This window comes from Actinoallomurus sp. CA-142502 (genome assembly GCF_050936355.1).
In the GTDB taxonomy this organism is placed as follows: Bacteria; Actinomycetota; Actinomycetes; order Streptosporangiales; family Streptosporangiaceae; genus Actinoallomurus; species Actinoallomurus iriomotensis.
In genome coordinates this window covers 10,050,515-10,105,209 of record NZ_JBNJMY010000001.1, presented here as the reverse complement: position 1 = coordinate 10,105,209, position 54,695 = coordinate 10,050,515, and the positions used below count along the sequence as shown (strand labels likewise).

Genomic DNA, 54,695 nt, shown 5'->3' with positions numbered 1-54,695 from the left:
CCAGGCGATGGTTGTCCTGGGGTAAGCATGTAGCCCGCACCATAGGTAAATCCGTGGTGCATGAGGGTGAGATGTGATGCCGAGCCGATTTAGGTGAAGTGAGTGATCCCATGCTGTCGAGAAAAGCCTCTAGCGATGTGTGTCGGCGGCCCGTACCCTAAACCGACTCAGGTGGTCAGGTAGAGAATACCAAGGCGATCGGGTGAACTGTGGTTAAGGAACTCGGCAAATTGCCCCCGTAACTTTGGGAGAAGGGGGGCCCCTGCTGGTGACCGACCTAGCGTTGTGAGCTGGTGGGGGTCGCAGATACCAGGGGGAAGCGACTGTTTACTAAAAACACAGGTCCGTGCGAAGTCGTAAGACGCTGTATACGGACTGACGCCTGCCCGGTGCCGGAACGTTAAGAGGACTGGTCAGCCCTTCGGGGTGAAGCTGAGAATCTAAGCGCCGGTAAACGGCGGTGGTAACTATAACCATCCTAAGGTAGCGAAATTCCTTGTCGGGTAAGTTCCGACCTGCACGAATGGCGTAACGACTTCCCCACTGTCTCAACCACAGGCCCGGTGAAATTGCACTACGAGTAAAGATGCTCGTTACGCGCAGCAGGACGGAAAGACCCCGGGACCTTCACTATAGCTTGGCATTGGCGTTTGGAGCGTCTTGTGTAGGATAGGTGGGAGACTGTGAAGCGGTGACGCCAGTTACCGTGGAGTCGTTGGTGAAATACCACTCTGGTCGTTTTGAGCGTCTAACCCGCACCCGTGGATCCGGGTGGGGGACAGTGCCTGGTGGGTAGTTTAACTGGGGCGGTTGCCTCCCAAAGAGTAACGGAGGCGCCCAAAGGTTCCCTCAGCCTGGTTGGCAATCAGGTGTTGAGTGCAAGGGCACAAGGGAGCTTGACTGTGAGACAGACATGTCGAGCAGGTGCGAAAGCAGGGCCTAGTGATCCGGCACCACCGTGTGGATGGGGTGTCGCTCAACGGCTAAAAGGTACCCCGGGGATAACAGGCTGATCTTGCCCAAGAGTCCATATCGACGGCAAGGTTTGGCACCTCGATGTCGGCTCGTCGCATCCTGGGGCTGGAGTAGGTCCCAAGGGTTGGGCTGTTCGCCCATTAAAGCGGCACGCGAGCTGGGTTTAGAACGTCGCGAGACAGTTCGGTCCCTATCCGCTGTGCGCGTAGGAGACTTGTGAGGGTCTGTCCCTAGTACGAGAGGACCGGGACGGACGAACCTCTGGTGTGCCAGTTGTACCGCCAGGTGCATGGCTGGTTGGCTACGTTCGGTCGGGATAACCGCTGAAAGCATCTAAGCGGGAAGCCTTCCTCGAGATGAGGTCTCCCAACCTTCATGGTTGTAAGGCCCCCAGCTAGACGACTGGGTTGATAGGCCGGAGATGGAAGCACCGCAAGGTGTGGAGTCGACCGGTACTAATAGGCCGAGTGACTTGAACACACTCACGTTTTGTTGCTCGCGTTCACTGTGCGGTTCCCGGAACACGACCGGGAACCATTGTTCCACTGGTTATGTTCTGTTAAGCGTTTCGGTGGTCATAGCGGTGGGGAAACACCCGGTCCCATTCCGAACCCGGAAGTTAAGCCCTCCAGCGCCGATGGTACTGCACCGGGGACGGTGTGGGAGAGTAGGACACCGCCGGACATCAACATATAGTCGGGAAGAGGAGAGAACCCCGCGAAACATTCGCGGAGTGTTCTCTCCTCTTCTCGCATTTCAGGTAGGGGCCGCAAACAACGGCCCCTTTTTTATTTTCCGGGAATGCCCTTTAAAGCGTGACAAATCGCTAATGGGGTCGATGGAGCGGCCGGCGGACGACCCGGAAGAACAGGGCGACCGCCCGTACGGTGGACATGGGGCCATTGTGACCTCAGATGTGAGCAGGAAACCCCAAGACACCGCCGTGACCGGCACGCCCTGCTACCGTTTACCACGTTGACTCTGAGGGGCGGCAAGAGCCGCCCCATCAGCGATTCCTCATGAGAACAGAGGTGCGCGGTGTCCGACGCGTCCGAAGAGGGCCGGGGCGAGCGTCTCATCGCGGTTCGTGACAGCAAGGACCCCGACGGTCCCAAGCTGTTCTTCAGCGTGAGCGCCTGGAAAGACTTCCTCGACCGCATCAAAGCCGGCAAGCACGAGCTCCCCGAGGACATGCGCGCGCTACTCGACGAGCGCTTCGTCGTCTGACCGTCCCCGCACGGCTCGTAGCACCCCTCCGACGACGCGGCCGGTAGAGAACGACGGATGAGCTGCACCAGGCCGGGCCAGCGGGCGAAGCCATCAGTCCTTGCGCCGGTCCAGGATCCACCGGGTCAAGGTGTCGAGGTAGCGGGACGCCAGGCGGGTTCCACCGTTCGTCCGCACGCGATGGTCGGCGCCGGGGAACACCTGCACGGTCAGCGTCGCACGGGCATGGCGATCCGGGTGGCAGGCGGTGGCGCTGAACAGGCGGGCGCTGTCGGCGACCGGTACCAGCTCGTCCGCTCCGCCGAAGATCGCCAGGTGCGGGCAGCGTAGACGCAGCGCGTCCGGGACCGGGTCGTGGTCCTGCTTGCCCTTGAGGAACGCCCAGAGGCGCTCGTCGATCCCGGTCCAGTAGTCACACGACACTGCCGGCCTCCCCGCGGAGTCGATCAGCCGTGCGGCCTCGGCGAAGCCGGCGTCGCGACGGCCGGCCGCGACCAGGCGGTCGTACAGGGCCAGGGCGTCGTCGACGTCCGCGCCGGCTCGCCGCAGGGTGTTGGCCAGCGCGTGACGCTCCTGGACCGCCGGAGTCGTCCCCGGGCAGCTGTTGGTGACGACCCACGGGAGATCGTCTCGGGCGGTGGCCGCGCGCAGGGCGACCCAGCCGCCCTCGCTGTGACCGAACAGCCCCACCGCCTCCGCCGGAACTCCGGGTCGCGTACGGAGAAAGTCCAGTGCGGCGGCGGCGTCGGCCGCCAGATCGTCCATGGTCGCGTCGCGCCAGTCGCCGGACGATCCGCCGACGCCGCGCTTGTCGTAGGACAGCACGGCGATCCCGGCGGCCGCGAGGTGCCGGCGGATCGGCGGGAAGTACGTACCGTTGTCGCGGTCCGTAGGCCCGGACCCACCGACCAGCACCACGCCCGCGGACGCGCGATCAGGGACCTCCAGAAGACCGGCCAGAGTCACGTCTCCGTTGACGAAGCCGACCTCACACGGCATCGGATCGGTGGACACCCGGGCAAGTATCCTCTCCGGCACGAGGCGGATGGCCGGGAGTCAGCCGGTCCTGCGCGCGAGCACGAGCCGGCAGAGCGGGGTGCCGTCCGCGCGTCGGCCGAGAGCCGTCAGGGGGACCGTCGTCACGGTGAATCCCGCCGCCGTCAGGTCGTCGCGGATCTCCGGCAGCCCGCAGGTGCGGTAGTACATGACGAACGGGGGACGCCACAGGGCGTTGCGCACCCGCATACTCAGGTCGAACCCGAGCAGCGCCCAGTACAAGGGCGAGGTGATGGGCTGCGGCGCCGCGATCGGGAAGGCGAAGAGCCCGCCGGGCCGCAGGGCGTCGTGCACGCCGGCGAACAGCGCCGGGCGTTCGTCGGGCAGGAAGTGCCCGAGGGCTCCGAAGCTGACCGCCAGGTCGAAGGCCTCCGCGAAGGGCATGGCCCGGACGTCGGCCCGGACCCACTCGCCGTCCGGGTGCGCGTCACGCGCCTGCGCGAGCATGCCGGCGCTGAAGTCGACGCCCGTGATCCGTTCTCGGCACAGGGGCTGGAGGACCCGTACGCCCGCGCCGGTGCCGCAGCACACGTCCAGCCCCCGGTCGAACGGCCCGAGCGGACGCAGCGCGTCGGCGGTCGCGTCCAGGAGGCCATCGGGGGTGCGAAATGGCGTGTGGTCGAACTTCGGGGCGAGCAGGTCATAGCCGCGCTCGACGGAGGACAGCGCCTGCACCGCCAGCTCGCGCAGCGACGGGCCTTGGGGCGAGAACACAGGCTCAAGGGTACTTCCCGGCGCCGGACCGGTTCCGGGGTCACCTCGCGGTCAGGAGTTGAGGATGACCTTGCCGGTGACGGTGCCGGACTCGGCCAGCCGCAGGGCGTCGGCGGCGCGGGCGAGGGGGAACCGGGCCGCGATCTGTGCGGTGATGTGCCCGTCCGCCATCGCCTGCAGGACCTGGGTGAGGTCGTCCCGCAGCCGCGTACGGAACCGCTGCCTGGCCAGGCCGCGGCCGGCCCAGATGTTGTAGAAGTAGGCGCGCCGTCGGTTGGGCAGCGCGTTCCAGACCCAGACCCGGGCCAGGATCTTGAGGACCGGTAGCTGCTTGGAGCCGGTGTCGTCGAGGGTGGCGGCGCTTCCGTACGCGACGAGGGTGCCGCCGGGGGCGAGCAGCCGCCATGAGTCGGGCACGCTGCGCACGCCGAGGTGGTCGAAGACCGCGTCGACGCCGTCGGGGGCGATCTCGCGTACGGCGGCGGGCACGTCGGTGCGGTAGTCGATCGGGATGACGCCGAGGTCGCGCAGCCGGTCGTGGTTGCGCGCGGAGGCGGTGCCGATCACGCGGATCCCGGCCAGGCGGGCCAGCTGCGCCAGCGTGGAGCCCACGCCGCCGTTGGCGCCGTGGACCAGGATCGTCTGGCCGGCCTTGACGCGGGCCCTGCGGTGCAGCATCTGCCAGGCGGTGATGCCGTTGACCACGACGGTCTCCGCCTCGGCCGGGTCCAGGCCGGCGGGCACCGGCACCACGTCGGCGGCGTCGACGACCACGTGGCTGGCCCAGCCGCCCACCTTGGTCAGCGCCGCGACGCGCCGCCCGGTGAGGGCGGGGTCCACGTCGGCGCCGACCGCGTCCACGATCCCGACCAGGTCGTAGCCGGGCACGAACGGAAACGGCGGCTGGTCGTAGTACCGGCCCCGGCGCATCTGCTGCTCGGCGAAGGACACGCCGGTCGCCTCCATGCGGATCACCACTTGCCCGGCGCCGGGTGCCGGGACCGGTGACGTACGCAACCGCAGCCCGTCCGGGTCCACCACGCCGGGGAGCACGATCTCGGTGCGCTGGTCCGTACTCATGCCGACCACTCCTTGGTTATTGCCTGTTGTGTTAGTTAGAAGCTGTAACTGAAGTATTATGGGCTCACTGAAGTGATGTCAAGCGAGGGGTACGGACATGGGCGACGCCGTCAAGAGCCCGCGGGCGCGTTACCGCGAGCAGGTGCGCGACGAGATCAAGGCGCACGCCTGGACGCAGGTCGCCACCACTGGCGCGTCGGCGTTGTCCCTCAACGCCATCGCCAAGCAGATGGGCATCAGCGGTCCCGCTCTCTATCGCTACTTCCGCAACCGCGACGAGCTGATCACCGAGCTCGTGCTGGACGCCTACCGCGACCTGTACGACACATGGCGGGCCGCGGTAACGCCCGGCGACGCGCCCGAGGCGAGGCTGGCCGCGATGGCGTCCGCCCTGCGCCGGTGGGCGCTGGCCACCCCGCATCGCTACCTGCTCATCTACGGCACGCCGGTGCCCGGCTACGCCGCCCCGCCCGAGGCGACCGAGCTCGCCGCCGGCCTCATGGCGCTCCTGCTCGACGCCTTCGCCGAAACCGAGGGCAAAGCCGAGAACGAAGCCGCCACAGCCCTCGAACACCACCTGGCCATCCACCGGCAGTGGGCGGCGGACCACCCCGCCCCGCCGTCCGCCCTACGCCGCGCGCTCACCTTCTGGACGCGGCTGCACGGCGTCGTCAGTCTCGAGGTCGCCGGGCACTTCACCGGCATGAACTTCGACCCCGGCCTGCTCTACGCCGCGGAGGGCGACTCCGTCGTCAACGCGCCCTGACCGGCGTTCAGCTCAGCCGGACAACGCGGTGCTGAACGCACTCTCCGACGCGTACGTCGCGGTCGCGAAGAGCGCGCCGCGCCAGGAGCATCCGCCGGCGCTGAGGTAGGTCGGCGGCGGCATGCCCGCCACGGTACGGAAGCGTTCAGCGAACGAGGTCCGACCGGCTACGACGGGATGCTCGCGTACGGCCGGTCGAAGACCGCCAACGTGCTGTTCGCCGTCGACCCGGAGTCGGCGCGGCGCCTCTGGGAGCTGAGCGAACGGCTGCTCAAGGCCTGAGCCCCGCCGCGATCCCGACGAAGGATCGGATGAGCGGGTCGGTCCGGTCCCGGCGCCAGGCCACGACGAGTTCGCTCGGCGCTCGGTCGGCGATCGGGACGACGACGAGGCTCGCGGGCACCGGTTGGCCGAGCGGGGCGAGGGCGACCGCGCCGTTCCAGAGCACCGCCTGGAGGCACTCCTGGATGGTCCGCATCGGCGGGGTGCCCGGATCGGGACGGGAGCCGGGCAGGGTCCAGTGGTCGCGCCACCGTTCGTCGGTGTCGTCCGGTAGCCGCACCGCGTGCCGTCCGGCGAGTTCCGCCGTGGTCACCGAGTCGCGTACGGCCAGGGGGTCGTCGGCGGGCAGGACGGCGCCGATGGGTTCGGTCCGCAGAGCGCGGAGTGCCAGGCCGGACGTTTCGAACGGCGTCCGGGTGAGGGCGACGTCGACGAGATCGGCGCGCAGCCCCGCGCTCGGGTCGCCGAGGTCGGCCTCGTGGATCGCGATGGTGACGTTCGGGTGCGTCTCGCGGAAGGCTCTCACCAGGGGTGCGCCGAGGTGCTCGACGGCGTCGGCGAGGGTGCCGACGACGAGGGTCGCGGGGCCCGTCGCGACGGCGACACGCCTGCGCAGCCGCTCGGCCTGGTCGAGGACGGCTCGGGCCTCCCGCAGCATCACCGTGCCGGCGGGGGTGAGGTCGACCCCGCGCGGCGTGCGCTCGAACAGCACGCACCCGAGTTCGTTCTCGAGCTGCCGGATGGCCCTGCTCAGCGGAGGCTGGGTCATGTGCAGGCGCTGGGCGGCGCGGCCCACATGGCGTTCCTCGGCGACGGCGAGGAAGTACCGCAGCGAGCGGAGTTCCACGGGGCGACTCTACCCGTCGATACCGGCAGGGTATCGGGCCGAGAGAACCGGACTTGGACGCCGCGCCCGGCGCCGGTCGACGATCGAGGCCGGGACGGTCCGCCACTCCCGGCAGGCCGCGTGGCGAGAGAGGCGGCAATGGGCGACCTGAGGATCGGCGTGTACCGGTACGACACCACCCACGCGCTGTTCGACGGCGACGTGACCGTCGACGGCGTCGACGCGACGTTCGACGCGGCGGGCACGCTGCCGGAGATCTTCAAGGGGCTGGCGCGGGAGCGTCGCTACGACGTGGCCGAGTTCGGCCTGACCTTCTATCTGCGATCCCTCGAAGAGGGCGCGCCGTTCGTGGCGATCCCGGCCTTTCCGAACCGGGTCTTCCGCCACTCGTGCGTCTTCGTCAACCGCGACAGCGGCATCACCGGACCGCGGAACCTGGCCGGCCGGACCATCGGCGAGTTCGGGGTGTACGGCCAGGACTCCGGCGTGTGGGCCAAGGGCATCCTCATGGACGAGTACGGCTTCCGCCCCGAGGCGAACCGGTGGCTGATCGGCGGCCTGGACGAGCCGAGCGCGCCGTTCGACTTCGTGTCGCAGCTGCGCCCGGCCGGCGTCGACATCAGGGACGCGCCGGCCGGCAGGTCGCTGGGCGAGCTGCTGCGGACCGGGGAGATCGACGCCCTGTTCACCGCGAACGTGCCGCAGGCCGTGCTCGACGGTGCGCCGGAGATCGTGCGCCTGTTCCCGGACTACGAGCGGCGCGAGCGCGACTACCACCGTCGCACCGGCATCTTCCCGATGATGCACACCGTCGTCGCGCCACGGGAGCTGTTCGACGCGCGCCCGGGCCTCGCGACCCGCGTCTACGAGGCCTTCCTGCGGTCCAAGGACATCGCCGCCGACCGCTACCGCCAGGGTCGCCGACTCTATGAGGTGCACAGCATGGTGCCCTGGACCAACGCCCTCGTCGAGGAGAACCGCGCGCAGTTCCCCGAGGACTGGTTCGCGTACGGGGTGTCGGCCAACCGCGCCGACCTCGACGCCTACCTGCGTTACCACCATGAGCAGGGCCTTTCGGCGCGGCGCTGGACGGTCGAGGAGATCTTCCACCCCGAACTGCTCGACACGTGAACCTCGCCAGGCGAGCGGCTTGGGCTCTGCTTACCTTGAGCGTGACGTTCCCATTACCTTCCGTGCAGTTTTCTGTGCGAGCTCGTCCACTTTCGGCTTCGTCGACTCACCCATAGTGTTCGGCGGGTGACGCAAAGTGCTGGAGCCCCTGATCGCCGCCTCCCGCGACTGAGCGTCCATCCCCCCACCGAAAGGAACAGGTCATGACCATCGCCAGCGTGTACCAGAAGGACGTCGCCGACTACTGGAACGCCGAGCGAAACCCCGTCAATCTGCGACTGGGCGATGTGTCAGGGATCTACCACCACCATTACGGCGTCGGCGACGTCGACTGGTCCGTCCTCGACGTCGCCGACGGCGACGCCCGGGACGAGGCGGTCATCACCGAGTTGCACCGGCTGGAGAACGCCCAGGCCCGGCTCCTGCTCCGCAATCTGGGCGAGATCCGGCCCGAGCACCGCCTGCTCGACGCCGGCTCGGGCCGGGGCGGCTCCAGCATCATGGCGAACGCCGCCTTCGGCTGTCGCGTCGACGGCGTCTCCATCTCCCAGACCCAGGTGGACTTCGCCAACGACCAGGCGGCCAAGCACGGCGTCGCCGACAAGGTGCGGTTCCATCTCAGGAACATGCTCGACACCGGCTTCGAGTCCGGTGCCTTCCAGGCGATCTGGAACAACGAGTCGACGATGTACGTGGTCCTGGACGACCTGTTCGCGGAGCACTCCCGGTTGCTGGCGCGCGGCGGCCGCTACGTCACCATCACCGGCTGCTACAACGACGTGTACGGGCTGCCCTGCAAGGCGGTGTCCACGATCAACGCCCACTACGTCTGCGACATCCATCCCCGCCGCGACTACTTCCGGGCGATGGCGGCCAACCGGCTCGTGCCCGTCACCGTCGTCGACCTGACCCCGGACACGATCCCGTACTGGGAGCTCCGCCAGAAGTCCTCGGTCGCCACCGGCATCGAGGACGCGTTCCTGGAGGCCTACCGCTCGGGCGGCTTCCAGTACCTGCTGATCGTCGCTGACCGCATCTGAGCTCTTCCCGACCGTGTTCCAACGAAGGCAGGTGAGCAGGCATGAACCCCATCCACGGGCCGTGCGACACCGGTGGTCGGCCCACCCCGCCGGCCGGTGACGCGCGGCTGGGCAGACCGACCGGCCTGGGGACCGCCGCGGCTCTCCTGCCCTCGCTGCTCGCCGCCGCGGGCCCCAGCCGCCAGGCGCCGTACGGCACCGTCTCCGAGGCGCTCCCCGGCCCGGCCCGCGGTGGTCCGGCCTACGCCGAACGACCATGGGGCGACGGCACGCACTCACCGCTCTACTGTCCGCTTCCCGAACGCGCCGACCAGCGACTGGCCGACGAGGTCGACGCCCGGCTCAGAGCCTGGGCGCGCGACCGCGGCTGCGACGACGACGAACTCGACGCGCTGGGCAAGGCCGCGTTCGGGAGGCTGGTCACCCTCGCCCACCCCGACACCGACGATCCCGACGCCCTCCTCGTCGCCGCCCAGCTGAACGCGGCCTGGTGGGCGGCCGACGACTACTACGCCGACGACACCGCGCTGGGCGCCGTCCCCGCACGGCTTCCGCAACGCCTCACCCTGGCGATGTCGGCCATGGACCCGGTCCCGCCCGTGGGAGAGCTCACCCCTCCGCTGCGCGAGGCCCACGGAGACGACCTGGTCCTCCGGCTGCTCCAGTCGGCGGTCGCCCACCTGGGCCGGCACGCGACCTCCGCCCAGGTCCAGCGGATCTGCTACTCGACCTTCGCCATGTTCGTCAGCTGGACCGCGTACGCGGCCTGGCGCGAGACCGGCGAGGACCCGCCCGCCTGGGAGTACCTCGCGGCGCGCCAGCACGACAGCTTCTACACCTCGATGACGCTCGTCGACGTCGTCGGCGGCTACGAGGTGCCGGCCGAGCTCTTCTACGAGCCGCGCGTCCGCCGCGCCTCCATGCAGGCCGGCACCGCGAGCGTGGTGGTCAACGACCTGCACTCGGTGGCCAAGGACGCCGCCGACGAGAACCCCGTCTGCAACCTCGTGCTTCTGATCGCCGCCGACCGCGACTGCTCCGTGGACGAGGCGACCGAGATCACCGTGGCTCTCCACAACGACCTCGTACGCGACTTCGAGAGCAGCCACCGGGAGCTCGCGGCCGTCCCGTCTCCCGAACTCCAGCGTTATCTGCGCGGGCTGCGCGCCTGGATGGGCGGCGGCTTCGAATGGCACGCGACCAACCCCCGGTACGCCCAGCAGTCCTGATCTGCTCCACTGCGGCTACCGCCGGTGGGGATCGTCTTCGGGCAGCCAGGCGTCCGGGTCGTGTATTCCCAGGTCGCCGACGCCGTCGGTGAGCGCGTCGACGGTGGCCAGCACGGCCGACCGGGTCTCGTCGCGGCGCCAGACGAGGGACCACGTCCAGTAGACCCGCGGTTCGACCAGCGGACGTTTGACCAGGTCGGACGGCACTGAGGAGGTCTGGCTCTTCGGGCAGTTGACGATCGGGCGCGGGCTGCGGCGCACGTGGTCGAAGAAGCCGGATCCGGTGATGCCGGAGTCGGAGATGCGCACCGCGTGGGCGCCGGTGTCGCGGGCGAGCCGTTCGGCGTAGACGTTCCACTGCAGCCAGGACGCGGTGTCGTCGGAGCACAGAACGGCCGTGTCCCGGACGCGTACGGCGTCGGGGTCGGTGCCGGCCGCGACCGCGTAGAGCCGGTCGGCGCCGATGAGCCGGGCGTTCAGCCCGTGCCGTTCGAGGTCGTCCGTGCACACCCAGCAGATCGCGAGGTCCAGGCCGCCCGAGGAGACCCGGGCCGCCTGCGTGTGCGACGGTGCGACCCAGGCGTCCACGTGCAACTGGGCCACCGCGGAGACGCGGGCGACCGGGTCCGCGGGAAGCCAGCTGACGTACCCGAGCCGTACCGGCTCCGAACCGGACATCCGGGCCGCGCGGCTGCGGACGTCGTCGGCCCGTTCCAGTACGGCGCGGATGTGCGGAAGCAGCGCCGTCCCGGCCGGAGTGAGGCTGACCGAGCGGCGGTCGCGGTCGAACAGGCGTACGCCGAGGTCGCGTTCGAGCGCCTTGATCTGCTGGGACAGCGACGGCCCGGCGATCAGTAGTCGCTCCGCGGCGCGGCCGAAGTTGAGCTCCTCGGCGACCGCGACGAAGTATCGCAGCTGACGAAGCTCCATCACCGTCATCGTACGTCTCTGGGAGGCTGCGCCTACCAGCAGGGAGGAATCCCGTCCTGGCGCCATCCCCGGTGAGCCCTGCATCGTGGGACGTGGGAGACACGACCGCACACGCCCCCCAACGGCTTCCCGTCGCCGCCCCCTGGCCGGGCGGGCAGCCGGCCCCCGGATGGCTTTCGCCGCGGCGCCTCCCGGCCGCGGCGGGAGCCACCCCCGCCACACCTGTCCGCATCGCATCGCCGAGGAACTCCCATGCGCTCCGCACCGCCGCAAGCGCGCGGCGTCACCCACGCCGGCGCGGCCCACTCGCCCCGGGCCCACATCGTCCACAGCGCCGCCGCGCTCGCGGCGGGCATGGGCGTCGGCCGGTTCGTCTACACGCCGATCCTTCCCCTGATGAACGCCCAGGCCGGCTTGTCGGCCGGGACCGGCGCGAGCCTGGCGACCGCCAATTACGCCGGTTACCTGGCCGGCGCCCTCGGCGGCATCCTGCTGCCGCGGCTGGTGCGCTCCTCGACCGTCCTGCGCTGCTCCCTGCTGGTCCTCGGCGCGTCCCTCGCCGCGATGCCGCTGACGCACGCGACCGCGCTGTGGCTGGCGCTCCGGTCGTGCGCGGGCGTGGCCAGCGCGTTGATCTTCGTCATCGCCGTGAGCTCGGCCCTCGACCACCTGCGCGACCACCCGGTACACCTGCCGGGCTGGGCGTTCGGCGGGATCGGCGCCGGCATCGTACTGTCCGGGCTGCTGGTGCTGACGCTGCGTTCGGTCGCGGACTGGCGCGTCGCGTGGTGGGCCGCCGCCGGGCTGGTCGTCCTGCTCACCGTCCCGTCGTGGAACCTGAGGACGGCACCCCATGCGGTGACTCCGGTACCCAGCGGGCGGGAGCGAGCGAAAGGCCGGCGCGCCTGGTTCAACGCCCTGTTCGCCTCGTACACGCTGGAGGGCGTCGGCTACATCATCGCGGGCACCTTCCTGGTCGCCGCGATCGAGCAGGAAGCCCCCGCCTGGATCGGGAGCGCGGCCTGGGCCCTGGTCGGGCTGGCGGCCGTACCCTCCTCCGCGCTGTGGGCGTGGCTGCATCGGCGCTGGTCACGCCCTGGTCTGCTGGTCGCCGCGCTCGCCGTGCAGGCGGCCGGTGTCGCCCTGCCCGCGCTGCTCGGCGGCGCGGCGGCGGCGTTGCTCTCGGCGATCCTGTTCGGCGGCACATTCGTCGGGGTCAGCACCCTCGCGCTCGCGGCAGGCGCCGACCTGCGGTTCCCGCGCTCTGTCGCGCTGCTGACCGCCGGTTACTCCGCCGGCCAGATCGCCGGGCCGCTGATCGTGACTCCTCTGCTTCACCACGGATACCGGGGCGCCCTCCTCGTGGCGGCCGCCGTGGTGTCGGCGGCCGCCGTCGCGGCCGGGTTCCTCCGGATCAGCGTTCGGTCAGGCGGCGGTCGGCTTGACGTAGGTGACCCTGACGTTCAGGTACGTTGATCGGCCGTAGTCGTGGCCGCGGATGGCGAGCACGTTGCAGCAGTCCAGGACGTTCGCCGGGACGACGACGTTGATCGCGCCGGCCGCGCAGTTACCGCTCTTGGCCGTCTGCACGAGCTCGCCGTTGAAGAAGACCTGCGCGTCGTTGTCGACCGTCCCCTCGATACGCACCTGCTGCGCGTCCCGCGGGATGTGGACCCAGTGGCGCACCAGGATGTCGGTGTTCACCGCCCACGGCGTCTTGACGTGGGCCGGGTTGTTCCAGGCGCAGCCGGCGGTGACGGTGCCGAAGCCCTCCTGCCCGGTCGGCCAGCCGCTGTCGTCGAAGTGCCGGCGGTAGAACAGGGGCTGGTCGGCCGCGGGCGGCACCTGGAGGTACCTCCAGTCGGTGCTGTTGAAGCCGAGTGCCGTGACGACGGTCTGCCGCGCTCTGGCCGGAGAGGCGGACGCCGGCGCGGACATCCCCGCCGCGGCCAGCAGCGAGCTCGCCGCCAGCACGGTGGGCAGGAGACGCGATGAATTCGTGAGCATGACAATTCCCCCGGTAATCACTATTAGCCTGATTTCTCGGCCAGTGGCGCCCTCTTGACGCGGTCACTGCACGCCACGGCGGTGAAAGCAAACCATGCCCCCAATGCCCGTGAACAGATCTCCTATTGCAAAGATCGACATGGCTTTGGGGAATGAATTCCATGTCGCGTTCGGAGCCGAATTTGAGGAAATACTGGAGATTACCGGTCGGCCCGCCGTCGCTGGTGCGCGGCCAGGAGCGAAGTCCAGGCCAGGATGAGCCCCATCGCGATGGCGAAGGCGACGTTGGCCGCGCGGGCGGCCTGGAGCGCGAAGACCGACATCCAGGCCGCCAGGAAGATCGCGCCGGTCACTGTGCTGAGAGCCGCCCAGCCGCGGCGGCCGGCCGCGGCGAACCGCCGGGCGAACACGAAGCACGCGCAGATCAGGGCGAGAAAGGCGATCCCGGCGACGAGGAGGTGCAGCGTGCCGTGCCAGCTCATGGTCGTGGGCGGGCCGGTCGGCGTCCCTGGTGGAAAGCCGTCGGCGGGGTCGGCCGAGAAGACCGCCGCGGCGACCATGCCGGAGCCGAAGACGCCGACCAGCGGCGGTCCCCAGCGGCCCGGACCCGGCACCCGGTAGAGCCCGATCGCGTATGCCACGAACAGCAGCCCGCTGACCGCGAACGTGGCGATCTGGATCCATCCCCGGTCACCGTTGCTGAGCATGCTCGCCGAATGCCGGCTGATGTCGAATCCGGCCCTGGTCGCCATCTGCAGCACCACCATGACGATGTAGAGCGGGCCGGCGACGATGCCACAGGTCAGCAACGCTCTCGTCGATCCGGCGACCGCGCCGGGCGCCCTGCCGGTCGCCTCAGCCATTGTCGCCCTCGCTGGGCGCGTAGTGGTGCACTCCGAACGCGACGGCCACGGCGAGGTCCTCGTCACTGGTTCCCCAGGCGGCCTGGATCGCGGCCCCCCAGGCATGGCAGCTGCGGGTGGCGAATTCCCTCGCCTCGGACCTGGTGCCCCAGGTGGCGGGGTCGAACTCCACGTCGTGCAGGAAGAGGTCGAGGCCGAGCAGTGCGAGGTCCCAGCCACAGCCGATCCCGACTGTGCCCCCGGGGCCGTAGGTGCGTACCAACTCGTCGACGATCTCGGCGGGCGACGCGTGCTCCAGCTCCAGAATCGCGCCTCCCTCGCCATCGGGCGCGAGGCGGACCTCGACCTCGGTTTCCATGCCCTCCCCGAGACACCAGGTCACCTTGAGCAGGCGAGGCTCCTCACAGTGCAGGATCTCTCCGCCGGCGTTGTTCCTGAGCCGGTAGGTGCCGCCGAGCCGCAGGTCGCCCTCGATCGGGGCCAGCCATCGGCCGATTCGGCCGGGGTCGGTGCAGGCGTTCCACACGTCCTCGACCGGGGCGTCGTAGCCGCGGCGCAGCAGCAGTGACCGCCCTTCGCCGGTGGCGACCGGCAGGTCGCCGATCTCCCGGTGGGTGGCATTGACCTGGCTGACGATGTCGATCACGTATCTACCTCGCTCTTCGTCGAAGGTGGTCCGCCGGCCGGTGCGGGCACCAGACAATGCCAGGCTGTGCTTATATAAGTCAACCTTGAATATACGAGATCAGTCCGAGTAGGGACCGGTGGAAACGGCGGTGACCGGGGTCGTGCCCGCCCGGGCCTGGGAGCTCAGCTCCCGCGCGGTGAGCGCGAAACTGCCCTGCGCGCTCCCGAGATCGGTCGCGAACACCATGGCGGACACGTTGCCGTCCGTGGTGACGAGCGGTCCGCCGCTCATTCCCCGGGTGATTCCGGCGGACTCCGACATCGCCCACGCGAGCGTTCTCCTGAAGGCGCAGGGCCGGTGCCGTCAAACCGGGCACCCGGAGAACGGCCAGGTCCCGTTCCGGGTCGAATATCACCACGGTCGCCGCGAAGGACCGGCCCGGGCCGTCGTTGACGGTCGGGGCGCCTTTCATGCCCGCCAGGACATGCGCGGGCGTCAGGACGTGTTCCGTGGCGTACACGAACCCGCTCCCGGCGAGGCGCCGGCCGCACGAAGGCGCGGTCCCCATCACCTGCACGACGCGCGCGCGGGCGGCGCTGACCGCCGGTGAGGCGGTGACGGCGCTGTCCGGCGGCCCGGTCACCGGCGCCGAGCGTACGGCCGTCGCCCCCGACGGGTGGCACCGCTCGCCGCCCGGCAGCCACACGACCGCCGCGACCGCGAGTGCCGCGAGCAACACCGTGCCAAGGGCGAGGGCGAGCAAGAGGAAGCGGGACCGGACCCGGTGGCCCGCGGGCGGCTCGGGCCGCCACGACACCTCGTCGATCACGCGTTGACCCGAGGGCTCCGAGGTGTCGGGGCGGTGTCCGAAAGATCACGGTGTTCGCCGCCGCTTGTCGCGTCGGTCCGCCGGTGCCACCGTGGACGACATGGCAGGCGAGCGCACGGGCTGTCGGGTTCGGATGTCGAGCGAGGTCCGCGACTGGCTGGCGACTCTGCTGGCCGAGGACCGCCAGGTGGGTCGGACGGTCGGCGAGGCCGTGACGGTCCTGTTGGAGAGTGGTTTCGGGGCACCGTTCGTCCTTCCGCTGGAATCCGCGCTGCGCGGGCAACATCCCGGGATCGCGCTGGATCACTGCTACCAGCGTCAGCTTCGGCTTCTGCGGGGGGTGCGCCGGAGCCTGGCCGACCTGGCCACCGCGCGTAAGCGACTGGAGCTGCGGATCGGTCAGGAGGTTACGGCCGACGCGCGTCGACGGTACGAGGACCTGGTGGCGGAAGAAGTCCGGGCGACCCTGTTCTCGCAGCGGGTACAGGCGAGAGTGGATGCGTTCCGTGCTCGCAAGGAGGTCGTGAAGGCGGGGTACACCGCGGCGCTGGCCAACCGGACCCTCGACGAGGCGTTCGCGGCCTTCGACGAGTCGTACGTGTCCGGCCGGGCGGCCGATGAGGTGGCGCCGGCCCATGCCGCCGCCGACGAGATGCTGCGCGCCGCCGCCGAACTGGAGCGGCAACTCGGTGCGGACACCCAGCCTGAGATCAGTGAGCTGCGGCTTGAGGCATCCGACCTGCGCCTGCTGTTCGCGGTCACGCCATCGGACACGGCGGTGCTGCTGGTCGTGGGAATCGGTCACGACGATTGGGGCCAGTGGTACGCGGAGGCGCTACAGCTGGCCCAAGCCGAACTCGAACTCCAGGACGACGACTTCACCGGCTACGACCTGGCGGCCTTCCTCTCCGAGTACTTCCCCGGCGAGGAGGCGGCGGTCCGGGCCGGCGCCGCCCGGCTGATCGAGCCGAACCGGGCGGGGTAGTTCGTGTGGAGAATCGGCATTGCCTCGGCGGTCGGCGTCCTTGTGCGGGCGCGCGAACATTCGGAGAAAAACGACTTTTCGCGTTGATCGTATTGCGCGAAATCACCGTGAACTCTCTCCGGCATCGCCTGTGGAAAACTTATGCACCCTCGGTTATGCCGCGTTACGATATGTAGAGAGCGACCGCCCCCCGGCTGACAATTTGGAGATTCCTTATGCCAGCACAGACTGAAGCCTACGAAGCTCCGGCGATCCGTGCCTACGGCATTATTCTGAGATCGTGGCGGGAGCGCGCCAATCTCACCAAGCTCGAACTCGCGGAGACCCTCGGCTACACGCCGCAGCTCATTGGCCAGCTCGAGGCCGCGAAGAACATTCCCTCCGAGAAGTTCAGCGAGGACCTCGACACCTTCTTCAAGACCGGCGGCCTCTTCGTCGAGCTCTGGAAGCTGATCAAGGACACGCGCCATCTCATCGCCCTGCCCCCGGGCTTCTCCAAGTACCTGGAGCTGGAGGCCGCAGCCGCCAGGACCTATACCTTCGAAGCGCTACTGATCACGGGACTCTTCCAGACCGAGGCCTACGCACGCGCGATCATGAGCTCGTTCATGGCTCCCGACGTCATCGACGAGGCATTGCAGGCGCGGATGGACCGAAAGCGCATTCTCGACCGCCCGAACGCACCTCGGATCTTCTTTATCGTCGATGAGCAGGTGCTCCGTCGCATCATCGGTTCACCCGAGATCGTGAGAGAGCAGCTTGCCTACTTACTCGAGCTCAGCGAACGACCTAACATAAACATTCAGGTGCTGCCCGAGGACACCGAGCACTATGTGGCGTACTCCGGTAGCTTCACGATCCTCGGCTTCGGTGACGAGCCCGACATCGCCTACATCGAAGCAGCAGGTCAGGGCAATCTAATCGCGAGCCCGGCGTCTGTCGCGAACTGCGCCATGAGGTATGACTTGCTCCGAATCCATGCGTACTCTGTAGCTGAGACACGGCGTGTCATCCGGAAGGCTATGGAGAGCATATGAAGACTCCGGACCTGTCCACCGTCCAGTGGCGTACGAGCGAATACAGCGGCGCTGAGGGAGGGCAGTGCGTCCAAGTGGCCATTCTGCCTGCATGTGATTCGTCAGATGCGGAGGCGGTTCGTCCGGCCTAGGTCCGGGGCTGCGCGTGGTCAGGGGGTGTGGCTTGGGGTGGGCTGCCCGGCCGGCGGGTTGTTCGCTCGGGTGGTCAGTTCGGTGAGCAGGGGTGTGGGATCGAACGCCTCCTGTGCGCTGATGCTGCTGATCACGTGGTGCTCGTCCCAGTAGGCGATCTTGATGAACGACCCGGGGACCGAGTTCCAGAAGCGGTCCACCCGCGGATCGGTCACGTTGCAGGAGCCGTGGACGGTCTTGCCGGGCGCGGCGAGGGGCAGCTTCGCGACGCAGTCGCCGACGGCCCTCTCGCTGCCGCCGGACATCGACCTGCTGCCGTAGACCGTGACGTCGACACTGGCCTGTACGGACCGGTGCTCGTCCGACTGGTTGTGGCCGGTCACCTTGATGTGGCAGTTCCCGCTCCGGCAGTGTGACGGCAGGTCCACGTTGTCCACGTTGAAGTCCGTGGAGAAGCCGCTCTCGATGACCATCGTCTTCGGCAGCGTGCGGGCCTGGGCGGCGAGTTCCGTGTACGCCGCTCGGGCGTCCTGGACGCTGCCGGCCCGTACCGACAGAGTGGACTGTTTCACCGGGGGGTCGTAGTCCTCCTTCTCGCCGGGCAGGCCGACACCGGTGTAGGCGACGAGGGTGTGCGGGGAGGACGCGGACGCCCAGAACGTTCCCGCGGGGAGGGACTGCGAGTCGTCGGGGATGAAGCGCGCCGCTCCGGACGGTACGTCCGACGGGGTGGGCAGCGGCGTCGTGGTCTGCGTCGGCGGCGCGGGGGTCCACGGGTCGCTCACGGGCGAGACCTTGAGCGCGCTGCCCAGTTTGCGCGGGGACAGGTCGCCGAGCGCGGCGCCCCAGACACCGCTGCCCTCGTCCACCCATCGGCCGGCGTAACGCGCGACGTCGGCGGCCTTGGTGTCGCCGTGCCGCCAGTACGCCTTGCCGGCCTTGAGGAACACCCGCGACCCGTCGACGACGATGACCTGCGCCGAGTCGCCCTTGTCGGTCACGGTGCCGATGGCGTCACCGTCGCCCATGGCGCGCAGGTCGAGCGTCAGCGACTGGCCGTACGCCTTCCAGGAGCCCGTCCAGTGCAGCAGCGGCACCGCGGTGACCGCCGTGCCGACGTCCACCATCGTCAGCGGTCGCGGCGGTGCCTTCTTCCTGCCGCCCGAACAACCGGTGATCCCCACCACGCCCGCAGTCGCCAGTGCCACCGCGGCCCGCACGCGCTTCCCGTGGCGGACCTGGCCACCTGTATTCATTTCGCCCCAGCCTTCCCGAAGACCCGACCAGGGTCGTCGCGGCCGGAAGCCTAATGTCCTGGGCTCGGAATTCGTCGGCGAGACGAACGCCGCGCGCTGGTTGGTGAGAATCCGTGCACGGAATGGCGAGAACGCCGCCGCGACGTGGATCAGGGCACACTGGCCGCGTGCGGATCGTGGTCGGTGGCGACAATCTCCCTCTCGCCGAACGCATGGCCAGGTTGAGCCGGGCGTACGGCGCGGAGGTGATCAAGGCGGGCGACGGGTTCCCCGCGCTGATCGAGACGGCCGAGCGGGAGCGGCCCGACGTGGCCGTGACGACGGTGCGCCGGGCGTACGCGGATCTCGACAAGGTACTCACGGTGCTGGACCTGCGGCGCCGGAACCCGGGGACCGGGTTCGTGCTCCTCTCACCGATCGCGGACGTGGCGTACACGAGGGAGCTCCTCACCGCCGACGGCGGCGTCGGATACCTGCCGGAGAGAAGTCTCGGTCGGCCCGCCGACGTCGTCCTCGCGCTCCTGCGCGTCGTTTCGGGCGAGTTCGGCCTGGACCAGGCGGTGATCGGGAATCTCATCAGTTCCACCTGGGGGACGGAACTGCGAAGGCTGGGCAGGGTGGAGCGTGAGGTCGTGGATCTGCTCGCCGCGGGCTGGCCCGATGACGTGATCGCCGCGCGGCTGTGGTTCGAGGAGGCGACGGTGGTCAGGCTCGTCGGTGAGATCTTCGAGAAGCTCGGCCTGGAGCCGGCGGCCGATCCGGCGCGCCGGGCCAGGGCCGTGCTGGCGCTCGCCGCCGGTCGCCCGCGTCCGCCGTCCTGACCTCGGTCGGCGTACGGCCCGCGCCCGCCGTTCCGACCTCAGTCGCGGAGCGCGTCGGCGAGCAGGATCGCGTGGATGTCGTGGGCCAGGTCGGTGAATCCGATCCGACCGTACGCGTGGCGGTGGGCGGTCTCGTCGAGCCTTCGGAGGAGCCGGCTCTCGGCGCCCGGGACGTCGGGGGTCGCGAACCAGCCCTCGTCGGCCACGCTGATCCGCAGAGCAGGAGCCGCGGCGCCCGTGCTCACCACCAGCCGGCCGTACGGGTCGTCACGGTCGACGTCCTTGCGTTCGAGCACCCGCAACCCCCGGCCGCGTAGCGCCCGGTCGAGTCTCCGGACGGCGTTCGCGAGCCAGTCGATCAGCTCGTCCCGGAGGTAGGTGTTCCGGTCGGCGACGAGGTAGCCGCGCCGTCCGTCGCCGAACGCCGCCGTCCGGGTCCACCGAAGGTCGAACGGCGCGTCGCCGTTCAGGGAGAACCACGTGCGGATGTCGTCGGGGCTCGGCGGGCCGAGTTCGCGGCCGAGCGGGCTGAGCCGCCGGAACGCTTCGGGACGTACGCCGGCGATCTCGACCGCCCGCTCGGCGAGCCACGGGGAGACGTCGGTGCCGCGGACCGCGGCCCGGCGCCAGCCCAGTTCGCGTGCCAGTGAGCCGTCGGCCTCCGCGATCGCGGCTTCGATCCGCGGGAATCCGGTTTCCAGCGTCCATTCGGGATCGCCGGCGTCCAGGCGGAAAGAATCGCCGGTGAGCCTGAAGGCGGTGTCACTGTTGAAGGGATACCACCGAGGGTTGAGGCGGGTCCATTCCCAGGTGCGAGCGCCGGCCTGTGGGCGGCCGTCTCCGCGGGCGATCTCCGGAGCCGGCTCTTCGCTCAGGACGCGTTCGAGTGCCGAGCCGAGATCCCGGCCGAGGAGGTACCAGGCGTTGTCGTACCGGGCGAGGATCCGTCCGGTCTCGTCGGTGAAGAGCCGGCCGACGCCGTAGTCGTACCGCCGGCCGAGGACGCCGCCGTCGACCTCGATCAGGCCGATCGGGAAGAGCCGCGTCCCGAGGTCGTCGGCGAACCTCGTGTACTCCACCGGATCGATCCATGGCTCCAGTGGGAGGAAGTGGATGTGGCATCCAGGCTCGGCCACGTCGAGCAGGCCGAACTCGGTCAGGAGCTCGACGGCGGCGGGGAAGACCTCATGACGGCGGCCCTGGATCCCGTCCCTGGCACAGAACTCGGTGAGCCAGCGCGTCACGTGCGCGCCCGCGTCGCGTCCCGGCCGCCAACCCGCGTTCGTCAGGAGGAGCCCGACGTCGAAACCGAAGGGGGAGTCGTCGCTCACCAGCTCGTCCATCCGATCCGGGTCGTACGGAACGGTGGGCGGGTCGTTCGCCCAGCCCGACCGGTCGATCGGGCACTGGTCGAGGGACCGGAGGTAGAACTCATCCGCGATGTCCCGATGGGCGCGAAGGGCGGATCGCGCCTTAGCGACCACGGCCGGTGAGACGGGGGCGCACCGGTGTCCGGCGGCGGCGATGTGGTCGAGGAACTCGGGCTGCGGCGCGTGGTGGTGGGCGATCAGGTGGTACGCGCAGCCGTCCGACCAGATCCAGGTGCCGTCGGTGTAGTAGGACAGCGGAACGCCTTCGGCCGAGGCGGCCGGATCCTCGTCGTCGAACAGGGTGAACAGCCACGCCTGGTCTCGTTCGAGCACCTCCGCCCCCCGCAGGTAGCGGACGATCCGGGCGCGTTCGGCGGCGTCGTCGATGACGGCGCGGGAACGCCCGTGACGCGCCGCGTCGCCGTCGAACCGATGAACCTCCTCGGCGAAACAGAATTCTCCGAACGCGGAGGACAGGACGGATATCGCGTCACCGTCGGCCATGCCGCAATGGTAGGGAACGGCGCATCACGCGCTCTACGTAATTGGTGTGTCATCGGGATTTCAACGGGCCTGACTAACTTCGCAGCGAAAAGACGGTGCCCGCGTTCTCCACCCCGGTTCACCGCGAACCGTCATGTCGTCGACCGCGGTCGACGTCCCCTCCTTTGCCACCCTCCGGCGCGCCCGGCCGACCCCTCCCGTGGCGCGCCAAAGTCCCCCGACAGCAAGGAAGGAAGCAGTGCACTTCATGTCGAACGCGAGAAGAGTGAGAAGGTGGCGCGCCCGACGGCTGGGTCTGGCGGCGCTGGCCGTCACTGCGGCCGGCGCGACCGTGGCGGCCACCACCCTCACCCCGCAGGGAACGGCCCACGCCGATGCCGAGGTCACCTGCAGCCCGGTGAAGCTGGTCTCGGTACCCGGAACCTGGGAGATAACCCCCTCCGCGGATCCGAACGCCGCGACGGGCATGCTGAAGGGCGTCACGGACCGCCTCGAGCAGCGGTTCGGCTCGCGGGTCTCCACGTACACCGTGCCGTACGACGCCCAGGCCTTCACCCAGAACGAGACCTACGCCGACTCGGAGCAGGCGGGCCTCAAGGCCGCCAAGGCCGCGGTCACCAAGATCTCTCAATCCTGCCCGGGCACCAGGTTCGTCGGCGTCGGTTACAGCCAGGGCGCGGACATCGTCGGCGATCTCCTCGCCCAGATCGGGAACGGAAACGGCCCGGTCCCGGCGTCCGACCTCATCGCCGGCGGCAACCTGGCCGACCCGCAGAAGGGCACGGACGGCGAAGTCGTCCTCGGCAACGACCTGCCCGGCACGCAGGGCCTCCTCGGTCCGCGCAAGGGCGGGTACGGCGCCCTGAACGGAAAGGTGGCCGAGGTCTGCCTCAAGGGCGACCTGTACTGCGCCTCGCCGAAGAACAACCACCTGACGCTGGCGCTCGGCGCCGTGCTGGGCAATGTGGGCCTCACCAACCTGCTGGCCGGCGCCAACGACGATCTCAGCCAGTCGCCCGACCCCAGCAAGACCGACGACCCGGACAAGAAGGAAGACGGGCCGAACCCCGACCTCAGCCTGCTGCCCGCCGGCATCAAGAAGCTCGCGGGTCAGGCGAAGCACAAGAACGCCAAGGGCGCCGAGAAGACCGCGACCGACCTCACCGCTCTCGTCCAGCCCGTGCAGGCGCTGGCCAAGCTCGCCTCCAACCCCTTGCTGGTGAACGCGCTGCTGGCCAACCCGCAGACGCATGACGCCGGCCAGGTGCTGCAGACCCTCGGGCAGATCGACATGGTCGGGCTCGCCGGCGACCTCGACAAGGCGACCACCGCCGCGTCCAACAACGACCTGGACTCCCTGGCCTCGGTCGCGGCCGACGCCACCAGCAAGATCGCGCCGCTGGCGGGTGTGCCGACGGGCCAGGTGGCGCAGGTCACGGCGGTCCTCCTGGCGCTCCAGCCCACCCACCTGCTGGGGCAGGCCAACAACATCCTCAAGCTCACGAAGATCGACTTCGCCGGCATCACCAAGGCCGCCGAGGCGCTCCCCGAGCAGATGAAGAAGGGCGACGTCAAGGGCACCTTCCGCTCGGTGAACGCGATCGAGGACCGGCTCATGCCGCTGGCCCAGATCGCCAACGACATCGACTTCAAGGCGCTCGGCGCGGCGCTGGAGCTGATTCCCGACCAGAACGCCCAGCTGGTCGGTCAGGCGCTCATCGTCCTCGACCGGGTCAACTGGACGCGCATCGTCCGTGACCTGCGCAAGATGCAGACCGCTGTGGAGAAGTTCGACCCCCGGCACCCGCCGGTCATCGACCAGAAGCACCCGGTGAAGTCGCTGAACAACGTGTTCGGCGTCAACGTGCTCGGAATGCTGCCGCAGGTCCTCGACCTGGGGGAGCACGGCCTGCAGGTGGCCGGGCTCAAGCTGCCGAACGGCACCCTCAAGCAGCTGGTCAAGGAGGACCTCACTCCCCAGCACGTGGCGAGCGAGGGTCTCCAGGTCGCGGTCTTCTACGCCTCCAGCGTCCACACCGCGTACGGCGACACCTCGGTCGACGGTACGGACAAGCCGGCCGTGGAGACGCTCGCGGACTGGCTGGGCGAGCGCATAGCGACCTCCTGATACCAGGCGTCCCCGGCCGTCCAGAGCAGCGCGGCCGGGGGCGTCTGCCCCTTTCCCCTCCAGAAGAGAAGACGATGAAATACCTGAAAATCGGGGTCGCCGTCGCCGGGGCGGCGGCGACCGTCGCGGCCGTGACCGTGGCCGCGCTGTCCCCGGCGCAGCACACCGCCGGAACCGTCGCCGCGAGCACGGTGAGCTCGGACAGCGCCAGTGCGCTCCGCGCGTCGATCCTCGACGGCTCACTGTGGCGCACGCACAAGGTGGTCAACTCGTGCGCGGGTCCGAAGAAGTACCGCATCGGGTGCGACTTCGGGCTGGTCGCGGCGTCCGGTGACGCGTCGAAGCCCGCGAGCACCACCGAACCGGCCGGCCTCGGCCCGTACGACCTGGCGCGCGCCTTCCACCTGCCGGCGGGCAAGGGGAAGGGCGGGACCGTGGGCATCGTCACCATGGCCCACCATCCGAGCCTGGAATCGGACCTGGCCGCCTATCGCAAGCAGTACGGGCTCCCGGCCTGTACGGCCGCGAACGGCTGCCTGAAGGTCGTCGGCGAGAACGGCGGCAAGCCGCCGGCGACGACCGTCCGGCTCCCGCTGCTCTCGCAGCTCGCGCAGAGCTACACCCTGGAAACCGCCATGGACGTCGAGATGGTGTCCGCGGCCTGCCCGAACTGCAAGATCCTGGTCGTCGAGCAGCCCATCGAACCGGCATCGATCGCGGCCGGCGCGGCCGGCTTCCCGCAGCTCGACGCCCAGCACGAGGCCAACGCGACGAACACGGCCATCAAACTCGGCGCGGACGCGGTGTCCATCAGCTACTTCATCGGCAACGGGATGCAGAGCGACATCCTCACGGAGGGCGCGCTGCCCGAGCGCATGCACCACCCGGGTGTCCCGATCCTCTCGGCAGCGGGTGACCTGGGCTTCCTGGGCACCAAGCCGAAGGATCAGAACTGGCCGCAGCAGCTGCCCTTCGTGATCTCGGCGGGCGGGGTGGAGCTGACCTCGGCCGACGGCGGCCAGACCTTCACCAAGAAGGCGTGGGGGAAGGTGGAGGGCGGACAGAAGTACATGTCCTCCTCCAGCGGCTGCAGCACGACCCTGCCGCCCGCGAACCGGCAGCCGGCGTCCGTGGCAAAGCTCTGCCAGGGGCATCGCGCCACCACCGACATCTCCGCCGCCGCGAGCGGCCTGACGATCTACGACACCTACTGGCCGACCGCGAGCGCGGACCCGGTGGGCGGATGGGGTGTCGGCGTGGGCACCAGCGCCGCGTCGCCGTACCTCGCGGGCCTGTTCGTCCGGGCCGGCGCCGCCAAGAAGGTCAGCGGCCCGAACACCATCTACCGGGCGCCGCGCGGCGCGATCGAGGACGTCACCACCGGCTCGAACATGGAGAACGGCGCGGAGGGCTGCGGGGACGCCCCGACGGTGCTGTGCGTGGCCGGGCCCGGCTGGGACGGGCCCACCGGAGTCGGCGTGCCGAACGGTCTGGGGGCCTTCCGGCCGGCCTCGTGACAGCGGGCCGGTGCTCTCTCGCGGAGTACCGGCCAGTACGGCCCACAGGCCGGTGCTCCCCGCAGAGCACCGGCCTGTGTTTTTCCGGATTCTCTATTGAACGAGCGGTCAATACTGCTAGTTTGCCGACATGGTCAGGGTTCGACTCGATACGGACCAGCGGCGTGAGCAGCTTCTGCGCGTTGGCATAGAGCTGCTCGGCACGCAGCCGGTGGAGACGCTGTCGGTCGGCACGGTCGCCCGTGCGGCCGGTGTCTCGAAGGGGTTGCTGTACCACTACTTTCATGACCGGGAGGAGTTCCTCGTGGCAGTGGTGCGGGCGGCGACGGAGGAGCTCGTCGCCGCCACGGAACCGGACGTCTCCCTGCCGCCGCTGGTGCAGCTCGAGCGCGCCATCGACGGCCTCATCACCTACGCCGAAGAGCACGCCGTCGGTTACGTCGCGCTCGTCGAAGGGCGCATCGGCATCCCCGGCGTCGCCGAGGTGACGAAGGCCCAGCGCGAGCGAAGAGTCGAGAGCTTCGTCGAGCACCTCGCGCGGATGAGCCCGGCGGACCCGCAGACCGTACGCGGCTCGGCGGTGCTGCGGACCGCCATCGACGGGCAGCTCACCTTCCTCCACCAGTGCGTCCTGCGCTGGCTCGAACAACGGGACATGGACCGCGCGACGCTGCTTCGCTTCCTGGTGAACGCCTTCCTGATGGCGATGCTCGCGGCGAACTCCGTCGACGCCGGTCTCCAGTTCGACGTGCTGGGCGCCTCCCCTCCGTTCCAGGCGGACGTCGCCGAAAGTGGGAGAGCATGATGGGAACGCTCCGGCAACTCCGGTTCACGGTGCTCGGCCCGGTACGGGCCTGGCTCGGCGACGTCCCGCTGGACCTGGGACCGGTCCGCCAGCAGGCCCTCCTGGTCGCCCTGATGCTGCGGCCGGACGCCACGGTCAGCCGGCAGGAGCTGCTCGACGGGATCTGGGGCGCGGAGCCGCCGGGCACCGGCGGCAAGGTCATCCCGGTCTATGTGCACCGGTTGCGCGAGCGCCTGCGCGCCGCGGGCGCCCAGGACACCGTGATCAGCCGCGACCGGGGCGGATATCGCTTCGTCAGCGAGGGCGCCCGGGTGGACACCGCGCGGCTGGAGGAGATCGCCGTCGAGGCCGCCTCGGCGCGGGCCTCCGGCGACCTCCGCGCCGCGGTGGACACCTGGTCCCACGCCCTGAAGCTGTTCCACGGTGAGCCGCTGAGCGGGCTGCCCGGGCCGTTCGCGGAGGGGGAGCGGCTGCGGCTGACCGAGCGCCGCATCGCCCTGCTGCAGGAGAAGCTCGAATGTCAGCTGCGGCTGGGCCGGTACGCCGAGGCGGTGAGCGAGCTGTCCGCGTTGACGGCGACGCACCCGCACAGCGAGTCGCTGGCCGCGCTGCTGATGCGTGCCATGTACGGAAGCGGCCGGCAGGCGGACGCGCTGTCGGTGTTCACCCAGGTACGCGGCCGGCTGGTCGACGACCTGGCGGTCGAGCCGGGCGAGGAGCTGCGGCGGGTGCACCAGGCGGTGCTCCGCGGTGACGACGCGTTCCTTCTCGGCGACGCCCCACGGCGCGCGCCGGCCGAGGCCCCCCTGGCGACGGCTCCGGCGGCGCCGTCCGCGCCGGGTCACCGCCGGCGCAACGAACTTCCGGGCGACGTCGGCGAGCTGACGGGCCGCGCCCGGGAGATCGCGCTCCTGACCGCGCCGTACCGTACGGACGCGGTGTCGGTCCTGGCGGTGGACGGTGTGGCGGGCGTCGGCAAGACGGCGCTGGTGGTGCGCGCCGCGCGGCTGCTCCAGGAGGGGTATCCGGACGGCTGCCTGTTCGTCGACCTGCACGGGCACAGCGCCGACCGGAGCCGCCGGCCCCGATGCGGGTGCTGCGGCGGCTGCTGCGCGCGGTCGGCGCCGACGACGAGTCGGACGACCTCGACGAACTGGCCGCGTCCTGGCGCGCGGCGACCGCCTCGACGCGGTCCCTGCTGGTGCTCGACGACGCGGTCGGCGCCGAGCAGATACGCCCCCTGCTGCCCGCGGGGGCGGGCAGCAGGGTGCTCGTCACCAGCCGCCGGCGGCTCGCCGGGCTCGACGTGGACCAGCGGGTCTCGCTGGGACCGCTCGACCTCGACGAGGCCGGAGAGCTCCTCGCCCGCTTCGTGGGCGACGCGCGTGCCTACCAGGAGCCGGAGGCGGTGCGTCAGCTGGCCCGGCTGTGCGACCGGCTTCCGCTGGCCCTGCGGATCGCTGGGGCGCGGCTGCAAAGCCGGCCGATGTGGACGTTCGAGTACCTGGTGGCCCGGCTGTCCGACGACGAACGCCGCCTCGGCGAGCTGACCGCGGAGGACCGCAGCGTGGAGGCGGCGTTCCGGCTCTCCTACGACCACCTCCCGCCCTGCACCCAGCGCGCGTTCCGCGCGCTGGGGCTGTCGCCGACGGTGGAGTTCGACGGGCTGACGCTGGCCGCGATGCTCGGCTGGTCGCGGCACGAGACCGAGCACGCCCTGGAGAGCCTGGTCGACGCCAGCCTCCTGTGGCAGCCGACCGCGGGCCGGTACCGGCTGCACGACCTGGTCGCGGCGTACGCACGGCGGCTCGCGGCCGAACACCCGGCCGAGGTCACCGCGGCCCGTACCGGCGTCTTCCGGCTCTACGTGACCGCCGCCCGATGCGCGAACGGCTACCACCGCGAGGATCCACCGGCCGGGCCGGCCCCGGACTTCCTGCCCTTCGCCGACGCGAAGGACGCGGCCTCCTGGCTGGACGCGGCGGCCGGCGAGATCGCCGACGTGGCCGCGCACGCGGCGGCCGTGGGTCACGTGGACGAGGCCTGCCTGATCGCCGACAGCCTGATCGACTACCTCGTCCGGGAGGGCCGCTACCATGAGTGCCGGGCGGTCGCCGAAACGGTGCTGCCGCTGGTCGAGGCGTCCGAGAGCCGGCTGGCCTCGTCACTGCGGACCTGCCTCGGCATCGCGTACGGCCTGCAGGGCGACTACGAACAGGCGTACGCCTGGTTGAACGACGCCCTGGCCATCAGCGGTCGCTCGGGTGACCTGCGGGAGCAGGCACGAGCGCTGGGAGTGCTGGGCACGGTCGCCCGATGGGCGGGGCGGACCTCCGAGGCGCTCGCCCGGCTGACCAAGGTGCTGGACCTGGCCGGGCCGCTGGGCGACGACTGGCTCGTCGGCATGGCCACCTGCAACCTCGGCGCCGCCTACCAGCAGCTCGGCCGGTACGACGAGGCCCTCGAACACTACGCGCGCTCCCTCCGGCTCGCCGAGAAGATCGGCAGTCCGCGGGTCATCGGCAAGACGCTGAGCCACATCGGCAGCCTCCACATGGACCGCGGCCGGCTGGCCGAGGCCATCGGACCGCTGCACCGGGCCGCCGACCTGGCCGGGGAGATCGGCGACCTGCCGCAGCAGGCCGCCATCCTGACCCGGCTGGGCATGACGGAGGAGGGGCTGGGCAACACCGGCGCGGCCCTCGAACTCCACCGCCGGGCGCTGGCCGCGGTCCGCGAGCAGACCAACGTCGGCCTCGAGGTGGAGATCCGGAACCGGCTGGGCGGCAGCCTTCTCGCGACGGGCGACCTGGACGAGGCGCGCGAGCAGTTCGAGGCGGTGCTGGCCCTCAGCGAGACCGCCGGCAGTCCCGAGCAGCTCGCCGGCGCCATCGAGGTGCCCGGCCGTTGGGCGTAGCGGCCGTCCGCCGTGACGCCGGCCCGTCCGGGGACAGGCCGGTGTGCTCTCCGGCGAACGCCAGGATGTCCGCGGTCAGGGCGCGTTCCCGGCTCGCGGGCGAGGCCGCGTGGGCGGTGTCGGGTTCGCGGCGCATGAGGACCGGCCGGTCACTGCTCGTGGCGTGCTGGAGGGCCGCGCACATCTTGCTGACGTGCGCCTCGCCGGTCTGCAGGTCGGTCACCGCACCGGCGAGGAGGAACGCCGGGTAGGGCGTTCCGGGCCTGAGGTTGTGGTATGGGGAGTACCGGAGCAGCCAGCGGAGCTGGTCGGGGTGGGAGGCGGTGCCGAACTCCTCGGTCCAGGTGTGGCCCAGCCCGAAATGTTCGTAGCGCACCATGTCACAGAGCGGGCCCGCGGCGATGACCGCGGCGTACAGGTCGGGTCGCTGGGTGGCGGCGGCGGTGACCAGCAGCCCGCCGCCGGACACGCCGTAGCTCGCCAGCCGGCCCGGCGTGGTCCGGCCCGTCTCGACGAGCCAGGCCGCGGCGTCGTTGAAGTCGCTGATCGCCCGGTGTTTGCGCGGCCCGCGGCCGGCCTCGTGCCAGTCCTCGCCCGCCTCGCCGCCTCCGCGCACGCAGGCGACCGCGTACGTGCCGCCGGCGCTCACCCAGGCGGCCGCCAGCGGGAAGAACCAGGGCCGCATCGGCATGCCGAAGCTGCCGTAGCCGTACAGGAGCGTCGGGCGGGGACCCGGAGGTTCCTCCGCCGGAGTGAACAGGAACAGGGGGATCTCCGTACCGTCGCTCGCGCGGTAGGTGACGCTGCGGCCGCGGATATTCGGCGCGTTCCCGGTGATCGCGGCGCCGGCCTCCTGTTCCAGGGTCCCGTCGGCGGCGTCGTAGCGGTAGATGACGGGCGGCGTGGCCACGTCGCAGTAGCCGAACCAGGCCCGCCGCCCGTACGGGAGGTTCGTGCGCAGGGACGACACGACGCCCGCGCCGGGCAGGGGCAGCCGGCCGAGCGGCCGGCCGTCGGCCAGGTCGTGCGACGTGACGGTGGAGATTCCGTGCCGGGCGCGGGCCACCAGCAGGACGGGGCGCGCGAGCGCCGGGTCGTCCAGGACCACGCACTCGTCCAGCGGCGCGTCCGGATCCTCGGGGACCAGCGTGCGCCACGCCGCCGGGTAGGTGGCGTGCCGGTCGGTCACGCAGATCCGGCCGCACGGCGCCTGGTAGTCGGTGACCAGCAGCAGGTCGCCGCCCGGGAGGAAGCGGGGGAGCACGCGGGCCCGCGTCGTACGCCCGTCCACCACCCTGACGAACCGCGGGGCCCGCGGGTCGACGAGCTCGGCCACGTACACATGGTTGGGCGAGGCGGGCCCGGCCATCGCGGTGATCGCCAGGTGACGGCCGTCGGCGCTGACCGTGAGCCCGTAGTAGTGGTCCGGGGTGTCGGGGTCGCCGAACACGACCGTGTCGTCCTCCCAGCCCGTACCGATCCGGTGCAGCCGCACGCGCCGGTGCAGGCGCGTGTCGCCGGGGGCGAGCTGATCGTCGGGAACGCGGCTGACGTAGTAGAACTCCTGCCCGCCCGGAAGCCAGGCGAGCGAGGTGTTGCGGGCGTGCGGCAGCGGTCCGTCCAGCGTCGCGCCGGTACGGGCGTCCAGCACGAGGATGTCGCTGCCGGGCTGCTCGGCGACCTCCAGCTGGACGGCCACGCGTTCGCCCTCGCGCGACGGCCACCAGTCGTACAGGCCCGTGTGGCCGGTCGGGTCGATCTCCGCCGGGTCGACGAGCACCCACCGGTTCCCCTCGGCGTCGACGACCAGCAGTCGCCGTTGCTCGTCCTCGCGCCGCTGCTCGGCCAGGAACCTGACCCCACCGCGCACGGTGGGCGGCTCCGACACGCCGAAGGACGAGACCTCCTCCACCAGCGACGCCCACGACCCCATCCCGGACCATCCGGCGCGATACGCGCGGAACAGCCGATCCTGGGCCGACGCCCAGTCCCGTACGCCCGTGTCGTGGCCGTCCTCCAGCCACCGGTAGGGATCGGCGATCGACAGGCCGAACAGAGTCTCCACCACGTCGCCGCGCCGAGCGGCCGGATAAGAAAGTCGCGCCACCAGCGCCCCCCGTCCCCTCATGGGCCGAGGTACCGCGGCCGGTGAAACCCGCGGTACCTCGACGCGTTCAGCTAGGACTCGCCTCGAAGAATGTCCTGCTGCCAGCCGCGAACGCCTCCGAAGCGAGGAGCCGGACCGGTCGAGCTATAGGGCAGGTATCCATTCATGACAGCCTCCCGGATCCCCATAGGAAGCCCGAAAAGGGCAATTACGTTGACAAACATCCCCGTGGGTGCGATCGATAAACGGGTGGGCTTTCTCAATGGTGGGCAAAGTAATGGCCGAGTAGATCGCCGGTAAATCGTTGCGCAGGCTCGCTTTTCCGGCTCTCCGGCCGGGTGCCGGTTTACTGAGAAACCTCTGAGATCTCGTCGTTAACCTCGCGTCCGGATGTTGCCCCCGTGGAGGTGGAACCGCGATGCCCTTTCTCTCCTCGCTTCCCGACGCCGCCGGCGTCCTGGACGTCATGAAGGCCTTCCCCGAGGCCTCCGCGCCGCTGGTCGACTACCACGAGGTGGTGCTGCGCGGCCCCTCCGCGCTGTCGGTCGGCGAGCGCGAACTGATCGCCGCCTACGTCTCCGGACTGAACGCCTGTCACTACTGCCACGGGGTTCACGGGGCGGTCGCCGAGGCGTTCGGCGTGGAAGAGGGCGTGCTGGCCGCGTTGCTGGCCGACGTCGAGTCCGCGCCGGTACGCGACGAGCTGAAACCGTTGTTCGCGTACGTGCGCAAGCTGACCCTGACGCCGAGCGGCATGACCGACGCCGACGCCGACGCGGTCTTCGCCGCCGGCTGGGAGGAGAAGACCCTCTTCGACGCGGTGTCGGTGTGCGCCCTGTTCAACTTCATGAACCGCCTCGTCGAAGGGCTGGGCGTCAAGGCCCCCGACGACGGCTACTTCGCCGTCGCCGCCCGGCGCCTGACCTCCGGCCGCGACTACACCGGCTACCGGCGGCTGATCGCCGACGACCCGGAGACCTGAGCCCTGACGTCGGATACCTGCCAGCCGTTTCGCCGATGGGCGACCACACTGCGGCCCATGTCCGACTTCTCTGAAGGGCTGGTCGACCGGTTCGCCGGGACCAGCGCCGGGTTCGAGCGGAGGCTGGGGGCGGTTCGGCCCGCACAGTGGCGCCGGCCGACTCCCTGCACCGAGTGGAACGTACGTCAGCTGGTCAACCACATGACGCGAGGCAACCTCGGCTACGTACGGCTGCTGCGGGGCGGTTCCGGAGAGGAGTTCCTGCGGCTACGGGACGCCGACGCGTTGGGCGCGGATCCGGTGGGCGCCTACGTCCGGTCCGTCCGGGAGTGCGCGGAGGCGTTCGCCGCTCCCGGGGCCTTCCAGCGGCTCTTGGACTACCCGCTGGGAAAGGTGACCGGCCGCCAGGCCCTCGCGGTCAGGACGACCGACACCGTCATCCACACGTGGGACCTCGCACGGGCCGTCGGCGCGGACGAGACGCTCGACGACGGCCTGGTCGCGTGGATCGACGACTTCCTCGAAGAGATCTACGCCGGTCTGGTGGAGACTCCCACCGCCGCCGAGACGACGCACCGGTTCTTCGCCCCTCCCGGAACGCTCGGGCGGGAGGCGTCCCGGCAGGACCGGCTGCTGAACCGCATGGGCAGGGTCGTGTAGGCGCACAGCGGCCTCGGCCGGGCGAGTCCTCAGCGGGCGAGGGAGCCGAGCAGGCGCTCGGCCTCGGCGGCGACGACGGGGAGGGCCCTCACCGGATCGTCGGAGCGGGCCAGCAGCATCCCCGCCTCACAGAGCGCGCCGAAGATCAGCTGGCAGCGGGCCGGCAGGTCACCGTCGATCATGGCCCCGTCCGCGGCGGCGTTCATTCCCTCGGTGAGGACGCGGAGCGTGTGGGCGTACTCGATCTCGCGGACCTGTTCCCAGCCGAGCACCGCCGGGCCGTCCAGCAGCACGATCTGACGGAACGCCGGGTTCAGGCAGTGTTCGAGGAAGGTCCGGCATCCCCGGAGCAGCGCGGACCACGAGTCGGGTTCCCGCGCGGCGGCCTGCCGCAACGCGTCGGCGATCTGCCGCTGCTCCTCCACGAACACGCTGCGGAACAGTGCGGCCTTGCCACGGAAATGGTGGTACGCGGCGCCCTTGGTCATCCCGGCCGCAGCGGCGATCGCCTCGATCGAGGTGGGGGCGTAGCCGTCTCGGCCGAACAGCTCCTGGGCCGCCGCGACGAGCTTGAACGTCGTCGCGTCCGAGCGTTCGGCCTGCGTGCGGCGAGGCTGGCGAGGCAACGGCGAACTCCCTTGACAGTGCGATCTATTCGTACGTACGTTCGATACATCAGTTACATACTCTCGGTATGGAAGTGGGATGGTCATGACCGCACCACTCATCGCAATCTACGGCGCGACCGGGCACACCGGGCGGCTGGTGGCCGCCGAGCTGATCGATCGAGGACAGGAGATCGTGCTGGCCGGCCGCGACGCCGTGGCCCTCGGAGCGATGGCCGGTGAGCTCGGCTGCCGCGCCGTGACCGCGCCGCTGGACGACCGGGAGGCGATCCGCGGGCTCGCCGAGAGCGCCGACGTGTTGATTCACTGCGCCGGGCCGTTCTCGGTGACGGGTGACCCGGTCGCCTCGGCCGCGGCCGAGGCGGGCTGCCACTACATCGACCACGCCGTCGAGCCGCACCACGTCAAGCGCCTGTTCGATACGCACCAGGCCACGGCACAGCGCACCGGAGCGATCATGATCCCTTCGCTGAGCTTCTACGGCGGCCTGGGTGACCTGCTCGCGGGCGCCGTCACCGAGGGAATGGCGGACGTCGGCCGGGTGACGGTCGCGTACGCGGTCACCGGCTGGCGGATGACCACCGGGGCGCTGGACACCGCCCGGCAGCTCTTCGCGGAGACCGTGCGGATCGGCTTCTCCGACGGTGCGCAGCAAGTGGGCTACGTGGAACCGCGCAACGCGGTCTTCCCCTTCCCGCCGCCGGTCGGCCCTCGGTCGATGATCGCCCCCGTTCCCTTCCCCGAGGCCGTGACCGTGCCCCGGCACGTCCCCGCGCGTGAGGTCGAGGCGATGCTGACCGCGCGGACGTTCGAGGAGGAGCCGGTGTTCACCAGCGAGGACGCCGACGTGGAGACCAGGGCGCGGACCGAGTTCACCGTCGCCGTACAGGCGCTGGGCGAGCACGGCGACCGCGCCGGCCACCTGAGCGGACAGGATCTGTGGCGGGCCGCCGCACTGGCGTCGGTGATCGGCGCCCTGCGGCTGACCGGCGGAGAGGCGCCCGCCAAGAGCGGGGTGCTCAGCCCCGGCGAGGCGTTTCCCGCGGCACCCTTCCTCGCGACGCTCGAACGGCTCGGCGCCCTCACCGTCACGTTGTGAGAAGGGACCAGGCGATGACACCGATTCTCGTGACCGGAGCGGCCGGCGGCCGGCAGGGCTCCACCGGCCGGCACGTGACGCGGATGCTGCTCGATCGCGGGCAGGCCGTACGGGCGTTCGTGCGTACCGACGACGCGCGCGCCGCCGAGTTGCGCGCGATGGGTGCCGAGGTCGTCCTCGGCGACCTCCGGGAGATCGCGTCGGTGATCCCGGCCGTACAGGGCGTGCGCCGGGCCTTCTTCACCTACCCGGTGACCGACGGGATGCTCGACGCCACGGCCGTCTTCGCCGCGGCGGCGCGACAGGAGGGCCTGGAACGGGTCGTCGACGTGTCACAGCTCGCCGCGGACCCGGGCGCCGGCACTCCTCACATGCGCCGGCACTGGGTGTCGGAACAGGTCTTCGAGCGGGCCGGCGTCGGCGCCATCCACCTGCGGGCGGCCGTCTTCTTCGAGAACCTGGCCGTCCTCGCGGACGCGAGCGACGGGGGCACACTCGAGCTCCCGTTCGGGTCCGCCGAGACCACGCTGCCGCTGATCGCCGGGACCGACGTCGCGCGAGTGGCCACGGGCCTGCTCACCGGGCCGGACGGTGAGCTGGATCCGGTGTGTCGGCTGACCGGCGACGTCATGACCATCGGCGAGGCGGCGAGGGCCTTCGGGCTGGAGTACGCCGACCAGGACCCGCAGCGGTGGCGGCACCGGGCGACGGCTCTGTACGGGGACGCCACCGTGGTGGAGCACCTGTCCCATCTGTGGGACCTGTTCCGGGCGATCGGCGGTGGCCACGAGCTCTACCAGGTGACCGAGGCCATCGAGCGAATCGGCGGGTGTCCCCCAAAGACCCTGCACGACTTCACCGCGACCCGGCCCCGGCCGGTCACCCGATGAACGACGGGCACGCCGGTCGCCTCCGTACGGCCGGTCAGGCGGTGGCGGCGACGGTCTGGTCCGCCGTGCGGTAGCGGCCCGGCGCGAGGCCGAAGTGCCGTTTGAAGGCGTGGGCGAAGGCGTACGGCGAGCCGTAGCCGACACGCCGGGCGATCTCCGGCAGCGACAGGTCGGTGTCGCGGAGCAGCCGGGCCGCGACGGCCATGCGCCACCACGCCAGGTACGCCATCGGCGACTGCCCGGTCACCGAGGTGAACCGCCGGGCCAGCGTCGCGCGGGACAGGCCGGCGGTGGCGGCCAGGTCCTGGAGCCGCCACGGCCGGGCCGGATCGGCGTGGAGGGCCTCCAGCGCGGCGGCGAGCGTCGGGTCGCGCAGCGCCTGGGGCCATCCGGTCGCGGCGTTGTCGTCGAGCCAGGCGCGCACCATGTACACGAGCAGGAGGTCGAGCAGGCCGGACACCACCGCGTCGCGGCCGGGCCGCCGGCCGCTCACCTCGCCGCCGAGCAGGTCGATGGCCGCGCGAAGGTCGGCGTGCTGCCCGGCCTGAGCGGGAAGGTGCACGACCTCGGGCAGCCGCGCCAGCACCGGATGCGTCCGCGTCCGGTCGAGGCGGTACTTGCCGCACAGCACGTCGGTCGGCCCGTCCGGATCGCCGGCCGCGCTCTCGAACGGGACCGCGTGCTCGGCGCGCGGGGAGTCGGACAGGACGTGCGCGCCGCCGTGCGGCACCAGGACGACGTCACCGGGGCCGATCGGGGTGGGGTCCTCGTGCTCGGTGAGCAGCCATCCGGCGCCGCGCAGGAACACGTGGAAGCCCGCCCCGTCATAGGGCGCGAAGCGGTAACACCACCGGGCGCCCAGGCGGAGCCGGCTGGAGGACGGCCGTCCGGTGCGCATGACCGCGATCACGTCGCTCAGCACGTCCATGAAGCCGCATCCTAGCCGGGACGTGAGACGATCGAACATCGAGGAGCGCACATCAAGCATTGAGAAGCGCATCGGCGGCGACCTAGCGTGAATCCCATGAGTGGTTTTCAGCTGGGCGAGGTCGAGGTCACGAAGATCGTCGAGTGGCAGGGCGCGATCGCCCCCGCCCGCTTCATCGTTCCGGACAGCACACCGGAGATCTGGCGGGATAACCGGTCCTGGCTCGCGCCGGACCACTGGGATCCCGACACGGACGAATATCGCGGCGCCGTGCAGACGTGGCTGCTGCGCAGCGAGGGCAAGGTCGTCCTCGTCGACACCGGAGTGGGCAACGACCGGCACCGGCCGCAGATCCCGCTCTTCGACCACCTGCGGACCCCCTTCCTGGACCGGCTCGCCGAGGCCGGAGTACGGCCGGAGGACGTGGACGTCGTCGTCAACACGCACATCCACTACGACCACGTCGGCTGGAACACCCGGCGGGAGAACGACGAGTGGGTGCCGGCGTTCCCGAACGCGACGTACCTGATCCCACGGGCCGACCAGGAGTTCTTCGACCCCCGCAACGCCCACCGCCGTCCCGCCGTACGCGACGAGCACGACCGGCTCCGCCGGGAGGGCAGCCGCATCGTGTACGCCGACAGCGTCGCGCCCGTGCTCGACCGGGCCGTGCTGTGGGAGGAGGAGTACCGGATCGACCGGAACCTCGCACTGGAGCCCGCGCCGGGCCACACTCCCGGCTCCTCGATCGTCCGGTTGTCCTCCGGCTCGGACCGCGCCGTGTTCGTCGGTGACCTGCTGCACAGTCCGGTGCAGATCCTCGAGCCCGCGTACAGCAGCTGCTTCTGCGAGAACCCCGCGCAGGCGGCCTCCACCCGCCGCGCCGTCCTGGAACGCGCCGCCGACCTGGGCGAACTCGTCGTACCCGCACACTTCGCCGGCACGGGAGCGGTCGAACTCCACCGCGACGGCGAGCACCTGACCATCCGCCGGTGGTGAGGCGCGCGGGTGAGGCCCGCGGGTGAGGCGCGCGCGGGTGAGGCCCGCCCGCCCTGGGGGCCGACCCCACTTCTATTGTCCAGCCTGACCCCCGGCGCCGGAAGCTGGGACGTGAAGGCTGTGGATGACTTCCAGACGCCCATTAAGAGCTGGAAGAACTGGAACGCCGCGATGGCGGGCTTCTTGGGGAAATCGCGTTGGCCTGTCCGATGGCGTCCGCGATGATGGGCCGAATGAAGATCCGGCTCGCGGGCGGTGTGGTGGCCGACGGCCGGTGTGTCTGGGTCGCCGGATCGCCGGGGCCGGTGCACGCCGCCGAGGCGCCCGCCGGCGCGGCCGTCGTTCTCGGGCCGGCCGAGGCCACCGACGAGCAGGTCCGGCACGCGGTCGATGAGCTCGGCCGGCTGGTGGCGGCCGGTGGTGTCGTCGCCGCGGGCGCCAACGTCGACCTCGGCGAGGGTTTCCGGTCCGCACGGCTGGACGGGGCGCGCGGGGACCAGCGCGACGCCGTACTGGCGGCCCTGCGTGTCCTCGGAGTGGAGAACGCGCATCGTCTCGGTGACCGTGCCGGGTTCCTCGTGGCGTTGTTCGGGCCCGCGGTGACCAGGCGGGTCGGGGCCGCCGCGGCGCGGGCGATGAGCGAGGGCCGATGGGCGGCGCTGCATCTCGCCGTCGCGGCCAGCGACACGCTCGGGCCGGAGCAGGTGGAGCAGGTTCTCGCCCTGCGGGCACCGGAGACCCTCACCCCGGACGGTCCGCCCTCGGCGCTCGCCCACCACCTGCGGCAGGTGCTCGAGCCGGTGCCACGTCCGCGCCGGCTGGAGCTGGTCCTCGACCTGTGGGCCCAGGTGCTGGAGCATCACGCCGGCCTCGCGCGGCGGGAACGGCGGCTCGCCACGCAGAGTCGCCACGACCGGGTCGGCGACCTTCGGCGGCGCCGCCGCCACGATGACGACGAGCTGATCCTGAGGTGGCTCGGGACGTACGAGGGCCGGCAGCCGTCGCTGGCCGCCGCCGCGCGGTGGATCCCGCCCGACGCGTACTGGTCGGAGGTGCTGGCCCGGCTCCTGCAGGACGCGCTCGCCACGACCGCCCTGCTGCGTACCGCGGTGGCCGTCGCCGACCACGGCCTGGAGGACGGCCTGGCGCGTTCCGCCGCGCTCATCCGCGCCGCCGACGCCGAGACCGGACGGGCCCCGACGCAGCCCACCCGCCGGGTGCCGGGCCTCACCGGTCTGCCGGCCCATCCCATCGCGTACGTCCACGACATCCACCGCAGGCTGACCGACGGTACGCCCCACGACGCGAAGTTCGCGGGCTACATCCGGCCGCGGCTGGCGTGCGCCCGCGACTTCGCCCTCCTCGTGATCGAGACGGCGGCGGAACTGCTCTACGACTACACGGACGTCCCGGAGCGCGTACGGCAGCGCTGGGCCCGGTCGGACCTGCGGAACTGGCGCGCCGGGGCCGGGTACGGCCGCCCGCCCGCCGCGTGGGACGGCATCCAGCCCTGGACCGCACCGCTCCTCGGGCCCGAGGAGCCGCTGTCCCGGCGGCTCGCGGCCTCGGCGGACGCCGCCGGCGTGGAGATGGTCGGCGACCTGCTCTGGTACGCCGACCTCATCGACGCCCTGGCCGAGCTGTACGGGCATGACGCCGCGCGGGTGACGCCGGGCACCGGAGCGCCGTGGTTCGACCACGATCCGCCGCCGCCGGACGAGCCGCTGACCCCACGGCTGGACTCGGTGACGCTGGCCGTTTCGGGCGCCGCGCAGCTCGTCGCGCTCGGCGGCACGCCGCCCAAGGGCGTCCGGACCTGGCGTGGCCTCACCGAGGGGCTGCTGGCCGGCACCGCGATCGCCGAGGCGCTCACCGGCGAGTTCGCCGTACCGGCGCTCCTGGCCGCGCTGGACGGTACGGCCGTGCCCGGCACCGGGGTCCGCTTCCGGCTGGCCCGCGACGCCCGCACGCTGGCCGAGTGGTCGGAGTACATGGGCAACTGCATCGCCGGGTCGTACTACCTGGAGGAGGCCAGGACGGGCCGGTCCTGCCTGGCCGGGCTGTACGGCGAGGACGGCACCCTTCTCGTCAACGCCGAGCTGGTCGCGCGCCGTCCCGCGGCACGCGGCTGGCGGGTGGGGGAGATCGCGGCGAGGTTCAACAACTCGCCCGACCCGGCCCTGGAGAAGCGGTTCAGGGACTGGGTCGACACGATCCCCGGCAAGTCGGCCGATGTCGCCGCGGCCGATGGCGCGCAGCCGGATGACGCACCGCCCGTACGCCCTGCCCGTAAGCGCTCCGCGTCCCGTCTGATCGAGGAGACCGGACCGGCGCTCGACGCTCTCGCGCGCCGCGCGTGGGATGAGGAGGCGCTCGGCACCTTCGCCCGCCTCGCCGGCACACCGCCGGAGGCCGCCCTCACGCGGCTGCGGCGCCTCGGCCCGGCGCGCCTCGCCGACGCGTGCCGGCGCGCGCTGGACGCCGGTGCCGTCGACCTCGACGCGCTGTGGGCGGCCGGCGGGATCCGCCCGCTGACGACCGCGGTCGAGGCCCTGGACCCCGCCGTACGGGACCGGTTCGACGGTCTCTCGCTGCTCGTGGACGGGTCTCCGCTGCCCAAGTCACTGCGCAAGCTGGTCAAACTGCCGGCGGTGGCCGACGCGTACGCGCTCGACCTGGTCGCGCGTGCCACGCGCCGGGCGATCGGTGAACTGGCGAACCGCGACGACCCGGTCATCGCCCGCGCCATCGCGGGCCGCCCGGCCGAGCCGCTGCTCTGCGCCCTCACCGTCATGGTCACGTGCCGCGCTCCCGCGGTCGACCTGACCCCCGTGGCGCCGCCGCGCGCGGTCACCGTGCCCGGCCATCCCGCGACCTCCCTCGCCGACGAGGACGGCCCGTGGCAGCGCGCGTTCCCGCTCGCCCGCGAGATGGACGCCGACACCGGGCGGTTCTGGGACGCGATCGCCGAACACGGCCTGCGCGTCCCCGCCTCGTGGCTGGGCGCGGGCGGCTGGCCGGCCCTGTGGTCCCGCGCCCACCGCCGGGAGCGATGATGCGGCGAGCGGGCTCGGCGTCGTGGCGGATGCGCGTCGAGCGGTGGTCGGCGCCGTACGACGTGGCGCTGTGGTTCCGTGCCGCCGAACGTATCCAGGTGGAGGCTGGGCCCGCGATACCCGGGCCACCGATCGTCGAGCCGCTGCCGCACCGGAGTACGGATCCCGCGGACGCCGGAGAACTGGCCGAGGCCTGGTCGGCCTGGTGGCGGTCCCTGGTCGGCGCCGAACCGCCGACCGAGCCGGTCGACGCCGCGAGGACGGCGCTGAGCCGCGTCGTGGCCGAGCGCTGGGCGGAGGCACATCGGTGGCACGCCGCACGGAAGCGCGCGGGAGTGGCCTCGGTCCCGCGGCGGGATGTCCGGAACGGCCAGGTGGTGACCGAGATCGAGGATCGGCTAGGGCGCAGGGCACGGCCGTTCTCCCTGGACCTCGTCCTGCTGCCGGTCGACGACGAGCGCATCCGACCCGTCGGCGCCGACCGTTACCTGGTGCCCGAGCGGGTGTACGACGGCCCTCGGTGGCCCGGCCCGCTGCGTGCGCTGGTGACGCCGATCGCGTGAGCGGCTAACAGGTCGAGTGGAACAGGCCGCCGACCGGCCGGGAGGCGGCCAGGTCGTTGTAGAGCTCGACGGCCTTGCGGGTCTCCTCGACGTGGACCTCGATGTTCTGGGCGCGGAGCAGGTCGAGGGTCTCGGGGCACGTGCCGAGGCGGCACTCCATGCCGCGGCTCAGGACGACGACCGTGGCTCCGTGCGCGAGAAGGTCGGTCACGTCGGCCGGCTGGATGCCGGGATCGTGGTGGGTGCCCGTCTCCTTCCAGTCCCAGGGCCGTCCTCCGCCGGGATACAGGATGAAGTCGCGTCCGGTGCCGAGGGTCTCGACCTCCATACGCCCCCAGGCCACGGCCAGAACACGCGGCGACCGGCGAGCGGCGTCCGGTGGTTCCGTGGTCATCGGCTCACCCCCTTGTCCTGAAATTCTTACCGCTCAGGCCGAGCCGGTCCAGCAGCACCTCGGCGTCCGGCGCCACGGGTATCCACCGGTCGGTCCCGATCGTGAGGTAGACGACCCTGGGACGGCCCCAGGACGTGCGGAAGTCCAGCGCGAACGGCATCTCGTGGCCGAGATCACCGATGAGGACCGACCGCCGCGGATCGATGTCGCCGGGCGTCGCGGCCCGGTCGTGGGATTGTAGACGGCCGCGAACCGGCCGCGCGTCCGGGAACGTCTCCCGGAAGCCCTGGACGAGCCCGAGCAGGGCACCCACGGCGGCGGCCAGGACGAGGGGTACGGCGTTCCGGCCCCGGACGCGGGCCGCGTTCGCCTGGCAAGACCGGGGAGTGCCAACGATCGGGCGTACGGATGGGAACATCTCACCGGTTCGAAAGCGGCGTGCGACCTCTAGGGTGGCGACGCTCGCCCACGGAAAGGAACACGTACGCCATGGAGAACAGTCGGCCCGGCCCCGCGCCTCGGTGGTGTTCCTGCCGCATACCGGACGACGCCGAGCAGCGTCGGGGCGTCAGTCGCCGGCAGGTGCTCGGCGGGTTGACCGCGACGAGCGCGCTCGCCCTCGCGGGCTGGCCCGGGGCGGCCGAGGCGGCCACGGCCGGCAAGGGCGCCAAGAACTCCGTGACCATCACGGTCATGGGTACCTCCGACATCCACAGCCACGCCCTCGACTGGGACTACTACAAGGACGCGGCGTACAGCGACAGCGCGGGGAACGCGGTCGGCCTGGCACGGGTGTCGAGCCTGGTGAACCAGATCCGCAAGGACCGCGGGCGCGAGCACACCCTGCTGTTCGACGCGGGCGACACCATCCAGGGCACGCCGCTGGGCTTCTACTACGCCACGGTGGAGCCGTTCACCGAGACCGGCCAGGTCCACCCGATGGCGCTGCAGATGAACGCCATCGGCTTCGACGCGGTGGCGCTCGGCAACCACGAGTTCAACTACGGCCTTCCGCTGCTGGACGCCTGGATCAAGCAGATGCGCGCGCCGGTGCTGGCGGCCAACGCCGTGCACGCGGGGACCGACCGGCCGGCGTACCGCCCGTACATCATCAAGACGATGCGCGTCCACGGGCACCCGCCGATCAGGGTCGGGCTGCTCGGGCTGACCAACCCGGGCGTCGCCATCTGGGACAAGGCGAACGTCTCCGGCAAGCTGGACTTCTTGGACCTGGTGGAGACCGCCAAACGGTGGGTCCCGAAGATCCGCGCCCAGGGCGTCGACGTCATGGTCGTCAGCGCGCACGCCGGTGACAGCGGCCTGTCGTCCTACACCGGCGACATCCCGGTGGAGAACGCCGCCGCGATGGTCGCCGAGGAGGTGCCCGGCATCGACGCCATCCTCTTCGGCCACGCGCACATCGACGTCTCCGAGCGGTTCGTCACCAACAAGGCCACCGGCGAGACCGTCGTGATGAGCGAGCCGATGTGCTGGGGCGAGCGGCTGTCCGTCTTCGACCTCACGCTGACCCGCGACCGGGGCCGCTGGAAGGTCACCGGCAAGTCGGCGACCACGGTGAACACCAACACGGTGCAGGACGACCCCAAGCTGGTCGCGCTGGTCATGAAGCAGCACGACGCGGTGGTCGCGTACGTCAACAAGGACGTCGCCACGTCCACCGAGGCGATGTCCGCGGCCGAGTCCTGCTGGAAGGACACCGCGATCCTGGACTACGTCAACGTGGTGCAGACCGAGACGGTCAAGAAGGCCCTGGCCGGCACGGCCGACGCCTCGCTGCCGGTGCTCTCCATCGCCGCGCCGTTCAACCGCGCCGCCACCTTCCCGGCCGGACAGGTGACGATCAAGGACATCGCCGGGCTCTACATCTACGACAACACCCTGCTGGCGAGCGTCCTGACCGGCGCCCAGGTCAAGGACTACCTGGAGTACTCGGCGCGGTACTACAAGCAGGTCGCGGCGGACGCCCCGGTCGACCCGGCGTCGTGGACCAACGCCCACAACCTGCCCGACTACAACTACGACCAGCTCTCCGGCGTCACGTACGAGGTGGACATCGCCAAGCCCGAGGGCTCGCGGATCTCCGGCCTCGCCTATGACGGCACGCCGGTGACCGACGACCAGAAGTTCGTGGTCGCGGTCAACAACTACCGCCAGTCCGGCGGCGGCGGCTTCCCGCACATCACCACCGCGCCGGTCGTCTACAACGCGCAGGTCGCGATCCGTGAGGCGATCGTCGCGTACGCCTCGGAGGCCAAGACCATCGACCCGGCCACCTTCCACGTGGAGAACTGGAGGCTCGTACGCGACGGCGCGCCGGTGTTCTAGGGCGTGCCTCGTGAATCACGGGGAGTCGCGTGGCGTGGGTTCGGCGTCGGCGGGGTCGGTGGAAGGGGGTGGGTCAGCACAGGCCGCCGTCGACGGTGATGCTTTGGCCGGTTATCCACCTGGCCGCATCGGAGGCGAGGAAGTTGACGACTTCCGCGATGTCGGCCGGCTCCGCCAGCCGGCCGAGCGGGGTCTGGGCGATGAGCGCTTCAACGGGAGCGGATGCCGATGCGAATCCATCGGTGTTGGTCGGTCCGGGTAGCACGCTGTTGACAGTGATGCGGCGGGCGCCGAGTTCACGGGCGACGGTGCGGACGAGGTGTTCACCGGCGGCCTTGCTGGCCGCGTAGAGGGCTTCTCCCTGCGGATTGACGCGGGTGGCCGCGGAGGAGATGAAGACGATCCGGCCGCCGTCGCGCATTTTGCGCCCGGCCTCGCGCAGCGCGACGAATGTGGCGTGGGCGTTCAGCGAGAAGGCGTGGAGGTAGTCACGATCGGTGGCCGCGGTCAGCGGACCGCGCACGAAGCCGGCAGCGTTGTGCACCAGCACGTCCAAGCGACCGTAGTGGTGCTCGGCCGCGTCGAACAGTGTGCGGAGTGCCTCTGGGTCGGCGGCGTCCGCGCGCACCATCATGGCGCGGCCGCCGCCTGCCTCGATCTCGGCGACCGCCCGCTTCGCCGAGGACGCGTCGCTGCGGTAGTTGACCACGACGGCCGTCCCTGCGGCGGCAAGTTGGAGCGCAACGGCCCGGCCGATCCCTCGTGAGCTCCCAGTGACAACAGCGACTCGATCGGTCGTGTCCAGTGGCATGACGCTCCAATAGTATGTGACCTAAACAGTTAAGATCACATACTAGATAGTTGAACTCCTTAACTGTCAAGTACTCTCTACGCATGGCATGCGCATCACACAGTCCGGATCTCGCGGAGGCACTGCTTGAACTGTGCTGCGTGGTCGAGGCAGTGAGGGCCGCCGCCAGCCGCGAACTCGGGCTCACTCCTCAGCAGGCCCAGTTGCTCACGCTGGTGGCTCCCCAGGAGCTGACCCATGGCGAGTTGGCGAACCGGATGCACTGCGACAAGGCGAACATCACCGGCCTGGTCGATCGGCTGGAACGGCGTGAGCTGATACAGCGACGGCCGAACCCCGACGACCGCCGGGTCTCCCAGGTCATCCTCACCGGTCAGGGCAGGGAGCTGGTCACCCGCTTCAGGCGAGCGGTCAGCACGGCGATCACGGGGCATCTCGCGTCATGGCCGGCCGCGGACCACCATCAGCTCGCCACCCTCGCTCGTGCCACAACCGAGGCACTCCGCGTATAGGCCGCATCGAATCACCGGCATCAAGATACGGCTGGGCCTAGGCGTTCCCGGGTCGCTCCGGTGGGCCGGGGAGGAGCAGGCCGCGGTTGTACGCCTCGGCGACGGCCGCGGCGCGGTCGCCGACGCCCAGCTTGGCGTAGATGTTGAGCAGGTGCGTCTTGACCGTGGCCTCGGTGATGAAGAGGCGGGCCGCGGCCTGCCGGTTGGTGGATCCGGCCGCGACGAGCTCCAGCACCTCGATCTCCCGCCGGCTGAGCGGTCCCGAGCCCGGAGTGCGGACCCGGTTCATCAGCCGGGACGCCACCGACGGGGAGAGGACCGCCTCGCCGTGGGCGGCCGCGCGCACCGCCCGCAGCAGTTCCGCACGCGGGGCGTCCTTGAGCAGGTAGCCGGTGGCGCCCGCCTCGATCGCCGGCAGTACGTGGCTGTCGGTGTCGTAGGTCGTGAGCACGAGGACGCGCGCCGCCGTGCCCTGGCGGGCCAGCTCGGCGATGGCCGTCACGCCGTCCATGCCGGGCATCCGCAGGTCCATCAGGATCACGTCGGGCCGCAGGTCGCCGGCGAGCCGGACGGCCTCGGCGCCGTCGCCGGCCTCGCCGACCACCTCGAAATCGGGGTCACGCGCGAACAGGCTGCTCAGGCCGTCTCTCACCACCGGGTGATCGTCGGCGATCAGCAGCCTGATCGGGCCTTCGGGGCGGCTCATGCGGAGGCCTCCGCGGCCGGGACGCAGGCGGAGATGCCCGTGCCCCCGCCCGGCTCCGACTCGACCTGGAGCGTCCCGGACAGGCCCTCGATCCGCTGCCGCATCGCGACGAGGCCGAACCCGCCGCCCGTCTCCGTACGCTCGCCGGTCATCTTCGCCGGGTCGAACCCGCACCCGTCGTCCCGTACGTCCAACGCGACCTCGTTCTCCATGTACGACAGGGTCACCCCGACTCTGGTCGCCCGCGCGTGCCTGGCCACGTTGGCGAGCGCCTCCTGGGCGGTCCGCAGCAGCGCGACCTCCACCTCGCGGTCCATCGGCCGCGCCGTACCGGTCGTGGTGACCTCGACGGCGAGTCCGTGCAGCGACGACCAGCGCCCGGCGACGCCGGTGAGCGCCTCGCTGAGACGCGCCGTCTCCAGGGGCTCGGGGCGCAACGCGTGCACCGACCGCCGCGCCTCGGTCAGGCTCTCCCTGGCCAGCCGGGTCGCCGCCGTCACGTGCCGCCGCCACTCCGCGGCGTCCTCTCCGGCGTCCTCGCCGGCCTGGTCGGCCGCCTGCAGCTGGGTGATGATGCCGGTCAGCCCCTGGGCGAGGGTGTCGTGGATCTCCCGCGCCATCCGCTGGCGCTCGTCCATGATCCCGGCCTCGCGCGCCTGGGCCACGAGCCGTTCGTGCAGGCCGGCGTTCTCGGCCAGGCTCGCCTCGAGCCTGCGGTTCGCCTCCCTGGCCTCGCGGAGGGCCTGCTCCCGCTGGTCGTTCTGCTCGCCGTTGCGCCAGATGACCCAGGCGAGACCCCACATCGGAAGGATGTTCGCGACCACGACCGCGAGGTAGATGATCAACCCGAACAGCGTCGTCTTGGCGATCGTGGAGGCCTGCGCGGTGCCCGCCACGACCGCCATCGCCGCGACGGCGAGCAGCCGCCAGGGCCACAGGAAGAGCCGGAACGCGAACACGTATCCGGCGGGTGCGAAGAACCCCCACCAGGGGTCGCGCACCACCAGGACCGCCACGATCGCCATGAGGACGGCGAAGAAGACGGCCATGGCAGCGGGGTTGTCCCGCCACGCGGGACGCAGCGTGACCATGCCGAGCGTCCAGAGGGCGGCGAACGCGCAGAGGACCAGATCGAAGGTGAGGCCGCCCGACGCGTGCTTCTCCGCCACGGTGACGGCGGCCAGGAGCACCAGGAGGAGGTACGGGAGAACGGCGACCGCCATCGGCCACTGCTCCCGCGCGTTCAGCCGGGCGCGCGGTGCCGGACCGCTCATCTCCGCCCTCCCTGGTGACGGCCGCCATTTCCAGGACAATCTAACCGGGACCGTTCCGTACGCCATCGCGGTTCGCGTTCGTCACGCGCTCGCGAACAGCGATCGCAGGTGCCGGCCGTTGACGAGCAGGACGACGCCGAGCAGGAGCAGCCCGCAGACGCCCTGCTCGAGCCGCAGCCACACCGGGAACGTCCCGGGCAGCGAGATGATCACGACGATGGCCACGACCATGACGGCCGAGGCGATCCGCAGCCGCAGGAACGCGGCACGGGAGCCGCGGGACGCACGGGCGACGAAGGAGAACATCAGCAGGGAGGTGAGGGCGACGATCGTGCCCCGCACCCAGACGGCGGCGTTCACGACGGAGTGGTGGTCGCGGAGCAGGACGATGGCCACGAGGGTGGCCAGGCTGAGGAGGAGATAGCCGCCGACGAGCAGCCTCACGGGGCGGAGGGCGGTACGGGTCTCCGGCTGGGTGTTCATGCGATGCCCTTCTCTCTTGGCCAGGTGACCGTCAGCGTCGCAAGAGCGAGCGTGAGCGCACATCGCCCGGCCTCATGGGCCGGCGGCTGAACTCACGGACCGGCCGTACGGCCGAGCCGATCCACCGATCGGTTGATCCGGGGCACCGGGAGACCGTCGTTAGACTCCGATACATGCGGCGGCTGAGCAGCACGGTGGTCGTGGTGGCGGGTGAGCGGTCCGGCGCGGTCGTCTCCGGGCTGGACGGGCTGCACAACGTCCGGGCGATCACCCGCGAGCAGCGCTCCCCGGCGGAGGTCGAGGAGGCGGTGCACCGGTCCACGGCGACGTACGTCGTGCACGACGCGGACCCGCTGGCGGCGGTCGGCGACGCGTGGGTCGATCTCTTCGACGGCGCGGCGCCGGTGGGCGGCCTGGAGGTCGCCATCGAGGCGGCCCTGGCCGGGCTGCGGTCGGACCGGCTGGCGCTGCCCGACTACTACCTCGTGCTCGACCCCGACGACATGCCGGTCACCCGGCGGCACTGGTGGCTCGGCGCCCTGGCGGGCAGCGCCCCGTCGCGCGTCGTACCGGCCCGCGCGTCGGCCGCCGCGGTCACGGACGCGCTGGGCCGGCTCTCGTCCGGTCGCTGGTGGCCGTCGGACCTGGAGGGCTGGCTCCGCGGCCTGACCCGGGTCGTTCCCGACCGGGTGGGCCTGCCGTCGAGCTCCGGCTCCCACCTCTGACGCGCGTGGGAGCGCTCCCCTGACACCCCGTTTACAAGGCACCTCCGACGAACGAACGTTGTCGGCATGGGGACGAAACGGGGCCTTCGCCGTCTTACCGGTCAACGACCACGGTTCCGGGCATCGCGTGTGCGCAGGCTGATCCCGCCGTTGCTCACCGAACCGCCCTTCCGGCGTTACTGGACGGGCCAGACGATCTCCCTGCTCGGCGACGAGGTGTCGATGATCGCCCTGCCGCTGACCGGTGTACTCGTCGTGCACGCGGGGCCGGCGCAGATGGGGTACCTCATGACGGCCTGGCTGGCGCCGAGCCTGCTGTTCTCGCTGCCCGCAGGGGTGCTGGTCGACCGGTACGGCCACCGCCGGCGCACCATGGTAGCCGCGGACCTGGGCCGGGCCGCCCTGATGGCGAGCATCCCCATCGCCTACGCGGCCGGGGGACTGACCAGCGTCCAGCTGTACACCGTCGCGTTCGCCGTCGGCACGCTCAGCGTGCTGTTCGCCGTCGCCGACAGCACACTCTTCGTCTCACTCGTGCCGCCCGAACGGTACGTCTCCGGCAACTCCCTCCTGCACAGCAGCTACGCTCTGGCGGACGCCGGCGGGCCCGGCCTCGGCGGCGCTCTCGTCCAGGCGCTGTCCGCGCCCGCCGCGCTCCTGGCCGACGGCCTGTCCTACCTGGCGTCCGCGTTCTTCCTGCACCGCGTCCGGCCCCGCGAGCCGGCCGTCGCGCCGGGCCGGGAGAGCTCACCGGTCGGCGGGTTCCGGTTCATCGCCGGCTCGCGGGTGGTCCGCGCAGCGCTCGGCGCGACCGCGACGATCAACTTCTTCACCTACATGTTCGCCGCGTTGTTCGTGCTGTACGCGACCACCACGCTGCACGTGCCGCCGGGGCTGCTCGGGACCGTGCTCAGCGCCGGCGCCGCCGGGGGCCTGCTCGGATCGGCGATCACGGGCCGGGTGGCGGCGCGGATCGGCATCGGGCCGGCGTTCATCGCCGGGTGCGTGGTGTACCCGGCCCCGCTGTTCCTCATCCCGGCCGCGGGCGGCGGCCGGCACACCGTGCTGGCGCTGCTCTTCCTGGCCGAGTTCGGCTCCGGGATCGGCGTCATGATGCTGGACATCTCGGTCGGGTCCATCTTCGCCGCGATCATCCCGGACCGGGTGCGGGCGCGGGTGTCGGGCGCCTACCGCGCCGTCAACTACGGTGCGCGCCCACTCGGGTCGCTGGCCGCCGGCGTCCTCGGCACGACGGTCGGCCCGCGTCCGACCCTCCTGATCGCCGTGGCGGGCGCGGTCGCGGGCGCCGCCTGGCTGCTGCCCTCGCCGCTGCCGCACATGCGCACCCTGCCGAGCCTGCCGGCCGAGAACGTCACGGCGTCGATCGGGGCGTCCTCGGAAAGACGATCTGAATGCCCGTGACCGAACACATCAGCGCGCCGTCGGCGTCGGTGAAGTCGACCTGGACGTGAACGGCCTGACGGGTCTTGTGCGTCACTCTGCCGGTGATCCACAGCACGCCCGCGCGCACCGGGCGGTAGAACGTGACGTTCATCTGGACCGTGCGGAAGGCGTTCTCGTCCTCCAGCACCGACATCGCGGTGTGGCCCATGACCTGGTCGGCGAGGGCGCCCAGGTACCCGCCGAACAGCTGGCCGCCGGTCGTGAAGAAGTCCTCGTCGGTCTCCCACTTGGTGACGACCTGGCCGGGCCGCCACGAAACGATGTCGGGCAGCCGGAGAATCTCCACGACCCGTGGCTTGGCGGCCTGACCGGCCTGGATCTTGTCGAGGCGATCCGTCCAGATGGTCATCTGACTCCTCGCGGCGCGTGGTGTCCCGATCCGGAGGATCGCCCACATCGCCGGTGGTCGCAAGGCATGGGCGAGATCGCCGGCCGGCTCGGCACGAGTCGAAGATGGCTCTCACCTGCGGATTCGCGTCGCGCGACGTTTGCCGTGCGGCGCAGCGGGCAGGGCGGGAACCAACCTGAGCGGCCACGGCGGAGAGAACCGCACGTCATGAACCCACCCGAGGATCTGATCACCGTCCTGACGGAGGATCACCGAGAACTGAACCAGCTGTTCACGGAACTGGAGGTGCTCTCCGGCGGGGAAGCGCTGCGACGCTCGTTGGCCGACCAGATGATCATCGAGTCGGTACGGCACTCGGTGGCCGAGGAGGCCTACCTCTACCCGGCCGTCCGCGAGTACCTCCCCGACGGTGACCTGATCGCCGACGAGGCCCACGGCGAGCACGAGCATGCCGAGCAGATCCTCAAACGGCTCGCACGGACCGACACGCCCGACGATCACTTCTCGCTCCAGCTGTCCTGGCTGATCACCGATGCGCGGCGGCACATGACCGACGAGGAGGAGCGGGTCTTCCCGCTGCTGGCCGCGAACGTGAGCAGGGAGACACTCGTCTCCCTGGGGGAGAAGGCGAAGCACGCCAAGGCGAGCGCGCCGAGCCGGGCCACGTCCGGCGAAACGCAGGTGCCCTTGCTGCACACGATCGTCAAGAGCGGCATCGGGCTGGTCGAACGCGTGCGGGACCACCTCTGCGGGCCGGGCAGGGTCTACCCTCTGGCGAGCCGTGACCCGGAGTGATCTGGGCCGGGAGCGGAAAGGGTCTGAGTGATGACCGTAGCGATCGCTCTGTTCACGGCCGATCTGCGGACGCACGACAGCCCGGTGCTGCGCGGCGCGCTCGACGCCGCGGATCAGGTCGTTCCCCTGTTCGTGCTCGATGAGGGGATTCGCGCGGCCGGCTTCCGCACGCCCAACCGTGCGACGTTCCTCGCCGACTGTCTCGCGGACCTCGACGCCGCGCTGCGTGAGCGCGGCGGGCGGCTCGTGGTCCGTTCCGGCGACGTCGTACGCGAGGTCCGCCGCGTCGCCGAGGAGACCGGCGCGGGGCAGGTGCACGTGGCGGGCGACGTCAGCGCCTTCGCCCAGCGCCGCGAGGAACGCCTGCGTGCCGCGCTGACCGAGATGCGCCGAGAGCTGTGCGTCCACGCGGACGCCGTCGTCGTGATCCCGCCCGGCACGATGTCGCCCGCGGGCAAGGACCACGCGGCGGTCTTCACCCCCTACTTCCGCAAGTGGAGCGCCGTGGGAACGCGCCGGCCGCTCGGAGCGCCGAGGAGGATCTCCGTGCCCGGCATCGGTTCCGAACCGCTGCCCGAGGCCGCCGGGCTCGCCGGCGGGCCGCCGTCGCCCGACCTGCCCCGCGGCGGGGAGACCGAGGCGCGGCGCCGCCTGAAGACCTGGCTGGCCGGCCCGATCGACCGGTACGAGGACCTGCACGACGACCTGGCGGGCGACGCCACCTCCCGGCTGTCGCCGTACCTGCACTTCGGCTGCCTGTCGCCGGTCGAGGTGGTGCACCGCGCCCGGCAGCGCGGCGGAGCGGGCGCGGAGGCGTTCGTCCGGCAGGTGGCCTGGCGGGACTTCAACCGGCAGATGCTCGCCGACCGCCCCGACGTGGCGCGGGAGGACTACCGGCACCGGAACGACCGGTGGCGGCCCGACGGCGACGACGCCGAGGCCTGGCGGGCGGGCCGTACCGGCTATCCCGTGGTCGACGCCGCGATGCGCCAGCTCGCCACGGAGGGCTGGATGCACAACCGCGGCCGGTTGATCACCGCGAGCTTCCTCGCGAAGACGCTGTACGTCGACTGGCGGGTGGGCGCACGGTACTTCCTCGACCGGCTCGTCGACGGTGACGTGGCCAACAACCAGCTCAACTGGCAGTGGGTGGCCGGCACGGGCGCGGCCACCCGCCCGAACGTCGTCCTCAACCCACTCCTCCAGGCGAAACGCTTCGACCCGACGGGCGACTACGTACGCCGCTGGGTGCCCGAGCTGCGGGAGATCGAGGGCTCGGCGGTCCACCGTCCCTGGCTGCTGCCCGACGACCGGCGCCGCCGCCTGGACTATCCGGACCCCATCGTGGACCTGGACGAGGGGCTGGCCCGCTTCCGCAAGGGGCGGGCGGCGTGACGCGCTGTCTCGTCACCGGGGCCACGGGCTACATCGGCGGACGCCTCGTACCGGAGCTGCTGTCGTGCGGCCACGCGGTGCGCTGCGCCGCCCGGTCCCCCGAACGGCTGCGCGACCACCCCTGGAGCGGGCGGGTGGAGACCGTCCGCGCCGACCTGACCGACCCCGAGGCCACGCGGCGGGCGCTGGACGGCGTCGACGTCGCGTACTACCTCATCCACGCCCTCGGCACCGGCCGCGACTTCGGCGCGACCGACCGACGCATGGCCCGTACGTTCGCGGCCGCCGCCAGGGACGCCGGCGTGCGCCGCATCGTCTACCTCGGCGGTCTCCCGCCGTCCGGGCCCGAACGGGCGTCGGAGCACCTGCGTTCCCGCGGCGAGGTGGGGGAGATCCTGCTCGCGTCCGGCGTGCCGACCGCGGTGCTGCGGGCCGCGGTGGTGATCGGGTCCGGCTCGCTGTCCTTCGAGCTGATGCGGTACCTCACCGAGCGGCTGCCGGTGATGGTCACCCCGCGGTGGGTGCGCTGCCGGATCCAGCCGATCGCGGTCCGCGACGCGCTGCGCTACCTCGCCGAGTGCGCCGCGTTGCCGCCGGAGGTCAGCCGGTCGTTCGACATCGGCGGCCCGGACGTGCTCACGTACGAGGAGATGATGCGGAGGTACGCCGCCATCACCGGCCTGCGCCCGCGCCGGATCCTGCCGGTCGCGGCGCTCACGCCGAGGCTGTCCAGCCTGTGGATCGGGCTGGTCACGCCGGTACCCGCCCCCGTCGCCCGGCCGCTCGTCGAGTCGCTGCGCCACGAGGTGGTCTGCCGCGAGCACGACATCGCCGCGTACGTGCCGGACCCGCCGGAGGGGCTGGTCGGCTTCGACGAGGCGGTCCGCCTCGCCGTCGAACACGTCGGCACGGCGGACGTGGCGACCCGCTGGTCGTCGGCGTCCGTGCCCGGCGCGCCGAGCGACCCCCTGCCGACCGACCCGGACTGGGCCGGCGGCAGCCTGTACACCGACGTGCGCGAGTCGCCGGTGAACGCGTCACCCGACGCGCTGTGGCGGGTGATCGAGGGCATCGGCGGGGAGAACGGCTGGTACTCCTGGCCGCTCGCCTGGGCCGCGCGCGGCCTGTTCGACCGCCTGGCCGGCGGCGTCGGCCTGAGACGTGGCCGGCGCGATCCGAACCACCTGCGCGTCGGCGACTCGCTGGACTTCTGGCGCGTGGAGGAACTCGACCCGGGACGGCTGCTGCGGCTGCGGGCGGAGATGCGGCTGCCCGGCCTCGCCTGGCTCGACCTGTCGATCGACGAGCGGGACGGCCGCACGTGGTTCCGGCAGCGGGCGCTGTTCCATCCTCGCGGCCTGCCGGGCCAGCTCTACTGGTGGGCCGTGTGGCCGTTCCACGGAATCGTCTTCGGCCACATGCAACGCAACATCCGCCGCGCGGCCGAACGCGCCTAGTCGCCCAGCACCTGGTGGAGCCGTTCCGCGGTCGCGCGCGGGCGGAACCGGTATCCGTTGTGCCCGCCGGGGAACGTCTCATAGGGGAGGCCCAGCTCCTCGGCGAACAACCGGGCGCACCTGTGCGGCCAGATGTGGCTCGAGTTCGCACCGACGCCGGGCACGATACGGGCGGGTGAGTCCTTGAGCCCGGTCAGGTCGAGAGCGTGGGTCCGTACGGCCGGCGTGTCGTACGTGAGGAAGAACTCCGCGTTCGGCAGGTGTTCCGGTCCCGGAGGGCGCATCTCGACGTCGGGCTCACGGTCGGTCGGGTCGATGTCGGCGAACACCGCGAACCTGCGCAGGGCGGGGAGGGAGCCCTCCGTCCTGAACGTCTCCTCGACGTCGAGCAGGTCCTGGATGGCGACGGCGCGCTCCGGTTCCGGCAACAGCTGGATGACGGGCGGTTCGTGCGCGACGACGACGCCGACCTGCTCCGGGTGGCCGGTGGTGAGCTCAAGCGAGATCATGGCGCCGATGCTGCTGCCGAAGACGTAGGCGGGTTCCGTGGTGAGGGCGGACAGCAGGTGGGAGACGTCGGCGGCGTGCGTGGCCAGGCTCGGGCCTGGGGCGTCGGTGGTGCTGCCCGACAGGCCCCGGCGGTCGTAGGTGAGCACGGTGTACCTGTCGGCGAGGTGGGTGGCGAGGGCGTCGTTCACGGCGGCGTCCCCATGGCCTCCGGCGATGAGCACGAGCAGGGGACCCGAGCCACGTACGAAATAGCGCAGCCGCGCGCCGGGCACTTCCAGTACGGATTCCATCATCGCCTGATCACCGCTCTTCCTCGTTCGGGCGGGGCCTCGGACGGCCACACCGGAACCATGCCTCAGCCGTCGACGGTCCAGGAACGGAGCGGTCTCCCTAGGATCGACCGTCCGAGGATGCGCTCGTCGAGCGGGGCTCACTGAACGCCTGGGCGGGCTCGACGGCGCGGAAGCGACGGAAGAAGCCGCGCAGGT

52 protein-coding genes, 2 rRNA genes and 2 pseudogenes (2 of these 56 running past the window's edge) are annotated in these 54,695 nt (G+C 71.0%); 32 read left to right on the top strand and 24 right to left on the bottom strand.

The features are described from left to right. From ACQEV1_RS47270 to ACQEV1_RS47260, 3 genes are all read left to right on the top strand, one after another. A 23S ribosomal RNA gene (locus ACQEV1_RS47270) occupies window positions 1–1,455 on the top strand (it extends 1,683 nt beyond the left edge of the window). Window positions 1,456–1,542: 87 nt separating this feature from the next. After that, window positions 1,543–1,659: ribosomal RNA gene (rrf, locus tag ACQEV1_RS47265) — 5S ribosomal RNA — on the top strand. Between the two features lie 354 nt (window positions 1,660–2,013). After that, window positions 2,014–2,202 carry a DUF397 domain-containing protein gene (locus ACQEV1_RS47260; RefSeq protein WP_285583153.1) on the top strand — a complete coding sequence of 63 codons (189 nt, stop codon included), beginning with the start codon at window positions 2,014–2,016 and terminating at the stop codon, window positions 2,200–2,202. Between the two features lie 93 nt (window positions 2,203–2,295). Here ACQEV1_RS47260 and ACQEV1_RS47255 read toward each other — a convergent pair whose 3' ends face one another. Genes ACQEV1_RS47255 through ACQEV1_RS47245 form a run of 3 tightly spaced genes read right to left on the bottom strand, consistent with a single transcriptional unit; the run spans window position 2,296 to window position 5,052 of the window. After that, window positions 2,296–3,216, bottom strand: coding sequence for an alpha/beta hydrolase family protein (locus ACQEV1_RS47255; protein ID WP_433404092.1), 921 nt, complete (start codon window positions 3,214–3,216; stop codon window positions 2,296–2,298). A 42-nt stretch (window positions 3,217–3,258) separates the two neighbouring features. Next, the gene (locus ACQEV1_RS47250) at window positions 3,259–3,972 is read right to left on the bottom strand and encodes a class I SAM-dependent DNA methyltransferase (RefSeq protein WP_433404090.1); all 714 of its coding nucleotides are present in this window, start codon (window positions 3,970–3,972) and stop codon (window positions 3,259–3,261) included. A 51-nt stretch (window positions 3,973–4,023) separates the two neighbouring features. Continuing rightward, window positions 4,024–5,052 carry a medium chain dehydrogenase/reductase family protein gene (locus tag ACQEV1_RS47245; RefSeq protein ID WP_433404087.1) on the bottom strand — a complete coding sequence of 343 codons (1,029 nt, stop codon included), beginning with the start codon at window positions 5,050–5,052 and terminating at the stop codon, window positions 4,024–4,026. Window positions 5,053–5,149: 97 nt separating this feature from the next. Here ACQEV1_RS47245 and ACQEV1_RS47240 point away from each other — a divergent pair, with 97 nt between their 5' ends. After that, complete coding sequence (locus ACQEV1_RS47240; protein WP_433404084.1) at window positions 5,150–5,818, top strand: TetR/AcrR family transcriptional regulator; 669 nt, start codon at window positions 5,150–5,152, stop codon at window positions 5,816–5,818. A 271-nt stretch (window positions 5,819–6,089) separates the two neighbouring features. Here ACQEV1_RS47240 and ACQEV1_RS47235 read toward each other — a convergent pair whose 3' ends face one another. Next, window positions 6,090–6,947 (bottom strand): LysR family transcriptional regulator, encoded by an 858-nt coding sequence (locus ACQEV1_RS47235; RefSeq protein WP_433404082.1) that lies wholly within the window; start codon window positions 6,945–6,947, stop codon window positions 6,090–6,092. Between the two features lie 138 nt (window positions 6,948–7,085). Between ACQEV1_RS47235 and ACQEV1_RS47230 the strand changes: the two genes are divergently transcribed. From ACQEV1_RS47230 to ACQEV1_RS47220, 3 genes are all read left to right on the top strand, one after another. After that, window positions 7,086–8,078 carry a hypothetical protein gene (locus tag ACQEV1_RS47230; RefSeq protein ID WP_433404080.1) on the top strand — a complete coding sequence of 331 codons (993 nt, stop codon included), beginning with the start codon at window positions 7,086–7,088 and terminating at the stop codon, window positions 8,076–8,078. A 203-nt stretch (window positions 8,079–8,281) separates the two neighbouring features. Beyond that, window positions 8,282–9,118, top strand: a complete 837-nt coding sequence (locus ACQEV1_RS47225; protein WP_285635720.1) for a geranyl diphosphate 2-C-methyltransferase — start codon at window positions 8,282–8,284, stop codon at window positions 9,116–9,118. 41 nt (window positions 9,119–9,159) lie between these two features. Beyond that, the gene (locus ACQEV1_RS47220; RefSeq protein ID WP_433404077.1) at window positions 9,160–10,347 is read left to right on the top strand and encodes a family 2 encapsulin nanocompartment cargo protein terpene cyclase; all 1,188 of its coding nucleotides are present in this window, start codon (window positions 9,160–9,162) and stop codon (window positions 10,345–10,347) included. Window positions 10,348–10,362: 15 nt separating this feature from the next. Here ACQEV1_RS47220 and ACQEV1_RS47215 read toward each other — a convergent pair whose 3' ends face one another. Further along, window positions 10,363–11,277, bottom strand: a complete 915-nt coding sequence (locus tag ACQEV1_RS47215) for a LysR family transcriptional regulator (protein WP_433404076.1) — start codon at window positions 11,275–11,277, stop codon at window positions 10,363–10,365. Between the two features lie 252 nt (window positions 11,278–11,529). Between ACQEV1_RS47215 and ACQEV1_RS47210 the strand changes: the two genes are divergently transcribed. Next, window positions 11,530–12,753: a YbfB/YjiJ family MFS transporter gene (locus ACQEV1_RS47210; RefSeq protein WP_433404074.1), complete on the top strand. Its 1,224-nt coding sequence runs from the start codon at window positions 11,530–11,532 to the stop codon at window positions 12,751–12,753. Here the strand turns inward: ACQEV1_RS47210 and ACQEV1_RS47205 are convergent. The 5 genes and pseudogenes from ACQEV1_RS47205 to ACQEV1_RS47185 form a co-directional block, all read right to left on the bottom strand. Further along, window positions 12,703–13,284 carry a hypothetical protein gene (locus tag ACQEV1_RS47205; RefSeq protein WP_433404071.1) on the bottom strand — a complete coding sequence of 194 codons (582 nt, stop codon included), beginning with the start codon at window positions 13,282–13,284 and terminating at the stop codon, window positions 12,703–12,705. The genes ACQEV1_RS47210 and ACQEV1_RS47205 overlap by 51 nt on opposite strands. A gap of 200 nt (window positions 13,285–13,484) precedes the next feature. Next, entirely contained in the window at window positions 13,485–14,147 is a 663-nt protein-coding gene (locus ACQEV1_RS47200; protein WP_285635706.1) for a DUF998 domain-containing protein, read from the bottom strand. Continuing rightward, complete coding sequence (locus tag ACQEV1_RS47195; RefSeq protein WP_433404068.1) at window positions 14,140–14,793, bottom strand: SRPBCC domain-containing protein; 654 nt, start codon at window positions 14,791–14,793, stop codon at window positions 14,140–14,142. Before ACQEV1_RS47195 ends, ACQEV1_RS47200 begins: the two co-directional genes overlap by 8 nt. Window positions 14,794–14,892: 99 nt before the next feature. Further along, window positions 14,893–15,066: a hypothetical protein gene (locus tag ACQEV1_RS47190; protein WP_433406217.1), complete on the bottom strand. Its 174-nt coding sequence runs from the start codon at window positions 15,064–15,066 to the stop codon at window positions 14,893–14,895. A 28-nt stretch (window positions 15,067–15,094) separates the two neighbouring features. Beyond that, window positions 15,095–15,247 (bottom strand): annotated as a pseudogene (locus ACQEV1_RS47185) (MarP family serine protease); the annotation flags it as partial. A 37-nt stretch (window positions 15,248–15,284) separates the two neighbouring features. On the opposite strand from ACQEV1_RS47185, the gene ACQEV1_RS47180 reads away from it, so the two are divergent. From ACQEV1_RS47180 to ACQEV1_RS47165, 4 genes are all read left to right on the top strand, one after another. Further along, window positions 15,285–15,611, top strand: a complete 327-nt coding sequence (locus ACQEV1_RS47180) for a hypothetical protein (protein WP_433406215.1) — start codon at window positions 15,285–15,287, stop codon at window positions 15,609–15,611. Window positions 15,612–15,704: 93 nt separating this feature from the next. Further along, on the top strand, window positions 15,705–16,589 hold the full coding sequence (locus ACQEV1_RS47175; protein WP_433404064.1) for a hypothetical protein: 885 nt from the start codon (window positions 15,705–15,707) through the stop codon (window positions 16,587–16,589). A gap of 215 nt (window positions 16,590–16,804) precedes the next feature. Then, complete coding sequence (locus ACQEV1_RS47170) at window positions 16,805–17,626, top strand: helix-turn-helix domain-containing protein (protein WP_285635692.1); 822 nt, start codon at window positions 16,805–16,807, stop codon at window positions 17,624–17,626. Continuing rightward, a complete protein-coding gene (locus tag ACQEV1_RS47165) occupies window positions 17,623–17,757 on the top strand; it encodes a DUF397 domain-containing protein (RefSeq protein ID WP_432705676.1) in 135 nt (44 codons plus the stop codon). Before ACQEV1_RS47170 ends, ACQEV1_RS47165 begins: the two co-directional genes overlap by 4 nt. 18 nt (window positions 17,758–17,775) lie before the next feature. Here the strand turns inward: ACQEV1_RS47165 and ACQEV1_RS47160 are convergent, their stop codons facing one another. Next, window positions 17,776–19,014 carry a hypothetical protein gene (locus tag ACQEV1_RS47160; protein ID WP_433404061.1) on the bottom strand — a complete coding sequence of 413 codons (1,239 nt, stop codon included), beginning with the start codon at window positions 19,012–19,014 and terminating at the stop codon, window positions 17,776–17,778. 167 nt (window positions 19,015–19,181) lie between these two features. Here ACQEV1_RS47160 and ACQEV1_RS47155 point away from each other — a divergent pair, with 167 nt between their 5' ends. Beyond that, window positions 19,182–19,835: a hypothetical protein gene (locus ACQEV1_RS47155; RefSeq protein WP_433404058.1), complete on the top strand. Its 654-nt coding sequence runs from the start codon at window positions 19,182–19,184 to the stop codon at window positions 19,833–19,835. A gap of 38 nt (window positions 19,836–19,873) precedes the next feature. On the opposite strand, the gene ACQEV1_RS47150 is transcribed toward ACQEV1_RS47155, so the two are convergent. After that, window positions 19,874–21,709: an SUKH-3 domain-containing protein gene (locus tag ACQEV1_RS47150; RefSeq protein ID WP_433404056.1), complete on the bottom strand. Its 1,836-nt coding sequence runs from the start codon at window positions 21,707–21,709 to the stop codon at window positions 19,874–19,876. Between the two features lie 265 nt (window positions 21,710–21,974). Between ACQEV1_RS47150 and ACQEV1_RS47145 the strand changes: the two genes are divergently transcribed. The 5 genes and pseudogenes from ACQEV1_RS47145 (at window position 21,975) to ACQEV1_RS47125 (ending at window position 29,076) form a co-directional block, all read left to right on the top strand. Continuing rightward, complete coding sequence (locus ACQEV1_RS47145) at window positions 21,975–23,837, top strand: cutinase family protein (protein WP_433404054.1); 1,863 nt, start codon at window positions 21,975–21,977, stop codon at window positions 23,835–23,837. A 74-nt stretch (window positions 23,838–23,911) separates the two neighbouring features. Continuing rightward, window positions 23,912–25,354: a hypothetical protein gene (locus tag ACQEV1_RS47140; protein WP_433404052.1), complete on the top strand. Its 1,443-nt coding sequence runs from the start codon at window positions 23,912–23,914 to the stop codon at window positions 25,352–25,354. A gap of 130 nt (window positions 25,355–25,484) precedes the next feature. After that, window positions 25,485–26,159 (top strand): TetR/AcrR family transcriptional regulator, encoded by a 675-nt coding sequence (locus tag ACQEV1_RS47135; protein WP_285635677.1) that lies wholly within the window; start codon window positions 25,485–25,487, stop codon window positions 26,157–26,159. Beyond that, a pseudogene (locus ACQEV1_RS47130) lies at window positions 26,156–26,893 on the top strand (AfsR/SARP family transcriptional regulator); the annotation flags it as partial. The gene ACQEV1_RS47135 and the pseudogene ACQEV1_RS47130, both read left to right, overlap by 4 nt. A 353-nt stretch (window positions 26,894–27,246) precedes the next feature. After that, a complete protein-coding gene (locus ACQEV1_RS47125) occupies window positions 27,247–29,076 on the top strand; it encodes a tetratricopeptide repeat protein (RefSeq protein WP_433404050.1) in 1,830 nt (609 codons plus the stop codon). On the opposite strand, the gene ACQEV1_RS47120 is transcribed toward ACQEV1_RS47125, so the two are convergent. Then, a complete protein-coding gene (locus tag ACQEV1_RS47120; RefSeq protein WP_433404048.1) occupies window positions 29,009–31,183 on the bottom strand; it encodes a prolyl oligopeptidase family serine peptidase in 2,175 nt (724 codons plus the stop codon). The genes ACQEV1_RS47125 and ACQEV1_RS47120 overlap by 68 nt on opposite strands. Before the next feature lie 418 nt (window positions 31,184–31,601). Here ACQEV1_RS47120 and ACQEV1_RS47115 point away from each other — a divergent pair, with 418 nt between their 5' ends. Both ACQEV1_RS47115 and ACQEV1_RS47110 read left to right on the top strand, forming a co-directional pair. Further along, the gene (locus ACQEV1_RS47115; RefSeq protein WP_285635670.1) at window positions 31,602–32,165 is read left to right on the top strand and encodes a carboxymuconolactone decarboxylase family protein; all 564 of its coding nucleotides are present in this window, start codon (window positions 31,602–31,604) and stop codon (window positions 32,163–32,165) included. A gap of 57 nt (window positions 32,166–32,222) precedes the next feature. Next, window positions 32,223–32,825, top strand: coding sequence for a TIGR03086 family metal-binding protein (locus ACQEV1_RS47110; protein ID WP_433404046.1), 603 nt, complete (start codon window positions 32,223–32,225; stop codon window positions 32,823–32,825). Between the two features lie 29 nt (window positions 32,826–32,854). On the opposite strand, the gene ACQEV1_RS47105 is transcribed toward ACQEV1_RS47110, so the two are convergent. Then, window positions 32,855–33,451, bottom strand: coding sequence for a TetR/AcrR family transcriptional regulator (locus ACQEV1_RS47105; protein ID WP_433404043.1), 597 nt, complete (start codon window positions 33,449–33,451; stop codon window positions 32,855–32,857). A gap of 85 nt (window positions 33,452–33,536) precedes the next feature. On the opposite strand from ACQEV1_RS47105, the gene ACQEV1_RS47100 reads away from it, so the two are divergent. Then, window positions 33,537–34,550 (top strand): saccharopine dehydrogenase NADP-binding domain-containing protein, encoded by a 1,014-nt coding sequence (locus tag ACQEV1_RS47100; protein WP_433404040.1) that lies wholly within the window; start codon window positions 33,537–33,539, stop codon window positions 34,548–34,550. Between the two features lie 14 nt (window positions 34,551–34,564). After that, window positions 34,565–35,440 (top strand): NAD(P)H-binding protein, encoded by an 876-nt coding sequence (locus tag ACQEV1_RS47095; protein WP_433404037.1) that lies wholly within the window; start codon window positions 34,565–34,567, stop codon window positions 35,438–35,440. Window positions 35,441–35,474: 34 nt separating this feature from the next. On the opposite strand, the gene ACQEV1_RS47090 is transcribed toward ACQEV1_RS47095, so the two are convergent. Beyond that, window positions 35,475–36,368 carry an AraC family transcriptional regulator gene (locus ACQEV1_RS47090; RefSeq protein WP_433404035.1) on the bottom strand — a complete coding sequence of 298 codons (894 nt, stop codon included), beginning with the start codon at window positions 36,366–36,368 and terminating at the stop codon, window positions 35,475–35,477. A gap of 96 nt (window positions 36,369–36,464) precedes the next feature. On the opposite strand from ACQEV1_RS47090, the gene ACQEV1_RS47085 reads away from it, so the two are divergent. The 3 genes from ACQEV1_RS47085 to ACQEV1_RS47075 all read left to right on the top strand — a co-directional run bounded on the left by ACQEV1_RS47085 (window position 36,465) and on the right by ACQEV1_RS47075 (window position 40,986). Further along, window positions 36,465–37,367: an MBL fold metallo-hydrolase gene (locus ACQEV1_RS47085; RefSeq protein WP_285635652.1), complete on the top strand. Its 903-nt coding sequence runs from the start codon at window positions 36,465–36,467 to the stop codon at window positions 37,365–37,367. Window positions 37,368–37,600: 233 nt separating this feature from the next. Then, a complete protein-coding gene (locus ACQEV1_RS47080; protein WP_433404033.1) occupies window positions 37,601–40,423 on the top strand; it encodes a hypothetical protein in 2,823 nt (940 codons plus the stop codon). Then, the gene (locus ACQEV1_RS47075; RefSeq protein WP_433404030.1) at window positions 40,423–40,986 is read left to right on the top strand and encodes a hypothetical protein; all 564 of its coding nucleotides are present in this window, start codon (window positions 40,423–40,425) and stop codon (window positions 40,984–40,986) included. Before ACQEV1_RS47080 ends, ACQEV1_RS47075 begins: the two co-directional genes overlap by 1 nt. A 4-nt stretch (window positions 40,987–40,990) precedes the next feature. Here the strand turns inward: ACQEV1_RS47075 and ACQEV1_RS47070 are convergent, their stop codons facing one another. Together ACQEV1_RS47070 and ACQEV1_RS47065 are read right to left on the bottom strand one after the other, a co-directional pair. Continuing rightward, a complete protein-coding gene (locus ACQEV1_RS47070) occupies window positions 40,991–41,380 on the bottom strand; it encodes an Mth938-like domain-containing protein (protein ID WP_285635643.1) in 390 nt (129 codons plus the stop codon). Between the two features lie 4 nt (window positions 41,381–41,384). Further along, window positions 41,385–41,798, bottom strand: a complete 414-nt coding sequence (locus ACQEV1_RS47065; RefSeq protein WP_433404028.1) for a hypothetical protein — start codon at window positions 41,796–41,798, stop codon at window positions 41,385–41,387. 176 nt (window positions 41,799–41,974) lie between these two features. On the opposite strand from ACQEV1_RS47065, the gene ACQEV1_RS47060 reads away from it, so the two are divergent. Beyond that, entirely contained in the window at window positions 41,975–43,726 is a 1,752-nt protein-coding gene (locus ACQEV1_RS47060) for a bifunctional metallophosphatase/5'-nucleotidase (RefSeq protein WP_433404025.1), read from the top strand. A gap of 73 nt (window positions 43,727–43,799) precedes the next feature. Here ACQEV1_RS47060 and ACQEV1_RS47055 read toward each other — a convergent pair whose 3' ends face one another. Further along, window positions 43,800–44,537, bottom strand: a complete 738-nt coding sequence (locus tag ACQEV1_RS47055; protein ID WP_433404023.1) for an SDR family oxidoreductase — start codon at window positions 44,535–44,537, stop codon at window positions 43,800–43,802. Between the two features lie 83 nt (window positions 44,538–44,620). Between ACQEV1_RS47055 and ACQEV1_RS47050 the strand changes: the two genes are divergently transcribed. After that, a complete protein-coding gene (locus tag ACQEV1_RS47050; RefSeq protein WP_433404021.1) occupies window positions 44,621–45,049 on the top strand; it encodes a MarR family winged helix-turn-helix transcriptional regulator in 429 nt (142 codons plus the stop codon). 37 nt (window positions 45,050–45,086) lie between these two features. Here the strand turns inward: ACQEV1_RS47050 and ACQEV1_RS47045 are convergent, their stop codons facing one another. From ACQEV1_RS47045 to ACQEV1_RS47035, 3 genes are all read right to left on the bottom strand, one after another. Beyond that, window positions 45,087–45,755, bottom strand: coding sequence for a response regulator (locus tag ACQEV1_RS47045; protein WP_433404018.1), 669 nt, complete (start codon window positions 45,753–45,755; stop codon window positions 45,087–45,089). Then, window positions 45,752–47,029, bottom strand: a complete 1,278-nt coding sequence (locus tag ACQEV1_RS47040; RefSeq protein ID WP_433404015.1) for a sensor histidine kinase — start codon at window positions 47,027–47,029, stop codon at window positions 45,752–45,754. The genes ACQEV1_RS47045 and ACQEV1_RS47040 overlap by 4 nt, the downstream gene beginning before the upstream one ends. 81 nt (window positions 47,030–47,110) lie before the next feature. After that, window positions 47,111–47,512: a hypothetical protein gene (locus ACQEV1_RS47035; RefSeq protein ID WP_433404013.1), complete on the bottom strand. Its 402-nt coding sequence runs from the start codon at window positions 47,510–47,512 to the stop codon at window positions 47,111–47,113. Window positions 47,513–47,685: 173 nt separating this feature from the next. Between ACQEV1_RS47035 and ACQEV1_RS47030 the strand changes: the two genes are divergently transcribed. Together ACQEV1_RS47030 and ACQEV1_RS47025 are read left to right on the top strand one after the other, a co-directional pair. Next, complete coding sequence (locus ACQEV1_RS47030) at window positions 47,686–48,237, top strand: hypothetical protein (RefSeq protein WP_433404012.1); 552 nt, start codon at window positions 47,686–47,688, stop codon at window positions 48,235–48,237. A 129-nt stretch (window positions 48,238–48,366) separates the two neighbouring features. Next, window positions 48,367–49,659: an MFS transporter gene (locus ACQEV1_RS47025; RefSeq protein WP_285635616.1), complete on the top strand. Its 1,293-nt coding sequence runs from the start codon at window positions 48,367–48,369 to the stop codon at window positions 49,657–49,659. Here the strand turns inward: ACQEV1_RS47025 and ACQEV1_RS47020 are convergent. Beyond that, window positions 49,610–50,050 (bottom strand): PaaI family thioesterase, encoded by a 441-nt coding sequence (locus ACQEV1_RS47020; RefSeq protein ID WP_285635613.1) that lies wholly within the window; start codon window positions 50,048–50,050, stop codon window positions 49,610–49,612. The genes ACQEV1_RS47025 and ACQEV1_RS47020 overlap by 50 nt on opposite strands. Window positions 50,051–50,257: 207 nt before the next feature. On the opposite strand from ACQEV1_RS47020, the gene ACQEV1_RS47015 reads away from it, so the two are divergent. From ACQEV1_RS47015 to ACQEV1_RS47005, 3 genes are read left to right on the top strand one after another with little or no spacing between them, the layout of a single operon-like run. Next, window positions 50,258–50,845 (top strand): hemerythrin domain-containing protein, encoded by a 588-nt coding sequence (locus ACQEV1_RS47015; protein WP_433404008.1) that lies wholly within the window; start codon window positions 50,258–50,260, stop codon window positions 50,843–50,845. 30 nt (window positions 50,846–50,875) lie between these two features. Next, window positions 50,876–52,240, top strand: coding sequence for a cryptochrome/photolyase family protein (locus ACQEV1_RS47010; RefSeq protein ID WP_433404006.1), 1,365 nt, complete (start codon window positions 50,876–50,878; stop codon window positions 52,238–52,240). Then, window positions 52,237–53,697, top strand: a complete 1,461-nt coding sequence (locus ACQEV1_RS47005; protein WP_433404004.1) for an SDR family oxidoreductase — start codon at window positions 52,237–52,239, stop codon at window positions 53,695–53,697. The genes ACQEV1_RS47010 and ACQEV1_RS47005 overlap by 4 nt, the downstream gene beginning before the upstream one ends. Here ACQEV1_RS47005 and ACQEV1_RS47000 read toward each other — a convergent pair. Both ACQEV1_RS47000 and ACQEV1_RS46995 read right to left on the bottom strand, forming a co-directional pair. Next, a complete protein-coding gene (locus tag ACQEV1_RS47000) occupies window positions 53,694–54,500 on the bottom strand; it encodes an alpha/beta fold hydrolase (RefSeq protein WP_433404002.1) in 807 nt (268 codons plus the stop codon). The genes ACQEV1_RS47005 and ACQEV1_RS47000 overlap by 4 nt on opposite strands. A gap of 97 nt (window positions 54,501–54,597) precedes the next feature. Further along, window positions 54,598–54,695: the final stretch of an alpha/beta fold hydrolase gene (locus tag ACQEV1_RS46995; protein WP_433404000.1), read on the bottom strand. It continues 298 nt past the right edge of the window; 98 of the gene's 396 nt are visible here — the last part of the coding sequence; the start codon falls outside the window, past its right edge — the gene reads right to left on this strand; the stop codon is at window positions 54,598–54,600.

What these genes read in the sequence shown, in the direction of transcription:
- ACQEV1_RS47220 (WP_433404077.1), top strand. Translation starts at nt 9,160, where the DNA reads ATGAACCCCATCCACGGGCCGTGCGACACCGGTGGTCGGCCCACCCCG.
- ACQEV1_RS47175 (WP_433404064.1), top strand. Translation starts at nt 15,705, where the DNA reads ATGGCAGGCGAGCGCACGGGCTGTCGGGTTCGGATGTCGAGCGAGGTC.
- ACQEV1_RS47200 (WP_285635706.1), bottom strand. Translation starts at nt 14,147, where the DNA reads ATGGCTGAGGCGACCGGCAGGGCGCCCGGCGCGGTCGCCGGATCGACG.
- ACQEV1_RS47225 (WP_285635720.1), top strand. Translation starts at nt 8,282, where the DNA reads ATGACCATCGCCAGCGTGTACCAGAAGGACGTCGCCGACTACTGGAAC.
- ACQEV1_RS47190 (WP_433406217.1), bottom strand. Translation starts at nt 15,066, where the DNA reads ATGAGCGGCGGACCGCTCGTCACCACGGACGGCAACGTGTCCGCCATG.
- ACQEV1_RS47150 (WP_433404056.1), bottom strand. Translation starts at nt 21,709, where the DNA reads ATGGCCGACGGTGACGCGATATCCGTCCTGTCCTCCGCGTTCGGAGAA.
- ACQEV1_RS47245 (WP_433404087.1), bottom strand. Translation starts at nt 5,052, where the DNA reads ATGAGTACGGACCAGCGCACCGAGATCGTGCTCCCCGGCGTGGTGGAC.
- ACQEV1_RS47240 (WP_433404084.1), top strand. Translation starts at nt 5,150, where the DNA reads ATGGGCGACGCCGTCAAGAGCCCGCGGGCGCGTTACCGCGAGCAGGTG.
- ACQEV1_RS47065 (WP_433404028.1), bottom strand. Translation starts at nt 41,798, where the DNA reads ATGTTCCCATCCGTACGCCCGATCGTTGGCACTCCCCGGTCTTGCCAG.
- ACQEV1_RS47015 (WP_433404008.1), top strand. Translation starts at nt 50,258, where the DNA reads ATGAACCCACCCGAGGATCTGATCACCGTCCTGACGGAGGATCACCGA.
- ACQEV1_RS47230 (WP_433404080.1), top strand. Translation starts at nt 7,086, where the DNA reads ATGGGCGACCTGAGGATCGGCGTGTACCGGTACGACACCACCCACGCG.
- ACQEV1_RS47215 (WP_433404076.1), bottom strand. Translation starts at nt 11,277, where the DNA reads ATGGAGCTTCGTCAGCTGCGATACTTCGTCGCGGTCGCCGAGGAGCTC.
- ACQEV1_RS47115 (WP_285635670.1), top strand. Translation starts at nt 31,602, where the DNA reads ATGCCCTTTCTCTCCTCGCTTCCCGACGCCGCCGGCGTCCTGGACGTC.
- ACQEV1_RS47040 (WP_433404015.1), bottom strand. Translation starts at nt 47,029, where the DNA reads ATGAGCGGTCCGGCACCGCGCGCCCGGCTGAACGCGCGGGAGCAGTGG.
- ACQEV1_RS47140 (WP_433404052.1), top strand. Translation starts at nt 23,912, where the DNA reads ATGAAATACCTGAAAATCGGGGTCGCCGTCGCCGGGGCGGCGGCGACC.
- ACQEV1_RS47030 (WP_433404012.1), top strand. Translation starts at nt 47,686, where the DNA reads ATGCGGCGGCTGAGCAGCACGGTGGTCGTGGTGGCGGGTGAGCGGTCC.
- ACQEV1_RS47085 (WP_285635652.1), top strand. Translation starts at nt 36,465, where the DNA reads ATGAGTGGTTTTCAGCTGGGCGAGGTCGAGGTCACGAAGATCGTCGAG.
- ACQEV1_RS47210 (WP_433404074.1), top strand. Translation starts at nt 11,530, where the DNA reads ATGCGCTCCGCACCGCCGCAAGCGCGCGGCGTCACCCACGCCGGCGCG.
- ACQEV1_RS47035 (WP_433404013.1), bottom strand. Translation starts at nt 47,512, where the DNA reads ATGAACACCCAGCCGGAGACCCGTACCGCCCTCCGCCCCGTGAGGCTG.
- ACQEV1_RS47100 (WP_433404040.1), top strand. Translation starts at nt 33,537, where the DNA reads ATGACCGCACCACTCATCGCAATCTACGGCGCGACCGGGCACACCGGG.
- ACQEV1_RS47205 (WP_433404071.1), bottom strand. Translation starts at nt 13,284, where the DNA reads ATGCTCACGAATTCATCGCGTCTCCTGCCCACCGTGCTGGCGGCGAGC.
- ACQEV1_RS47020 (WP_285635613.1), bottom strand. Translation starts at nt 50,050, where the DNA reads ATGACCATCTGGACGGATCGCCTCGACAAGATCCAGGCCGGTCAGGCC.
- ACQEV1_RS47070 (WP_285635643.1), bottom strand. Translation starts at nt 41,380, where the DNA reads ATGACCACGGAACCACCGGACGCCGCTCGCCGGTCGCCGCGTGTTCTG.
- ACQEV1_RS47050 (WP_433404021.1), top strand. Translation starts at nt 44,621, where the DNA reads ATGGCATGCGCATCACACAGTCCGGATCTCGCGGAGGCACTGCTTGAA.
- ACQEV1_RS47170 (WP_285635692.1), top strand. Translation starts at nt 16,805, where the DNA reads ATGCCAGCACAGACTGAAGCCTACGAAGCTCCGGCGATCCGTGCCTAC.
- ACQEV1_RS47095 (WP_433404037.1), top strand. Translation starts at nt 34,565, where the DNA reads ATGACACCGATTCTCGTGACCGGAGCGGCCGGCGGCCGGCAGGGCTCC.
- ACQEV1_RS47075 (WP_433404030.1), top strand. Translation starts at nt 40,423, where the DNA reads ATGCGGCGAGCGGGCTCGGCGTCGTGGCGGATGCGCGTCGAGCGGTGG.
- ACQEV1_RS47000 (WP_433404002.1), bottom strand. Translation starts at nt 54,500, where the DNA reads ATGATGGAATCCGTACTGGAAGTGCCCGGCGCGCGGCTGCGCTATTTC.
- ACQEV1_RS47125 (WP_433404050.1), top strand. Translation starts at nt 27,247, where the DNA reads ATGCGGGTGCTGCGGCGGCTGCTGCGCGCGGTCGGCGCCGACGACGAG.
- ACQEV1_RS47160 (WP_433404061.1), bottom strand. Translation starts at nt 19,014, where the DNA reads ATGAATACAGGTGGCCAGGTCCGCCACGGGAAGCGCGTGCGGGCCGCG.
- ACQEV1_RS47135 (WP_285635677.1), top strand. Translation starts at nt 25,485, where the DNA reads ATGGTCAGGGTTCGACTCGATACGGACCAGCGGCGTGAGCAGCTTCTG.
- ACQEV1_RS47090 (WP_433404035.1), bottom strand. Translation starts at nt 36,368, where the DNA reads ATGGACGTGCTGAGCGACGTGATCGCGGTCATGCGCACCGGACGGCCG.
- ACQEV1_RS47010 (WP_433404006.1), top strand. Translation starts at nt 50,876, where the DNA reads ATGACCGTAGCGATCGCTCTGTTCACGGCCGATCTGCGGACGCACGAC.
- ACQEV1_RS47055 (WP_433404023.1), bottom strand. Translation starts at nt 44,537, where the DNA reads ATGCCACTGGACACGACCGATCGAGTCGCTGTTGTCACTGGGAGCTCA.
- ACQEV1_RS47110 (WP_433404046.1), top strand. Translation starts at nt 32,223, where the DNA reads ATGTCCGACTTCTCTGAAGGGCTGGTCGACCGGTTCGCCGGGACCAGC.
- ACQEV1_RS47045 (WP_433404018.1), bottom strand. Translation starts at nt 45,755, where the DNA reads ATGAGCCGCCCCGAAGGCCCGATCAGGCTGCTGATCGCCGACGATCAC.
- ACQEV1_RS47165 (WP_432705676.1), top strand. Translation starts at nt 17,623, where the DNA reads ATGAAGACTCCGGACCTGTCCACCGTCCAGTGGCGTACGAGCGAATAC.
- ACQEV1_RS47080 (WP_433404033.1), top strand. Translation starts at nt 37,601, where the DNA reads ATGAAGATCCGGCTCGCGGGCGGTGTGGTGGCCGACGGCCGGTGTGTC.